The organism is Brevibacillus sp. FSL K6-0770 (genome assembly GCF_038000275.1).
In the GTDB taxonomy this organism is placed as follows: domain Bacteria; phylum Bacillota; class Bacilli; order Brevibacillales; family Brevibacillaceae; genus Brevibacillus; species Brevibacillus parabrevis.
Map to the genome: position 1 here is coordinate 5,099,295 of NZ_JBBOBQ010000001.1, position 57,671 is coordinate 5,156,965.

At 53.4% G+C, this 57,671-nt stretch carries 51 protein-coding genes (1 of these 51 only partly in view); 10 read left to right on the top strand and 41 right to left on the bottom strand.

The features are described 5' to 3' along the window. From NST23_RS24225 to pdxR, 8 genes are all read right to left on the bottom strand, one after another. Positions 1 to 674 carry the 5' end (the start) of a glycerol-3-phosphate dehydrogenase/oxidase gene (locus tag NST23_RS24225; protein WP_340964724.1) on the bottom strand. The gene continues 994 nt to the left of window position 1, outside the view, so the window shows 674 of its 1,668 coding nt (coding positions 1–674); the start codon lies at positions 672 to 674; its stop codon lies beyond the left edge, outside the window. Between the two features lie 155 nt (positions 675 to 829). Continuing rightward, positions 830 to 2,329 (bottom strand): glycerol kinase GlpK, encoded by a 1,500-nt coding sequence (gene glpK / locus NST23_RS24230; protein ID WP_122966391.1) that lies wholly within the window; start codon positions 2,327 to 2,329, stop codon positions 830 to 832. Between the two features lie 104 nt (positions 2,330 to 2,433). Continuing rightward, entirely contained in the window at positions 2,434 to 3,285 is an 852-nt protein-coding gene (locus NST23_RS24235; RefSeq protein ID WP_122966392.1) for an MIP/aquaporin family protein, read from the bottom strand. Between the two features lie 283 nt (positions 3,286 to 3,568). Next, positions 3,569 to 4,015: a YvaD family protein gene (locus NST23_RS24240; protein ID WP_340964726.1), complete on the bottom strand. Its 447-nt coding sequence runs from the start codon at positions 4,013 to 4,015 to the stop codon at positions 3,569 to 3,571. Next, positions 4,012 to 4,383 (bottom strand): DMT family transporter, encoded by a 372-nt coding sequence (locus tag NST23_RS24245; RefSeq protein WP_340964728.1) that lies wholly within the window; start codon positions 4,381 to 4,383, stop codon positions 4,012 to 4,014. The genes NST23_RS24240 and NST23_RS24245 overlap by 4 nt, the downstream gene beginning before the upstream one ends. Beyond that, positions 4,380 to 4,961, bottom strand: a complete 582-nt coding sequence (locus NST23_RS24250; protein ID WP_173596639.1) for a TetR/AcrR family transcriptional regulator — start codon at positions 4,959 to 4,961, stop codon at positions 4,380 to 4,382. Before NST23_RS24250 ends, NST23_RS24245 begins: the two co-directional genes overlap by 4 nt. 719 nt (positions 4,962 to 5,680) lie before the next feature. Then, entirely contained in the window at positions 5,681 to 6,202 is a 522-nt protein-coding gene (locus NST23_RS24255) for a hypothetical protein (RefSeq protein WP_063231731.1), read from the bottom strand. Positions 6,203 to 7,337: 1,135 nt separating this feature from the next. After that, on the bottom strand, positions 7,338 to 8,765 hold the full coding sequence (pdxR, locus tag NST23_RS24260; protein WP_063231729.1) for a MocR-like pyridoxine biosynthesis transcription factor PdxR: 1,428 nt from the start codon (positions 8,763 to 8,765) through the stop codon (positions 7,338 to 7,340). 114 nt (positions 8,766 to 8,879) lie between these two features. Between pdxR and NST23_RS24265 the strand changes: the two genes are divergently transcribed. After that, on the top strand, positions 8,880 to 9,452 hold the full coding sequence (locus NST23_RS24265) for a GNAT family N-acetyltransferase (protein WP_340964731.1): 573 nt from the start codon (positions 8,880 to 8,882) through the stop codon (positions 9,450 to 9,452). Positions 9,453 to 9,609: 157 nt separating this feature from the next. Continuing rightward, entirely contained in the window at positions 9,610 to 10,320 is a 711-nt protein-coding gene (locus NST23_RS24270; protein WP_281869698.1) for a hypothetical protein, read from the top strand. Positions 10,321 to 10,481: 161 nt separating this feature from the next. Here NST23_RS24270 and NST23_RS24275 read toward each other — a convergent pair whose 3' ends face one another. The 10 genes from NST23_RS24275 to NST23_RS24320 all read right to left on the bottom strand — a co-directional run bounded on the left by NST23_RS24275 (position 10,482) and on the right by NST23_RS24320 (position 23,224). Next, entirely contained in the window at positions 10,482 to 12,101 is a 1,620-nt protein-coding gene (locus NST23_RS24275; protein WP_415858090.1) for a ribonuclease H-like domain-containing protein, read from the bottom strand. After that, positions 12,091 to 14,373, bottom strand: coding sequence for a DEAD/DEAH box helicase (locus NST23_RS24280; protein WP_340964733.1), 2,283 nt, complete (start codon positions 14,371 to 14,373; stop codon positions 12,091 to 12,093). The genes NST23_RS24275 and NST23_RS24280 overlap by 11 nt, the downstream gene beginning before the upstream one ends. Before the next feature lie 178 nt (positions 14,374 to 14,551). Continuing rightward, positions 14,552 to 15,922 (bottom strand): alkaline phosphatase, encoded by a 1,371-nt coding sequence (locus NST23_RS24285; protein WP_122966783.1) that lies wholly within the window; start codon positions 15,920 to 15,922, stop codon positions 14,552 to 14,554. Positions 15,923 to 16,132: 210 nt separating this feature from the next. Then, complete coding sequence (locus NST23_RS24290; RefSeq protein ID WP_340964736.1) at positions 16,133 to 16,639, bottom strand: DUF4358 domain-containing protein; 507 nt, start codon at positions 16,637 to 16,639, stop codon at positions 16,133 to 16,135. A gap of 16 nt (positions 16,640 to 16,655) precedes the next feature. Then, entirely contained in the window at positions 16,656 to 17,804 is a 1,149-nt protein-coding gene (locus NST23_RS24295) for a DHHW family protein (RefSeq protein WP_340964738.1), read from the bottom strand. A 14-nt stretch (positions 17,805 to 17,818) separates the two neighbouring features. Next, entirely contained in the window at positions 17,819 to 19,225 is a 1,407-nt protein-coding gene (locus NST23_RS24300; protein ID WP_340964740.1) for an MBOAT family O-acyltransferase, read from the bottom strand. A gap of 43 nt (positions 19,226 to 19,268) precedes the next feature. Further along, the gene (locus tag NST23_RS24305; protein WP_122966780.1) at positions 19,269 to 19,937 is read right to left on the bottom strand and encodes a GDSL-type esterase/lipase family protein; all 669 of its coding nucleotides are present in this window, start codon (positions 19,935 to 19,937) and stop codon (positions 19,269 to 19,271) included. A gap of 180 nt (positions 19,938 to 20,117) precedes the next feature. After that, positions 20,118 to 21,920, bottom strand: coding sequence for a sensor histidine kinase (locus NST23_RS24310; RefSeq protein WP_122966779.1), 1,803 nt, complete (start codon positions 21,918 to 21,920; stop codon positions 20,118 to 20,120). Then, positions 21,917 to 22,594 carry a response regulator transcription factor gene (locus NST23_RS24315; RefSeq protein WP_122966778.1) on the bottom strand — a complete coding sequence of 226 codons (678 nt, stop codon included), beginning with the start codon at positions 22,592 to 22,594 and terminating at the stop codon, positions 21,917 to 21,919. The genes NST23_RS24310 and NST23_RS24315 overlap by 4 nt, the downstream gene beginning before the upstream one ends. A gap of 36 nt (positions 22,595 to 22,630) precedes the next feature. Beyond that, the gene (locus tag NST23_RS24320; protein WP_122966777.1) at positions 22,631 to 23,224 is read right to left on the bottom strand and encodes a TetR/AcrR family transcriptional regulator; all 594 of its coding nucleotides are present in this window, start codon (positions 23,222 to 23,224) and stop codon (positions 22,631 to 22,633) included. A gap of 117 nt (positions 23,225 to 23,341) precedes the next feature. On the opposite strand from NST23_RS24320, the gene NST23_RS24325 reads away from it, so the two are divergent. Then, on the top strand, positions 23,342 to 23,893 hold the full coding sequence (locus NST23_RS24325) for a hypothetical protein (RefSeq protein WP_122966776.1): 552 nt from the start codon (positions 23,342 to 23,344) through the stop codon (positions 23,891 to 23,893). Between the two features lie 239 nt (positions 23,894 to 24,132). On the opposite strand, the gene NST23_RS24330 is transcribed toward NST23_RS24325, so the two are convergent. From NST23_RS24330 to NST23_RS24420, 19 genes are all read right to left on the bottom strand, one after another. Further along, complete coding sequence (locus tag NST23_RS24330; RefSeq protein ID WP_340964743.1) at positions 24,133 to 25,563, bottom strand: hypothetical protein; 1,431 nt, start codon at positions 25,561 to 25,563, stop codon at positions 24,133 to 24,135. A 154-nt stretch (positions 25,564 to 25,717) separates the two neighbouring features. Beyond that, positions 25,718 to 26,029, bottom strand: a complete 312-nt coding sequence (locus tag NST23_RS24335; RefSeq protein ID WP_122966774.1) for a hypothetical protein — start codon at positions 26,027 to 26,029, stop codon at positions 25,718 to 25,720. Positions 26,030 to 26,051: 22 nt separating this feature from the next. Then, positions 26,052 to 26,279 carry a hypothetical protein gene (locus NST23_RS24340; RefSeq protein ID WP_122966773.1) on the bottom strand — a complete coding sequence of 76 codons (228 nt, stop codon included), beginning with the start codon at positions 26,277 to 26,279 and terminating at the stop codon, positions 26,052 to 26,054. 129 nt (positions 26,280 to 26,408) lie between these two features. Further along, a complete protein-coding gene (locus tag NST23_RS24345; RefSeq protein ID WP_340964746.1) occupies positions 26,409 to 27,659 on the bottom strand; it encodes a cysteine desulfurase-like protein in 1,251 nt (416 codons plus the stop codon). A gap of 28 nt (positions 27,660 to 27,687) precedes the next feature. Continuing rightward, entirely contained in the window at positions 27,688 to 28,404 is a 717-nt protein-coding gene (locus NST23_RS24350) for an aspartate/glutamate racemase family protein (RefSeq protein WP_340964748.1), read from the bottom strand. A gap of 41 nt (positions 28,405 to 28,445) precedes the next feature. Next, positions 28,446 to 30,023 (bottom strand): hydantoinase/oxoprolinase family protein, encoded by a 1,578-nt coding sequence (locus NST23_RS24355; protein ID WP_340964749.1) that lies wholly within the window; start codon positions 30,021 to 30,023, stop codon positions 28,446 to 28,448. Next, positions 30,020 to 31,117 carry a DUF917 domain-containing protein gene (locus NST23_RS24360; RefSeq protein ID WP_122966769.1) on the bottom strand — a complete coding sequence of 366 codons (1,098 nt, stop codon included), beginning with the start codon at positions 31,115 to 31,117 and terminating at the stop codon, positions 30,020 to 30,022. The genes NST23_RS24355 and NST23_RS24360 overlap by 4 nt, the downstream gene beginning before the upstream one ends. Positions 31,118 to 31,142: 25 nt before the next feature. Beyond that, positions 31,143 to 32,468, bottom strand: coding sequence for a purine-cytosine permease family protein (locus NST23_RS24365; RefSeq protein ID WP_340964752.1), 1,326 nt, complete (start codon positions 32,466 to 32,468; stop codon positions 31,143 to 31,145). Between the two features lie 487 nt (positions 32,469 to 32,955). Then, positions 32,956 to 34,329, bottom strand: coding sequence for a hydantoinase/oxoprolinase N-terminal domain-containing protein (locus NST23_RS24370; protein WP_340964754.1), 1,374 nt, complete (start codon positions 34,327 to 34,329; stop codon positions 32,956 to 32,958). Positions 34,330 to 34,332: 3 nt separating this feature from the next. Continuing rightward, a complete protein-coding gene (locus NST23_RS24375; protein ID WP_122966766.1) occupies positions 34,333 to 35,442 on the bottom strand; it encodes a DUF917 domain-containing protein in 1,110 nt (369 codons plus the stop codon). Positions 35,443 to 35,500: 58 nt separating this feature from the next. Further along, positions 35,501 to 36,922: a sigma-54 interaction domain-containing protein gene (locus NST23_RS24380; RefSeq protein WP_340964758.1), complete on the bottom strand. Its 1,422-nt coding sequence runs from the start codon at positions 36,920 to 36,922 to the stop codon at positions 35,501 to 35,503. 139 nt (positions 36,923 to 37,061) lie between these two features. Further along, positions 37,062 to 38,867 (bottom strand): DUF2201 family putative metallopeptidase, encoded by a 1,806-nt coding sequence (locus tag NST23_RS24385; protein ID WP_340964760.1) that lies wholly within the window; start codon positions 38,865 to 38,867, stop codon positions 37,062 to 37,064. A gap of 3 nt (positions 38,868 to 38,870) precedes the next feature. Further along, positions 38,871 to 39,935, bottom strand: coding sequence for an AAA family ATPase (locus tag NST23_RS24390; protein ID WP_122966553.1), 1,065 nt, complete (start codon positions 39,933 to 39,935; stop codon positions 38,871 to 38,873). A gap of 212 nt (positions 39,936 to 40,147) precedes the next feature. Then, positions 40,148 to 41,293: an HlyD family secretion protein gene (locus NST23_RS24395; RefSeq protein WP_122966552.1), complete on the bottom strand. Its 1,146-nt coding sequence runs from the start codon at positions 41,291 to 41,293 to the stop codon at positions 40,148 to 40,150. A 36-nt stretch (positions 41,294 to 41,329) separates the two neighbouring features. Continuing rightward, positions 41,330 to 42,889 carry a DHA2 family efflux MFS transporter permease subunit gene (locus tag NST23_RS24400; RefSeq protein WP_340964763.1) on the bottom strand — a complete coding sequence of 520 codons (1,560 nt, stop codon included), beginning with the start codon at positions 42,887 to 42,889 and terminating at the stop codon, positions 41,330 to 41,332. A gap of 12 nt (positions 42,890 to 42,901) precedes the next feature. Beyond that, entirely contained in the window at positions 42,902 to 43,558 is a 657-nt protein-coding gene (locus NST23_RS24405) for an HlyD family secretion protein (RefSeq protein WP_340964766.1), read from the bottom strand. A gap of 95 nt (positions 43,559 to 43,653) precedes the next feature. After that, positions 43,654 to 44,208, bottom strand: a complete 555-nt coding sequence (locus NST23_RS24410) for an amine oxidase (RefSeq protein ID WP_254456828.1) — start codon at positions 44,206 to 44,208, stop codon at positions 43,654 to 43,656. A gap of 121 nt (positions 44,209 to 44,329) precedes the next feature. After that, complete coding sequence (locus NST23_RS24415) at positions 44,330 to 44,941, bottom strand: DedA family protein (RefSeq protein ID WP_340964769.1); 612 nt, start codon at positions 44,939 to 44,941, stop codon at positions 44,330 to 44,332. A 174-nt stretch (positions 44,942 to 45,115) separates the two neighbouring features. Then, positions 45,116 to 46,006 (bottom strand): DUF2167 domain-containing protein, encoded by an 891-nt coding sequence (locus tag NST23_RS24420; protein ID WP_340964771.1) that lies wholly within the window; start codon positions 46,004 to 46,006, stop codon positions 45,116 to 45,118. A gap of 376 nt (positions 46,007 to 46,382) precedes the next feature. On the opposite strand from NST23_RS24420, the gene NST23_RS24425 reads away from it, so the two are divergent. Next, positions 46,383 to 46,952 carry a DUF1254 domain-containing protein gene (locus tag NST23_RS24425; protein WP_340964772.1) on the top strand — a complete coding sequence of 190 codons (570 nt, stop codon included), beginning with the start codon at positions 46,383 to 46,385 and terminating at the stop codon, positions 46,950 to 46,952. A gap of 83 nt (positions 46,953 to 47,035) precedes the next feature. Here NST23_RS24425 and NST23_RS24430 read toward each other — a convergent pair whose 3' ends face one another. Genes NST23_RS24430 through proV form a run of 3 tightly spaced genes read right to left on the bottom strand, consistent with a single transcriptional unit; the run spans position 47,036 to position 50,036 of the window. Continuing rightward, complete coding sequence (locus NST23_RS24430) at positions 47,036 to 47,962, bottom strand: glycine betaine ABC transporter substrate-binding protein (protein ID WP_242774237.1); 927 nt, start codon at positions 47,960 to 47,962, stop codon at positions 47,036 to 47,038. A gap of 11 nt (positions 47,963 to 47,973) precedes the next feature. Continuing rightward, positions 47,974 to 48,813 (bottom strand): ABC transporter permease, encoded by an 840-nt coding sequence (locus NST23_RS24435; RefSeq protein WP_122966541.1) that lies wholly within the window; start codon positions 48,811 to 48,813, stop codon positions 47,974 to 47,976. Beyond that, positions 48,813 to 50,036 carry a glycine betaine/L-proline ABC transporter ATP-binding protein ProV gene (gene proV / locus NST23_RS24440; protein WP_217022167.1) on the bottom strand — a complete coding sequence of 408 codons (1,224 nt, stop codon included), beginning with the start codon at positions 50,034 to 50,036 and terminating at the stop codon, positions 48,813 to 48,815. Before proV ends, NST23_RS24435 begins: the two co-directional genes overlap by 1 nt. A gap of 258 nt (positions 50,037 to 50,294) precedes the next feature. On the opposite strand from proV, the gene NST23_RS24445 reads away from it, so the two are divergent. After that, positions 50,295 to 50,843 carry a GbsR/MarR family transcriptional regulator gene (locus NST23_RS24445; protein WP_063226756.1) on the top strand — a complete coding sequence of 183 codons (549 nt, stop codon included), beginning with the start codon at positions 50,295 to 50,297 and terminating at the stop codon, positions 50,841 to 50,843. A gap of 300 nt (positions 50,844 to 51,143) precedes the next feature. Beyond that, the gene (locus tag NST23_RS24450) at positions 51,144 to 51,701 is read left to right on the top strand and encodes a cysteine hydrolase family protein (RefSeq protein ID WP_122966539.1); all 558 of its coding nucleotides are present in this window, start codon (positions 51,144 to 51,146) and stop codon (positions 51,699 to 51,701) included. An 89-nt stretch (positions 51,702 to 51,790) separates the two neighbouring features. Here the strand turns inward: NST23_RS24450 and NST23_RS24455 are convergent, their stop codons facing one another. Further along, entirely contained in the window at positions 51,791 to 51,994 is a 204-nt protein-coding gene (locus NST23_RS24455; protein WP_063226754.1) for a YwbE family protein, read from the bottom strand. Between the two features lie 95 nt (positions 51,995 to 52,089). Here NST23_RS24455 and NST23_RS24460 point away from each other — a divergent pair, with 95 nt between their 5' ends. The 4 genes from NST23_RS24460 (at position 52,090) to NST23_RS24475 (ending at position 57,645) form a co-directional block, all read left to right on the top strand. After that, the gene (locus NST23_RS24460) at positions 52,090 to 52,566 is read left to right on the top strand and encodes a hypothetical protein (protein ID WP_122966538.1); all 477 of its coding nucleotides are present in this window, start codon (positions 52,090 to 52,092) and stop codon (positions 52,564 to 52,566) included. A 184-nt stretch (positions 52,567 to 52,750) separates the two neighbouring features. Then, entirely contained in the window at positions 52,751 to 54,373 is a 1,623-nt protein-coding gene (locus NST23_RS24465) for a response regulator (protein ID WP_122966537.1), read from the top strand. A 21-nt stretch (positions 54,374 to 54,394) separates the two neighbouring features. Beyond that, positions 54,395 to 54,757, top strand: a complete 363-nt coding sequence (locus tag NST23_RS24470; protein WP_122966536.1) for a response regulator transcription factor — start codon at positions 54,395 to 54,397, stop codon at positions 54,755 to 54,757. After that, positions 54,754 to 57,645 carry an ATP-binding protein gene (locus tag NST23_RS24475; RefSeq protein WP_340964774.1) on the top strand — a complete coding sequence of 964 codons (2,892 nt, stop codon included), beginning with the start codon at positions 54,754 to 54,756 and terminating at the stop codon, positions 57,643 to 57,645. Before NST23_RS24470 ends, NST23_RS24475 begins: the two co-directional genes overlap by 4 nt. The last annotated feature ends 26 nt before the right edge of the window (positions 57,646 to 57,671 follow it).

Consider the following 57,671-nt stretch of genomic DNA (forward strand, 5'->3'; position numbering starts at 1 on the left):
TACAGCTCGTATTCGCTGCCGGACAGCAAATCTTTCGCACGAACGCCTGTCACTTTGCCGTTCTCGTAAATAAACTCGGTTGCCTCCGTGTAGTTTGTGCACAAAGCCCCGTGCGCGCGCGCTGTCTTCATGACTTCGACCGTCAGACGGGCATCGTCGGTGCGGTATTCGAAGTACAGTCCGCCGCCTTTTAAAATATCCGTGCGCAAAAGCGGTTCTGCTTCCATCGTCCGCTGTTTGTTCAGCATGATGCGGCGCTCTTTGCGCTCGACGCCCGCCAACACGTCGTAAATGTACAAGCCGACGGACGTAGCCAGCTTGCCGTACGTCCCTTTTTCCACGATCGGCAAGATCATTTTTTCCGGAATGACGATGTGCGGAGCATTGCGATACAAAATGGCGCGCTCTCTGCCCACCTCGCGCACGAGCTGCACATCGCCCTGCTTCAAGTAACGCAATCCTCCGTGGACAAGCTTGGTCGAACGACTGCTCGTACCTGCGGCAAAGTCTTGCTTTTCTACCAGTCCTACGGTAAGTCCGCGCGAAGCGGCGTCAAGGGCAATCCCCGCTCCGGTGACGCCTCCTCCGATGATTAAAAGATCGAGGCGCTTGCTCGCCATTTCTTCCAGACATGCCTGACGCGTAAATGATGACAATTTTCGTTGAGCGTTCATCGTTGATCTCATCCTTTCTGACGAAAAAACAAAAAACAGCCAATATCCAAAAGAAGCAACGACATTGTCCATTGCCCTTTTGATACTGGCTGTCTCCACGGTCTCCACAGCAAATGATTAACTTATCTTTACTCTATTCCTCTTTGGCGCAAAAATCAATGCCTAATCTTGTAACCCATCGTCGCCTTGACAGCCTGCTTCCAGCCCTCGTACAACTCCTGGCGTTTTTCCTCGGCCAGATCAGGCACAAACGAACGCTCGACGACTTTGTTGTGCACGATGTCTTCCTTGCTGTTCCAGTAGCCGACAGCAAGCCCCGCCAGGTAAGCAGCACCGAGTGCAGTCGTCTCGTTGACGCGCGGGCGCTCTACTTCTGTCGCCAAAATATCGGACTGGAACTGCATCAGGAAGTTGTTGGCTACCGCTCCGCCATCAACAGCCAGCTTTTGCAGCTTGATCCCGGAATCGGCTTCCATCGCTTCCAGCACGTCACGCGTTTGATACGCCAACGATTCGAGGGCAGCGCGAATCAGATGATCCTCGGTCGTACCGCGAGTCAAACCGAAGATCGCTCCTCTTGCCTCCATGTCCCAGTAAGGCGCTCCCAAACCGACGAAGGCCGGAACCATGTATACTCCATCCGTGCTGTCTACTGCCATTGCATGCTTTTCCGAGTCGGATGACTTTTCGATCAGCTTCAGTCCGTCGCGCAGCCATTGAATCGCCGCGCCCGCCACGAAAATGCTGCCTTCCAGCGCATACTCGACTTTGCCGTCTACTCCCCAGGCAATCGTCGTCAACAGCCCGTTTTTCGAAGCAACCGCCTTTTCGCCTGTGTTCATCAGCATAAAGCAACCTGTGCCGTACGTATTTTTCGCAGCGCCCTCGGAGAAGCACGCCTGCCCGAACAAGGCAGCCTGCTGATCGCCCGCGATTCCGGCAATCGGAATCTGCACCTGGAACACTTTTTCATCGGTGTATCCGTACAACTCGCTGGATGGGCAGACGCGCGGCAGCATCGCTTTCGGAACGTGCAGCATGGCGAGCAGCTCGTCGTCCCACTCCAGCGTGTGAATGTTGAACATCAATGTGCGCGAAGCATTGGAATAGTCGGTCACGTGCACGTTGCCGTTTGTCAGCTTCCAGATCAGCCACGTATCGATCGTGCCGAACAGCAGGTCGCCGCGCTCTGCTTTTTCTCTCGCACCTTCCACGTGTTCGAGCATCCACGCTACTTTTGTTCCGGAAAAATACGCGTCGATCAACAGTCCGGTTTTTTCCCGCACGGTTTGCTCGTAACCTTGCTCCTTGAGCTGGTTGCAAATATCGATGGTCTGTCTGCTCTGCCAAACAATCGCATTGTAGATCGGCTTTCCGGTGTGACGATCCCAGACAACGGTCGTTTCCCGCTGGTTCGTGATCCCGATGCCCGCGATTTGCTCCGGCTTCACGTGATTTTCCAACAATACCGCTTTCAATACTTCCAATTGCGACTCCCAAATTTCCTCCGCGTTGTGCTCCACCCAACCCGGCTTCGGATAAATTTGCGTGAACTCTTTCTGGGCAACCCCGATGATCGCACCGGATTTATCGAATAAAATAGCGCGAGAGCTTGTCGTTCCTTGGTCGAGCGAAAGCATATATTTGTTGTCCATAGCGGCTATTCCTCCTTATAATAGAAGCATCGGATCTTTTCTATTTAGCTACAGGCAGGGTATTTTCCCTGCTTCTTTTTTTATGGGTGAAAACTTCTATATCGTCAATGCGATTGGGAACGCGCCCGGTCTGTCACCAGACGTTCTTTGCCAGTCGCACTTGCTGCATTCGATTTTTTGCTGGCAGCGCCTACGGCTATGGCGATGACCATAAATACAGCCAAGCCTACAACCCCTGTCAAGCTGTGATCAGTGAACGTCCATTTGTAAAAGAACGCGCCGCCCACTGCTCCGATGATCGGACCGACAACCGGAATCCACGCATATCCCCAGTTGGAATGACCTTTGCCATGAATCGGCAGCAGGGCGTGCGCGATGCGCGGCCCCAGGTCGCGGGCAGGGTTGATCGCGTAACCAGTCGTTCCGCCGAGAGACAAGCCGATTGCCACGATGAGGAAACCGACGACAAACGGATTCAATCCTTCTGCAAATTTATTCGCTCCAATCGCCAGAAGACCAAGCACGAGGAAGAAAGTACCTAAAATTTCGCTAAACAAGTTGGCTACTGTGTTTGGAATCGCTGGACCTGTGGCAAAAATCCCCAATTTGGCTGCTGCGTCATCTGTTTCGCGCCAATGCGGGTAGTAAAAAATCCAGACGAAAGTCGCTCCCATAAATGCCCCGATCAGTTGCGCGATGACGTAGCCCGGCACCTGCTCCCACGGAAATTGACCGATGCTGGCCAGTGCGATCGTAAGCGCCGGATTGAGATGCGCGCCGCTAATGCTGCCTACGGCGTAAGCACCGCATGCGACTGCAAGACCCCAGCCGAGCGTGATGACAATCCAGCCTCCATTTTGCGAGTATGCCTTTTTCAAGCTTTGGCCGGCGCATACACCTGCCCCCAAAATGATCAGGATCATCGTCCCGATCAACTCTCCTACGTAAACAGACATGTCCCTTACCCCCTTATTTGGAAAACACCTTGTTCCAAGAGACTGCACATCGCGTCGCGGGCAACCCGATTTCGAAGCGCTTACATTTCGCCCAACTCCTTTGCGTCGTTTATGGAGAAAACAAAAAAGCCAATACTCGCAAAAATGCAGGGCGCTGCCCTCTTTTTGCAAATATTAGCTGATCTCCCAATCTCCACAGCACTATTAACTTATGTCCTACTATATAGTGGACATATAAAATCTGTCAAGAATCCGTTTTCTTTTCAATCGCAGCTTTTTTGGTTCATGGCTGGCTTTGCGCTTCGCACTGCGGCTTGCAGCCTTTTCGCCCCGCGCTTTCCGCCCTTAGAAAGCCCGGCAGAAAAAACAGGGGATAGATCAGCAAAAACAAGTTCGGCAACCACCACGACCAGTCGAAGTCAGCCTTGAACGCCCAAAAGGCGATCGCCTGCAAGCCGGAGCACGATGTGAGCACGAGCGAAACGATGGCGAGCGGCTTCCAGTTGTCGCTCCCCCTCCGGTAGCTGTAGAGGCTCGCGAACCCCGTGAGCGAAACCAGCATATCCAGAGGAAAAAAGGACAAGTTCCACGCCACTAGGTTCGGATCGCGATAATCCTGGTACATGTACTCCGCAGGCAACAGCCCGAAAAACACAATCGCCCAGTAGACGATGAAAGCCACATCCGTCAGCCAGAAAAACCAGAACAGCTTGGGCTTCGCTCTGCTCATTTAGCCGTCAATCCCCCGTCCTGCTGCGCTTTTGCAGGCTCTTGGGCATGTGCGCCGTCACCGAGATTCAGCAGGACGCAGCCCGCAATAATCAACCCGACCGCCACCATCTTTTTCACGGTAAAGGCATCCTTGAAGATGATGACACCGATCAGGGCAATAATCGCCGTGCCCAGCCCGGACCAGATCGCATAGGCAGTGCCCACCTCCATCTCTTTGAGCGCGAGGCTCAACGAAGAAAAGCACAGCACGTAAAAAACAAACATCAACACAGTAGGAACCGGCTTGCTCAGCCCTTCCGACAGCTTCATGGAAGTCGTTCCCGCTACCTCCAGCAAAATCGCCAGCAGCAAATACACCCAACTCATTCTCCCTGATCCCCTTTCTCCGCTGACGAAGCCAGCACACCGCCGAGCAAAATATCGATAATCGCGTCCAACGCTTCTGCGATTGTCATCTGGTAGCTGGCTGACAACTGTTGGTCAATCAACTGTTCGAGCGCACCTGTATACATCAAAATCAAGATGGGCAGCTGCACACGGCGGAACACGCCTGCCTCGATGCCTTGCTCCAAAAGCACGCGGACATGCTCCCACTCTTCTTGGTAAACCTCTTCAATCATTTGCCACTGCGCAGGATAATAGCGCTTCAACTCGTACCAGACGCGCAAGTCCGTCCTGGAAAATCCGCCCGGCACCAAAGCCAGCAGCTCGCGCATTTTTTCCTGCAAACCGAGGTTTGGATCGTACAAAATCCGGTCTTCTTCGGCCTTCAATTCCTCGATGCTATCCGCAATGATCCTCTCGATGAGCGCTTCCTTGGAGGGAAAACTTGCGTACAGCGTCTTTGTGCTGATTCCCGCCCGGCGAGCCAAATCGGCCATCGTAAAACGGATGCCTCTCGTTTCGATTTCCTGCTGGGCGCATTGTAAAATTCGCTCTTGCATGTTCAGGAAAGCTCCTCTCGAAAACTCAGGAAAATATTTTGTTTTCTATATTTTCCTGTGACTACAACAAGTAGCATACTTGCCTGCTTCCTTGTTGTCAACTTGTCAGCTGTCGCCAAACCACGCCTGGCACAAAGCGGCAATTCCCGATCGAAATGAACTGTCACAGAAAAACATTCCAAATTTCCTACGAAAATGCGCTCTAGCTATTGCTTGAACACTAAGCAAATGATCGAGAGAAGTCTGAACTGATCCGCTAAGTGTAAAGAGTCTTACGAGAAGGCTTACTAAAACACATGTCTCCATTAGCCTAGGAACATATCAACTTCCTTAGAGAGTATGGTTTTGATCCGAAAGAAGTTACTACCTTAGAAACATTGAGACCATTGAACATTCGTATTTTGCAGCTCCCTCATGCGCTAGAAGACTGGAAAAACAAAAAACGCACAGGTACCTAAAGAGGTTTTCGCCCCTAGAACTGTACGCCATAACTGCACTATTGAATTTCCACTTAAAGATGGATCTAAACAGCTCATTACAATGCGCATATTTCGCTGTTTTATTAGTTGGGGTAGTACCAGCGTCGCTGACACCACCCTCAACTTCATCGATTAAACCGGAAATTTGCTACATTTTGATCGAGCCAGGCTTGCATACCACCGTAAAACTTCCAAGCTTAACACTAGAGTCAACTAGAAAAAAAAGTTATTAACGATTCATTACTTATATAGGTAATCATAGTCGACTACAGTACTATAAGTAGTGTCACCTAATTTGACTCTATCAACATCACCACTCCAAGTAGTCACCGGCCCATAAAATTTTCCGTATTTATTCTGCGTTACAGTAAACTTTACAGGACCACGCTCAGATCGATCCCGAATTTCAGTACCAAAATCACTATCGTAAATCGAAGTGAGTACTGCAATACCAGCCATGTACGGCCCCACAGTTGGAATTAAGCCCATGAGATATTCAGCAGCTGCCTCTGCATAGCCTGTATCGTAATTTTTTGCAAATTTACGCGCTTGTGGGGCCATCAAATAAAACTCATAATCTGTTTGCGACCAGTTAGCCTGACTCCATTGAGATTTATGATATATTTGCCTTTTTACTACTACACCAACAACATCTCCTTTTGCTGCTTGAGCAACATTTGAAGAAGCGCCGAATCCTGCAACCCCCACTAACATTAGAGCAAAAGTCATTACCATCGCTAAAAGTCTTTTCATTTTCAACATTTTTACAGTCCCTTCAATTAATTTAGTTTCGAAACAAAAAAGTTGTCATTCCTCCCCTTTCCCGGCAGAAATTAACCTCTTTTTTGTTGCAGTAAAAGGGACTTTTGTTGTTTAATTAAAAGGATGTAGCCCTTTTTCACAACAAGAAAGGGGTTCACGCTAAGCCGCTACCAAGGGTGACTCGCCAAAGTTCTACTTGGTACGGCTTTTTTCTACATTTCTACAGAAATAATTGTAATTCCTTCTAATTTTATCCTTTTTAGTTAATTTTTTGTATTATTTTTATATTTTTAACAATACACATATAATTTTCCATATAAATAAAAAAATGTAAGAGCAAATTAAAATACTCTTACATTTTTTGTCTCCGTTATTCTTTTAAACTTTTTTTATCCTGAAAAATCCAGTTACCCAATGAGTTACTATGTGAACTATTATGGAGATTAAATATATCTTAAGAAAACTATACTCTTTTAACCATTCAATATTTTGACTATACGCAAGAATAAAAAGAATTATCAGACATAATATTGAAGCGCACAAACTAATTAGATATCTTCTTTTCATATGGTTAGACATTAAAGCATACCCCCATAAAATTACTTTTAAGCTTTTGTAAATTCATTAAAAATTACAATTCCCGACTTTACCCTATCACTTAATTTATATCTCCAAAAAAGTGCTATTTCGATGGCGTTGATAAGCGCGTTCTACATTAGTGAGAGGCTTCTCTTTTAATTAGCCTTCAGAACGTTTTTTAAGCCATTCATTTACTAATTGAGGGCCAAACAAGTTTTACGTGCCGACAGTCTATAAACTGGCATACCTTGTTAAATGTACCTCGTCAGTGTTGCTTTAGAAATTCCCAAATAGTCCATGACCTCATTTGATTTGAGATACTTTTTTTCAATCATTTGCTATTTCATTTCCCCCTCCACGCCAAAGGGTTTTACATACACAAAAGGATTAAATTGGTATTGATTTAATTTTATGTGAAGGCTCAGTAAAAATCAACAAAGATCATAAACAATCAATCATTACCTCATTTTCACTCAACTCGTACCTGACGCGCAAATCCGTCCTGGAAAATCTGCCCGGCTGGCCAAATCGACCATCGTATCCCGCTTGCTTGTTGTCAACTGTCGCCAAACCACGCCTGGCACAAAGCTGCAATTCCCGGTTCGATCTGGTCGAGGGCAATGCCTGAGAAGCCGAGGAAAAATTCTTTGGGCATGTCCGCAGGCGGCTTGAGCCATGTAAAAGCCGCAGAAGACGCCCGCACTCCCGCCTGAATCGCCAGCCGTTTCAGCTCTTCTTCCGACCGCTCGCTGTAGACGCGCAGCAATACGTGGAATCCGGCATCTGCTCCGATCACAGCAGCCCGCTCGCCAAAATGCTTCTGAACGGCTGCCAGCAGGGCATCGTGCTTTTTCCGGTACAGGCTGCGCATTTTGCGGACGTGCTTTTCCAGATGGCCGTTTTGCATGAATGCTTCCATCGCGCGTTGATGCAGCCGCGACGCTGACTGCTCCAGCAAAGTGTCGCGCAGCAAGGTGTAGTAGACATCCAGCAAGGAGCTTGGCAAAACGATGTACCAGATGCCGAGCGCAGGCGCCATGACTTGCGCGAAGCCGCCCATGTAGATGACATTATTTTGCGGCAACAGCCCTTGCAGCGCAGGAATCGGCCTGCCGTGGTAGCGAAACTCGCCGTCGTAGTCGTCTTCGATGATGTACCCGTTGACGTTTTGCGCCCACTCCAACAGCTGCAACCGCTTGGAGACAGGCATGATCATCCCGCGCGGATATTGGTGCGAGGGAGAAACGACGGCGAGCCGCACCTGCGACTCGTACAGCTCGGAAACATCGATCCCGTCCTCCGTGAGTGAAATCGGCACCGTCTCATATCCATGCTGGCGGAATGTATTGGCATAGAGCAGGTAGCCCGGATTTTCCACGCCGATGCGCTCCAACTGCGGCTTGAGCATCAGACAGATGAGCGAAAGCAGCCCGAACTGATCGGCTCCAACGACGATTTGATCCGGCGAACAGGTTACTCCGCGATACCTGTGCAAATAATCGGCGATTTGCCGACGCAGCCCCGGCTCGCCCTGCGGATCTCCATAGAACAAATCTTCTTCCCGCGCCGGGCACAGTAGTTGATTGTACAATCGGCGCCAGAGCGTGTACGGAAAAAGAGAAAAATCGTTTTGCGACATATGAAAATCGTATTGGTAGTTTCGTGCATCACGCACAGTCGGTCGGTTCCATCCTAAGTGTTCATGCTGCCTTTTTTCTTTTGGCGAAAATTCGGGATCGGGCAGCTTTTCCACGAAGTAGCCGCTGCGCGGTCTGCTCTGAATGAATCCTTCGGCAAGCAACTGCTGGTAGGCCATTTCTACAGGTGTCGTGCTCAGGCCAAGCGAATCTGCCAGCTTGCGGACGGAAGGAAGGCGAACTTTCTCCGCCAGCCTGCCCGCAATGATTTCGTTTTTGATATACGTATACAGCTGCACATATTGCGGCTCGTTTGTCGCTTCATTCCATTTGGGTGTCAACAGCAGCATCGTGTATGCTCCCTCATCTGTCCTTTTGTTTTTTAGCAAACTGTGCATTTTCAAGTATACACTTGTCCACTATGCTGTTAAAAAGCGAATCTGGCAAGGAGGACAGCAAACATGTCTACTCATAACGAATACAGCGCCCCCGTCCGTTTTCTGGTGGGAAAACGCGTCTATCTCCGCCCTCTTGGACAGGACGATGTGGACTTTTACTATCATTCGCTCTACAGCAGCGATACACGCAAATTGACAGGCACGCAAAAGCACTTTACCCGCGAGCAAATCGAGCAATATTTTGAGAGCAAAAGGCAAGATTCTGCCAGCGTGCTGCTTGCGATCGCCTTGTGCGAAAACGATGAGGTGATTGGTGACGTTCAGCTAGGCGATATCGACACTTTCAACCGCAACGCCTACATTCGCATTGCCATCCATCAACCCGCCTACCAGAGCAAAGGCTACGGCAGTGAGGCGCTGCTGTTGATGCTCGACTACGGGTTTGGCATTCTCAACCTGCACCGGATCGAGCTGAACGTATTCGCCTACAATGACCGGGCGATCCACACTTATGAAAAGCTCGGCTTCCAGCGCGAAGGCGTGCAGCGTCAAGCGCTCTTTTACAACCATGCTTATCACGATTCGATCCTGATGTCCATGCTGGCGGAGGAGTATCGGGAGAGATATGTTAAATAAACGGCAAGACCCTCCAATCAGAGGGTCTGTTTTTCATTACACGGTCATGAGCGTTTTTTAGCGGCTGTTTTGTGCAGGATTCATCTCTTTGCTGTAGAAACGCAAAAGAATAGAAAATATTGTAAAATCAAGCGTATATAGCCGAAAAGGAGCTGTTATGAAAAGGAACTTCCTTGTCTCTATCTTATTGAAGCTGCTTCTTCTAATTCAACTGAGCGGGTGCAGCAACGAAGCAGCCTCTTTTCAACAAACCGACAGCGCTGTGACGGAAGTGGGGGAAGCACTAACCTTTGTCTTTGACTCAAAAGAATATGATTTACCCGTCAATCAAATTCAAGGGCTGCAAAATTATTTGAACGAGTACACCCCCGAAGAGCAGAAGATTGAAATGGAACGAATCGTGGTTGAGCCATTCTGGTCTGGAAAAAATGGATTGCTTGCCGATGTGGCCTACGCCTGCGGCACCAAATTATGCAGTCATGTTCTGGTCCACCTGCAAGACGACCATGTCAAAAGTCTTCCGTTAGACCCTTCCAGCATCTTTCAGCAAGCGATTTTATCGCCTGACGAAAAGTACGCAGCGATCCTCCTTGGCAGAAATGAGGGGAATGAAGTGATTCGGCATCATCTGTCGATCATCGATTTGATGAAGCTGGAGCTGCTTCCGATCCACAATGCCGAGGAAAAGCTGCGGCCGCTGCTATCACCGGAGTCTTTTGAGCTGCCCATCACGGATTTGGCATGGGTCGACGCGCACACGCTGGAAATATCGGTACCAGTGCTGACTGATTCTTCGTACGAATCGGTCGCCAAATGGTTCAAGGAAGACGGGCCAGTAACGAAGCTTCGTTTTGACATAGAAGACTGAGAAAATGCCTCACCCGGTTTGGGAAGGAGGCTGTTTTTTTATCGGAAAGCTACACTTTTTAGCTAATGCTTCTGCTGATCCAATAGCTGCTGTTTTACCCAGTAGCTACTGCTTACCGATAGCTGCTGCTTTCCCGACAGAGCCTACCATTATTGCGCTATTTACATTTCTTCCTGCTCATCCGACCAATCCAAAAACCCGGACAAAAGGCTCTCCTGCTCCACCGCATTTCCCTGCATTTTCGCTTGCAGGCGGTGGATCCGTTTTTGGTAGGCGGCTGCTTCTGCTTGGGTACGGTTTCGCAGCAAGGTGCCCCGCTTTTTCCACTGCTCGTAAGCTTGCCGCGTATAGCGCAATGCTTTTTCCGCATCGCCCAGTTGATGCTCGCACAGCTTCGCCGCCTCGATGTACACCTCTTCCGGGACGTAGCCGGACGACGCTATGCACGCTTCCCAGACCGTCAACGCTTGCTGCCAGTTCTTTTGCTTTTTGTACAAATGGCCGATGGCGAGCTTGGCCCGGTTGCTCCAGACATGGTCGCTATCCGCAACCAGGCGGTAGCCCGCCATGGCCGCTTCCTGGTCCCCCAGTGCATCGTACCATCTGGCAATTTCAAATCGTTCCGCAACAGAAATGTCGTTGCCCGGCTGATCTGTCAACAGCCGGGTCATGTGAATGTACAGCGTGATCAGCGAAAGAACGTCTGTCTCGTTGTGCCGCAGCACCCCTTCGATCACGTCAGGGTCTTGCGAATGCAAAAAGTCAAAGTACCGTACAGGAGCCAAAAAGCCTGGCAAATCATCTTCGCGAAAAACGTCCAGCTTTTCCTGCTCGATGATTCCCAAGCGACACGATTCCAGCTCAGCCTTCCACAGCCTTCTGGCTCCGTGCAGCAAGTCGAGATGACCGAACGTCGGCAAGGCGGGAACCTGATCGCGCACCAGCGTATGCCTCGTCCGCACCTGCGGCCAGTCAAACGATTTCCCGTTGAACGTCACCAGATGCGAAGACTTTTGCGCCTGTTCGAGAAACGACTGGTACAGAGTCGCTTCCGCATACGGAGCCGGAAGGAAATGCTGGCGGACAATAACTTCTTCCCCTTCCAGACGACTGTAACCAAGCAAAAAGACGGCATTCCCGGCGCCGCCGGACAGCCCGGTTGTCTCCGTATCAAAAAACAGCAACTCGTCCGCTTTTTTGCCCGCTGCGGACAATGGATGCTCTCTGCCGGAAGCTTCCCAGATAGCGATTGCCTCGTTCAACTGGGAAAAAGTGTACGCCCCGTGGCGTTGCCCGATCGGATAGCGAACCTCGCGAATCATGACATGCTCGTCTTCCCAAAAGTAGGGGAACGCCTGCATTCTGCTCCATTTGTCTGCAAAAGGAATCGGCAGTTTCCCTGCTTGTGCGGGAATGGCAGAAAGTGATTCTGAGTCAGCGGGACTTGATGCGGTAACTTCTTCCTCTGCGGACATCTTAGTCGTTTTTGGTGCTCTGGCTGATTCTTCGGTCGTTTCGAACGCTCCAGCTACTTCAGCCGATGCCTTAGCCGCAACGGACACTCTGGTTGCCTCTGCTGACACCTCGGCTGTTTCGAGCACTCCGTCTGCTTTGGCCGACACCTCGGCTGTTTCGAGCACTCCGTCTGCTTTGGCCGCCAATCCCGCAGCCGACTGCCCCTGCGCTTCCTCAGCTGCCCTCGCTGCGGCGGACGACGCCCTTTTTTCCGAATCCAGCGCCATATGTCCCTTCATCCGTTGCAGCTTGGATTTAAGAGACATATGTGCTTCCTCCCTGAGCGATGCGCAGCAAGGTCATCGCCAGCTCCTTGCTGCCGTCATCAGTCGCCCCTACGCAGGAAGGACAGCCGGATGTACACGGACAAAAGCTGATCAGCTGCTGCGCCTGCGTGAGAATCGTCTCCATTTCCTTGTACACTTGCTCGGATAGCCCGATGCCGCCCGGATAGCGGTCGTACAGGAAAATCGTCGGCTCTTGAGAATGCACAGCCTTGCGCTGGGGAATCACATGCAAGTCCATCGGGTCACACATGACAAAAAGTGGCGCTACGTGCTGCAATACGTGGGCCAGTCCAACCATCCCCCGCTCCACGTCCTCCGTCCCGATCTCTGCAAGCAGCGAGTCGGAAAAACCGATCCACGCTGCGTTCGTGTGCAGCTCCTCCTCAGGCAAATGAATCGGCCCCGAACCGATATTTTCATGCGTCTCAAACTTGATTTTCTTGAAAATCGTCGCCATGGCGTGCACCGAGACTTCGCCGTAGGCAACGACACTCTGCCCGTGGTGGCGCGTCTGGTCCTGCTCCAGCACTTTCAGCTGCACCGCCAGATTGGCGTCTGTATAATAGTCGACCTGCACTTCCCGGACGTACGCTTTCTTTTCCTCGTAGTCCAGCTTTTCCACCTGGTACTGCGTTCCCTGGTGCAAATAAATCGCTTCGTCATGCAAAAGCGTCATCGAGCTGAACCGGTCCATTTCCCCGATGACCCGCTCGTTGCCGCGTTCGCTAATATCGATGATGACCACGTTTTCCTGGGATGCCGAGCGCAGACTGATGTTGTGTGCTGGGAATGAATCGTTCATCCAGAACCATTTGCCGCGAGAGTAGTGCAGCACTTGCTCCTCAGTCAAAAATTCCAGCACTTCCGTGATTTCCGCGCGACCGAACGTATCCCCTTTGCTAAAAGGCAGCTCGTACGCCGCGCATTTCAGATGATCGACCAAAATAATCAGGTTGTCAGGGTTGATCCGTGCCGTCTCCGGACTCCGATCGAAAAAATACTCGGGGTGGGCGATCACGTATTGATCCAGCGGAGTCGAGCTGCCGACCATAATGACCGCCGACTCTCCTTGCCGTCTGCCTGCCCGTCCCGCCTGCTGCCACGTACTCGCCACCGAGCCTGGATACCCGGTAATGACGCACGCCTGGAGCTGCCCGATGTCCACCCCAAGCTCCAGCGCATTCGTGCTAACAACTCCCATGATGTCGCCATTGCGCAGGCCGCGCTCAATCTCCCTGCGCTGACTAGGCAAATAGCCGCCGCGATATCCTTGAATCGTTTTCGGGCCGAGCTTGCGCTTGATCAGCTCCTGCAAATACGTCAGCAAAATTTCCACCCGGACACGGCTGCGCGCAAACAAAATCGTCTGGATGCCATTGGTCAAAAACTGCTCGGTAATATCCCGCGCCTCCAATGTGGCGCTTCGCCGGATGTTCAGCTGACGGTTGACCACTGGCGGATTGTAGAACACAAAATGCTTGATTCCCGACGGCGCGCCGTTGTTATCGACCAGCTCTACCTGCTCCTCTGTCAACGCTTCCGCCAGCTCTCGCGGATTGGCGATCGTAGCCGACGTGCAGATGAATTGCGGCGTGCTGCCGTAAAAGGCGCAAATCCGTTTCAGGCGGCGAATCACGTTGGCGACGTGGCTTCCAAAGACGCCGCGGTATGTATGCAGTTCGTCGATGACGATGTATTTCAAATGCTCGAAAAAAGAAACCCATTTGGTGTGATGGGGCAAAATGGCTGAATGCAGCATGTCCGGGTTGGTGATGACGATGTTGCCCGCTTTGCGCACCATTTGCCGGATGTTGGCAGGAGTGTCGCCATCGTACGTCTCCGACTTGATGGCCAGCCCCATTTCGCCAATCAGCTCGTGCAGCTCCGCTTTCTGGTCCTGGGCGAGCGCTTTGGTCGGAAACAGGTAAAGCGCGCGGGCTTGTGTGTCTTCGGCCAGCGTCTGCAAAATCGGCAGATGGTAGCACATGCTTTTCCCCGATGCAGTCGGCGTGACAGCCACGATATGCTTGCCTCCGCGCACATGGCGAAACGACGTCTCCTGGTGCGTGTACAAAGAACTGATCCCTCTTCGCGTCAGCGCATCCTGAATACGCGCATCCATCTCCTGCGGAAACGGAACCGCTTTGGCCTCGCGTGCCGGAATCACCCGCCAGTGGGCGATATTGTCCCGAAAACGCTCGTCTGTTTTCAACTGCTCCAAAATACTTGCCATATCTTTTTTCATCTTCACCAGGCTCACCTTCTTGCCCTTATTCTACGAATGGACGTTCGGGATGTAAACCCCTATAGCTGTTTTGGCCGAAGCGACTTTCGCGAGAAACATGCAGGCAGGACGGGAGACTCTCCCCCTTGGCCCGCGCAAAAGAAAAAGCTGCCAGATAAGCCTGGCAGCTTCTGTTCTTGCATCCTTATTTCTTCGCCTTGCCGAGAATCTCGAAAATGACTTCGGCGTTGTGCGTATTGTCGATCAGTCCGGCAAATTGCTCTTTGCCTGGGCCGTAAGCGTATACGTTGACATCTTCTCCGGTATGTCCGCCTGTTGTCCAGCCAGTGAAGGTGCGCTTGTCAAAAATCGCTTCGATGGCGTTGTCGATGTCCACCTGCTTTTTGGTGGCAGCCGCTTTGTTCACGGAAGCAATTTCTTCCGGAGTCAGTTGCAAATCAATGTACTTTTTCAGCGTTTCTTCTACGTTTGCGCCTTTGGCGATTTCGGCAGAAATGAAATCAGGGGTGCGCTTCGCCGCTTTGATCGGCCCTACCAGGAAGTTGTACTCCTCTTTCGCCCCTACAGACAAGCCGCCTGTGGAGTGGTCTGCCGTTGCGACAACCAGTGTGTTGCCGTCTTTTTTCGCAAAATCAATCGCTGCTTTGAACGCTTTTTCAAAGTCTTCCATCTCGCTCATCGCGGCAACGATGTCGTTGTCGTGACCAGCCCAGTCAATCTGGCTTCCTTCTACCATCAGGAAGAAGCCGTCCTTGTTTTTGTTCAGTCGCTCGATTGCCGCTTTCGTCATGTCCTCCAGCGAAGGAGACTTCTCCGTGCGGTCGATCATTTTGTCCATTCCGCCTGTTGCGAACAAGCCGAGAATTTTGTCATTTTTGTCGCTCAAAAGCTCTTGTTTGGTCGTGACGTAGCTGTAGCCGTCTTTCTTAAACTCTTCCGTCAAGTTGCGATCTTTGCGTACAAAGTTGTTCAGACCGCCGCCGAGCAACACGTCGACGGAATGCTTGCCGTTGATTCGCAGATCGTAGTAGTCGTTTGCGATCGCGTCCATGTTTTTGCGGCTCTCATCGTGCGCACCAAAAGCCGCAGGGGTCGCATGCGTAATCTCCGAGGTAGCTACCAGTCCAGTAGATTTCCCTACTTTTTTGGCCCGTTCCAGCACCGTCTCTACTTCCGATTTGTCGTTGTCGACCGCAATCGCGTTATTGTACGTCTTCACGCCGGAAGACATGGCAGTCGCCGCAGAAGCCGAGTCGGTGATGTTTTGCTTTTCGTCCTCGGCATAAGTCATTTGCGCCCCGACCAAATATTTGTCAAACTCGGTCGGCTCCATCACAGTAGTCTTCGGGTCGTCTTTCATGTAGCGGTAAGCAGTTGTATAGGACGTACCCATGCCGTCACCGATCAGGAAGATAATGTTTTTAACTTGGGCGTTGCCCGCTTTATTTTCTGCCGCCTTGACCAGACCGGGAGTGCCGCCAAACAGCGCCGTCGTCAGGGCCAGAGAAGAGATGACAGCTACTGGGACAAGCTTTTTCGGGAATGTACGAAACATTTTGTACCTCCTGCAAATAGGAATGTTCATAAGCATGTCACCAATCATAGTCTTCTTCTGTTGAGATAGGACGGGCTTTGTGTAAAGAAATGTAAGGGATTGGTAAAGGCTGCGTTAACAAATGGGTAGCGCCTGGCCTTGGCGAAAACGCCGCTGTTGTCCAGTCTGTCGGCAGACCCACGGCTTCCCGCGCCTCTTTTTGCGCCTGATCTACGGCAGCGAAAAAGCCTCCTCGAATGCCTGCTCGACCTGCCCGGACTCCCGCGAGACGGCGAACAGCGCGAATCTGTCTTTTGTTTTCCACACATGCTCTTCCACGAGAGTCGCCTCGTCCGGACGATAGTCGCTGAATTTGACCAGTTGCGCCTTGATGCGTTTTTGCACGTTTTCCTTGATCGCCCCGAGATCAGCCGCGTCCTTCACCTGCAAGACGAGAATTTCGTCTGCCCGCACATTCGACTGCGACGTTAGCAGCATAAAGCCCTCGATCTCCTCTGGCGCGATGTGGTAAAGCTTTTGCAGCTTGGCCGCATCGCCTTGCTTCAGCTCGGATACGTTCACGGCTTGGCTGATATGTTCGGCGATTTCCTCTATCGTCGGGGCAGCTTCCTCGCGCTCCGCATCGGAGCATCCGGCAGTTGCCATCACTAGCGCGGCGCAGGCAAACAGTGCCGCCAGCCACTTCCGGGCGCCTTTGCTCCCAAACAGACTTGTCATTGCTTTTCCCTCCTGTTTATTGCCCCTGTCCTGCCAAAGCGAGGATGGACGGATCTTCCGCAAACGTCTGCACATTGTAGAGCAGCAGCATGTCGCTGTACTGCTGCTCGCGGGCGAGCCGGGAAACATCTCCCTCGTAATAGCGCAGGTCGACGACGGCGATTTCCGCAAAGTGCGGCACGAGAAACGGCAGCAGGCTGTTGGCATACGAGTCTTTGACGACGAGCAGCTTCCTTTTCGCCTGATTGTCCGAGCGAATGTGGAGCAGGCCGTGGTTGCCGCCGAGAAAGACGGCGTACTTGTCTTTGCGCTTGAGCTGATCCAGCTCGTACAACGAATGGGACTGCCGCTGTTCGTCCACGAACTCGACGCTGTACGTTTGCGCCGCGCGCGGAACATACAGTTCGATGCTGTCCGGCTGCACATGTCTGTAGCCGCTTTTGGAATAGAGCGAGCCGTAAAACGCGTCCGACCCTGTCTCTATCCGAAAGTCTTCCTCGTCCTGCGGTTCCAGGCCCATTTGCCTTGCCAGCGTCTGGTAGGCATAAAAAGCGCCCTTCGTCGTCCAGTGATGGTCTGTCTTGTAAAAAATCGCCTGTTTTCGCTGCGCAGTCAGCGCCGGATACACATCCACAAACGCAATTCTCTCGTCCAGAAGCTGCCTGATCTCGTCCCGGTAGACAAGCTCTCCGCTGCCGGAGACGTAAGGCGGCAGCTTGTCGTCCAGCACGCTTTGCGCCGTCGGGACGAGCATCACGTATGTGCGCAGGCTGGGCACTGCATCAGCAAACGCATGGATCGCCGCGGCTTTCGCCTCTGCGTCGCCGGGCGCGGGCGGCGTGAATTTTTGCAGCAAAAATCCGTCCCGCCCCAGGTAAACGCCATGCCGCTCCACTTTGCCCAGCGCGCTCTCCACTTCCGAGCGCAGCCCGACCCAAAACTCCCGAGCCGCAAACTGGTCGGCGACGTACTTCTCCACCTCGGTCGCGAGCTTTCCTGTGACCAAGCTGTGCACGGAAAACATCGGGAGCTGCTTCAAGCTGCGATTTTCCGCCTCGGAAAACGGCTGGTCGGGCGCGAGCAGGTTCCAGCCGAGAATCCCGCCGGTAAAAGCGACCAATAGCAGGGCGACCAGAGGCCCTTCCCACGGATTGGCTTTGTTCACAATCACCACATCCTTCAAAAACGAAAATATAAGAATGGATTGTACGTCTCATCGACCAAAAAAGCCGTAGACAGCAGCAACAGCCCGACATGCACGGCCGCCGCCACAGCCCCGCCCAGCAAGTGCCGCCTGTCTCTGAGCAGCGCTGCTGCCTTTTCTGGAAACGGCGTCGAGCAAATTGCCAGCACAAGCAGCAAGAGCCAACTCGTCGACCAGTAGTAGAGCGCCTGGTCGTCCATGAAGCCTTGTCCCGCAAAACCGAACATCGCCCTCAGGAACTGCCAGGCCACAGGCAGGCTCGCGCATTCGAAAAATACCCAGCCGATCAGCACGACCACAAGCGTGTAGACGTGCCCGACAGCGGCATGCGCCTTTTGCAGCAAGCGCAGGAGCAACCATTTTTCCAGGATGATGAACAGCCCGAAATACACCCCCCAGATGACGAAGTTCCAGCTTGCTCCATGCCAAAGTCCAGTCAAAAACCAGACGGCCAGCAAATTTGCAGACTGCCGCAACAGCCCCGCGCGGTTGCCGCCAAGCGGAATGTACACGTACTCCCGGAACCAGCTCCCTAGCGAAATGTGCCATCTGCGCCAAAACTCCGAAATGCTTTTGGACATGTACGGATAGCGAAAGTTTTCCATAAAGTCAAAGCCGAACATTTTCCCCAGTCCGCGCGCCATATCCGAGTAGCCGCTGAAGTCAAAGTAAATCTGGAAGGCAAAGGCGACGATGCCGAGCCAGGCGAGAAAAGTCGTCAGCTCGTCGGGCGGCGTCGCTTTCACGTCAGACCACAGCAGCCCGATGTTATTGGCGAGCAGCACTTTTTTCGCCAGTCCTCTGACCAACAGCGCTGCCCCTTCGCCGAATTGCCCGAATGTCACCGTGCGGGCGACAAGTTGCCTCGCGATCTCGCCGTATTGAATGATCGGTCCCGCCACGAGCTGCGGAAACATCGCCACGTACAGCCCGAAGGACAGCATGTTTTTTTGCGCGGCTACCTTGCCCCGGTACACGTCCACGATGTAGGACATTGTCTGAAACGTATAAAAGGAAATGCCGACAGGCAGCGGCAGCTCTGGCACAGACAACGAAAGCCCCAGCCACTGGTTGAGGTTGTCTGCGACAAACCCGGCGTACTTGAAAAACCCGAGCACCCCCAAGCTCCCGGCGAGCGAGAACAAGAGAATCGCCCTGGCTACTCCCCTTCGCTCCCTGAACTTGTCGAGCAATAAACCATTGGCATAATCAAACGCCGTGGAAGCGAGCATGAGAAACACGTACACAGGCTCGCCCCATGCGTAAAACACCAGGCTTGCCGCGAACAACACCGCATTTTTCAGCCGCGCAGGCGCTATATAATAAAGCAGCAATGTAAGCGGCAAAAAGTAAAAGAAAAACAACAGACTGCTAAAAACCAACGCTCGTTCCCTCCCTGCCCGCAACGCTCGGCAGACGCGCCTGTCAGTTCAGGCGGTCTTTCAAGTAATCGAGCAGCAGCCTGTAGTATTTGCCCTTGAAGTGAATCCCGTCTGTATCGTACAAGTCTTCGTTGCCAGCAACCAGCGGAGACACGTCGACGAACTCCACGCCGTGCTTGGCCGCCAGCTCCTGCAACCCTTTGTTGTACGCTGCAATGTTGCGATAGCGCGGCTCCTGTTTCTCTGCCTCCGCCGTTACGGGAGTCACGGACAAGATCGTCAGCTTCGCCTGGGGCAGCTTTTCCTTGAGACTGTCGATCAGCTTGGCGTAATGCTTGTACGAGTAGCTCACGGGATCGTCTGTCGGCCAGAGGATGTCATCTGATCCCAATTGGATGAAAATACGCTCAGGCTTGCGCTTGGCGATCTCCTCGACATCCTCCAGCGCAAATTCAGCCGTTTTGCCTGCCCCTGCCGCTACATTCGCCTCATCCAAAACATCGTGGAAGGACAAGCCTTCCGTGATCGAATCGCCGAGAAATACGCTTGTTTGAAACAACGACCGATACGTCGGCTCCGCTGTCTGCCCTGCGGCTGTTCCCGCGCTTCCTCGCTCGGCAGGCTTGGGCTGCTCTGCCTGTTGATTTCCGCATGCGGCAAGCGACAACCCGATGCTCCCTGCCAACAACATGACCAAAGCTTGTTTTTTCATGATTCTCTCCCTCTCTTTTTGAAAATGACGCGCAATGCGCAATGCAATGCTTGCCTTGTCTACCCAAAGAGCGTACAGGGCCGAGATCAAGATCAGATGCAGAACAAATCGACGCGGCGTAAAAAATGGATAAAAACGACCAGAACAAAAAAGCGCAGAAACGTGTTCTGCGCTTGAATGCTATTCGTTTTTCGGGAGCAGGAAGAAAAACTCGACGCCTTCCTCCGTATTGCACACGCCGAACGGCACGTCATGCAGCTCCAATATTTTTTTGCAAATAGCCAGCCCGAGTCCGGTTCCTCCCGTGGAACGCTGGCGGGACGGCTCTCCGCGGTAAAAGCGATCCCAGATTTTTTCCAGTTGTTCCTCGGGAATACGGCTGCCTTTGTTTTCGATGCTGACTCGTGCCATCCGGCCCTCGTCGCGGATGGACACGACGACGACTTCCCCTTCCGGCGTATAGCGAATGGCATTGGTCAGGAAATTGACGACGACTTGCTCGATGCGCAGTTGATTGGCGACTGCCACAACAGGCACAAGCTGTTTGTGCAGATGCAGTTGTTTGCCCTCGATGTCCGGGCGCAGCTTGTCGCAAACCTGCTCGATCACCTCGTGCAGCGCAAACGGCTCCCGCTGCATCTTGTACGTTCCTGATTCGTACTTCGCCAGTTCCAGCATGTCGATGATCAGCAAGTCCATCCTGTTCACTTCTTTTTCCATCGCCTCGAAGTAGTAGTCCTTTTTATGGCTCGCGACCCCGTCCTTGACGATCGACAGACAGCTCTGGATTACCGACAGCGGCGTTTTCAGCTCATGCGATACGCCTGCGATAAATTCCTTGCGCGTATGCTCCAGCTGCTTTTCTTTTTCGATATCCTGTTGAAGCTGCTCGATGTAGGCGTGCAGCCGCTCCGAGAGCTGGTTGATGCTGCGCGAGAGGTCGCCGATCTCGTCATGGGAGACGACGGGAATTTTCTCGGAGAAATCAAGGCTGGCCATCTTTTTCGTCGTCTGGTTGATCGCAAGCAGCGGACGGGCAATTTGCTTCGAATAGTAGAAGGAACTGAGCAGAATGAGCAGGAGCACAAACAGGATGAGATACACGTAGTAATCCTCGATCATGCTGATCGCCTCATCTACAGGCTGCAACGATGTCATGGCAAAAAGGTAAATCGGCTGCTCGTTCGCGTAATGCACAGGCTGGACGAACAATTGGTACGAGATCGCGTTTTCTGCGACCTGATACGTCAGCGGTCCTGCTGGCTTCGCCTTTTCCGGATTCACCAGCAAGTCCGCCTGAAACTGCTTGATCCGGTCGACAAAGGCCGGATTGCTGTACAAAAAGCGCGGCGTTTCCCCCTGGTCCGGGAGGTGCGCCTGCGTGATGGTCCCGTAGAGCAGCCTATTTGGAAATTCTTCGCTCTTCTCGGCTGGATTGGGGTTTTTCGAGATGATCTCGTGCTCTTTTTTCACAAAATATTTATTCTCGAACCAGACTTTGTCGTACTCCACTTCGAGCCGATACGGAACCAGCTCCTCGCCGCTCTGAAACACATCGATGGCGACCATCTCGCCCGGACGCAGGAAGCGGCTACGCTGGTACAGGTCTTCTGCGTTCAAGAGGCCGTACAGCGGAAGGACCAATGTCCGATTGGCAAAAGGGTTGCCCTTTTCCGGGAACAGCCTGACTTCGACGGAAAAATCGGCCGCATCGCGAATGTTGCCGAGCTGATCGAGCGTGGTGACCCATGTGTTGTGCTGGCGGTAAAACTGTTGCTCCAGTTGCCGGACAGCTTCGATATCGTTGCGCTTTTGGGCGTACTCCTGCTCAAACGCCTGCAAGCTTGCCTGCACGTCCGCGACTTTTTGGTTGATGTAAAACTGCTTGAAAAAAACGGTCTGTCCCACGTAAATCACGGCGAGGATCAGGACGCACAAAGCAGTCGTCCAGATGAACAGCTTGGTGACAACACTGCTTTTCATGCCCGCTCCTCGAACTTGTACCCGGACCGGACAACGGTGACGATACAGGACGCCTTCTCTTCCAGCTTGGCGCGCAAATTGCGAATGTGGCTGTTCACGGTGCGATCGTCTCCGGCAAAGTCGTACCCCCATATTTTCGTAATCAGTTGCTCCCGGGACACAATCATGCCTTTATGCTTCAGCAAATAAGCGAGGATTTCAAACTCCGTGTGCGTCAAATCAACCTGCTTCTCCCCGATTGCCACTGTGCGCGAAGAAAAGTCGATCGTGATGCCGCTGCCAGACAGGCGCTCGCCCGCCGGAGCCAAAAAAGCCTCTCTCTCCAGCAGCCGTTTGGCCCGCGCCAGCAAAACAGGCGGGCTGTACGGTTTGGTGACGTAATCGTCAGCGCCCAGCTCAAACCCGAAGAGCGTGTCATCCTCGTCAGCGCGAGCCGTCAGCATAATAATCGGCACACGGGATATTTTGCGGATGCGCTGGCAGACCGACCAGCCGTCCAGCTCCGGCAGCATGATGTCCAAAATTATCAGGTGGACGTCGTGCGCCTGAAACAGCGCCAGCGCTTCTTTGCCGTCTGCCGCTTCCAGCACCGCATAGCCTTCGTTTTCGAAGTAATCCTTCATGATTTCCCGCAAAATCGGTTCGTCTTCGACTATCAGGATGTTTTTGTTCATGTCTGTTCTCCCCGTGTCATGTTTACCTGACATGGCTCAATCTTCCGTTGCCATCAGCGCTGACAAGTGATGAATCAGCACGCGCTCTACCTTCGGCCCGTCCAGGCGCTGCGGTTCGAGATAGGCGTGCAGCGCAAGCCCGTCGACCAAGGCGTAGAGCCGCTCTGTCTCCATTTCCTTGTCGATGTTCGCAGGCAGCAGTCCGGACTGCTCGGCATAGTCCATAAGCTTTTGCAAGCCGGGGTAAATGCCGTCATACTGCGCGTCCAATCCGCCCGGCTTATGGCGAAAGTAGGCGGTAAAGGCAAACCAGACCTCCATTTCCGCCATCTTTTCCTGATTGGTAGGCACAAGCTCCAGAATCGTTTTGATAAACTTCTCTCTCGGCGGCAAATCAAGCGAAATAATCTCGCGGATGCGAGCCGTCGCCCTCTCCTTCACGAGCTTCAACGAATACGCCAGCAGCTCGTCCTGCGTGCTGAAATAATGCCGCAGCGCACCTAGCGACAGCCCTGCCTCTGCCGCGATATTGCGAACCGTCGCTCCCTCCATTCCCCGCTCGCTGATGACCCGCCAGGTCGCTTCGGCTATTTGTTCTCTTCGTTTTTCGTGATCGATTTGTTTTGGCATAGCTGTATTTTACCAAGCCCGAACAGGACGAGCAATTAAACAATACACTTGTATTAAATAAAAACAGGTGATAAAATCTTTTTACAATACATTTGTATTAAAAAGGAGAGCGTGAACGTGAACTGGATCGCGTGGATGATCGTTGCCTGTGAAATTGGTTTTTGGGTCGTGATTGCCCTCGGATTGGCCGTGCGGTATGGCTTGGGAAAAGAGCGGCTGGGGCTTTTCATCCTGGCGCTGACTCCCGTGGTCGACCTCGTTTTGCTGGCCGTGACCAGCGTGGACTTGTACCGGGGCGCGACTGCGACCATGGCTCATGCGCTGGCTGCTGTCTATATCGGCGTGTCGATCGCTTTTGGCAAAGGCATGATTCGCTGGGCGGACGACAAGTTTTTGTCCTATGTAAAAAAGCAGCCACTGGCGAAAAAGCCGAAGCTGTACGGGATGGCTTACGCCAGGTCGTATGCCAAAGGCTGGTTCAAGCACGTCTTCGCCTACCTCATCGGGGCGGGGCTGCTGCTCGCGATGATCTTTTTTGTCGGAGATGCCTCGCGGACCGGAGCTTTGGAGCGGGCGATACTGCAATGGGCGGTCGTGCTCGGCATTGACCTTTTGATTACCGTCAGCTTTTTCGTCTGGCCCAAACGGAGCAAAAGCGCCAGCTCGTGACCGTAAAGATATAACCGTCGACGCCCAGGCAAAAGCCAAAGCCGGGCTGGCACAAATACGATGATGCAGGGACAGCGAAACCAGTGTGCGTAGCACTGGGGCGCTGTTCCTTTTTGACATAAAAGCCACGCCAATGTCCGGCCGGAGCTTTTGGATGCGCCGCGCAAGCAAAAATGGCCTGTCGGCAAATACCCCGGATACGGCTACGCTCCGGACAGAAGATAGAAAACCAGCTTCCCTTACCAGATGCCAAACGATTCAGGCTCCACCTTGCCGATCTTGTCCACGCTGGTTTTATCCAGTTCCATCATCAGTTTGGCGAATGTTTCGATTTGCTCGTACATCAGCTCTCCGTCGATTTTGTCTGCCTCGGCATGATCCGGGGCCGTGCACAAATAATCGGGGCCAGGGATGAGCGACACTGTCGGAATCCCTTCCTGAAAAAGCGGCTGGCCTTCGCCAAAATAAATGCGATTGCGCGGGCGCAACAAGACTGTCCGCACCTTTTTCCGTCCCTGCAAAGCTTGCAAGTACAACGCCGCAAGCTCTTTGTTCGCCGTATAAACCAGCTCCGGCGCAATACGGCCTGTCGGCAAAAAGTCTGTCTTGTCCCGATTGTCGCTCCATTCCATGCAGCCCAAATGCTCCAGGGTCAGCCCTGCCACCGCACGGGCGTGGCCCTCTTTGCCCTCCCACAGCTCAGGATGATCGCGCAACCAGCGGGATGTCGCCTGACGATGGTTCAGTCCGAATTGCTCAAGCTGGAAGTGACCCGTCACGAATACAAACAACATCGTTCGTTCGGGCTTCTCCGCTTGATTCCGCAAAAAATGCATCATAGCCAGCATGCCCAGGCCGCCATTTTCCTCGATTCCATTCGGCCCATCCGTATGCGTGTTGACCAGGATGACCTCCTTGTCCGTTTTTCCGGGAACGACTGCATAAATCGTCTCGCTCGCAGCCTGTTCCTGCAAACTGGCGGACAACGTCAACCTCGCTCTCTTCTTTTTCGAGATGCCTTCCAGTAGAGCTTCTCTCGCCTCGCGATCGACCCACACGCCGGGAATCCCCTGATAGTCATTGCCAAAAGGCAAGTATTGGTCACGCGCATTTGCCGTGGATATATTTCGCCAAACGCCAATCACTGCCAAAGCGCCTGCTTCTTTCGCTTTTTTCAAATCCGGCACGCCAAGAAACGACTGCAAGACCGGATTTTGCAGGAAAAAAGACAGCTTCGCGTCGTCGGGAAACACGTCGCGCTGTTTCATCAAAAGTGTCGTGGGCAAAGGCCACACCGCTACCTCGACGACTGCAATCTTTCCCCGCGCATGCTTGTAGCTGCCTTTTCCTTTGCCGCAATAAACAAGCTCTCCTTCTATTCCTTGCGAAGAAGTCATGCCTGAATACGGATAAATCGAGGCGACGCGGATTTCTTGCTCCGTTCCGTCAGCCGCCAACAGGTGCAGATTTGCTTGCTCTGCCTCCCACTTTTGAAAGTAGTGCCGATCTGTTTCAACTTGATAGCCGATGGCCGTGATTTGTTCCCGCAAAAATTCGATAAAACGCTGATGCGCAGCCGTCCCCGTCAACCTCGGCCCGAGCTGGTTCATGTACGCTTGCCAACCTGCGATTGTCGCGCGATCAGGCAATCCTGCCAAAGACTTGTTCACAAGCACTTCCTCCTTTATGCGCTCTCCGCAAGGTCAGGCTTCAAACAAGCTCTTTGACACGGACGCTGGAAATCCCTTCCACAAAACAAAAAATCCGCCGATGATTGGCGGATGAAAGTGGGCTGTGTACGTGCACGAATCAGCTGAATCTGGACTATCCGTTGAGAATGCCCATGGATTGGATATGCTGCTTCGTTTCCTCTGTCCCGCATTCGTAAATGGCGCGGTATATTTGCGTCAAACAATCGTCGTACAGATCGTTTTCCGCGTCAAAATGATACGGGACAGCCAGGGCATGCCCGCGGATGAACGTGTCAAATTCCGTTTCTGTCCTTTGCTCAAACAAGCTTTTCAAAGCGTGTACTTGCAGGTCTGTCGCCTCGATTTCGAACTCGTAGGCAGAATCGCCCTGATTTTCCATGATTGTCCCTGCCTGAACCGAGACGTAATATCTTTTTTTGTCCATTGTTACTCTCGCCTCCCGAACGCTAGTATACGAGTACGGAAATCAGCAATATCGCGAGCAGCACCGCAAACGCTCCCAGGTAAAACAGCATCCCGACATTCCCGAGTACCTTGTGCTTGACGGTTGTTTCGCTGATGTTGTTGTCCAGTTCTTTCGTCTCCTGGCGTTTGGCGTAGCGTATGGTCCAAAACAGCCCGATCAAAAAAAGCAGGCCAAAAATAGCATAGTAAATCCCTGGGTAGTGGAGCATTCCTTCCCCCCGCTTCCTCTTCTGATGATTATCTATAGTTTGCGGGGTAAGGCTTTTTTTATTCACCGGAATCCGGGTATGCTCCGCGTCGATTCAGCTTGCGCCTACACGCCGATCATTTCTGGAGATTCAGACTTCTTTTTGCGCTCGCACCATTTGCGCAATCCCTTGGGCCAACCGCCGGATTTCTTCTTCCGTATTGTAAGGAGCAATCCCGGCCCGAATCCACCCGCCCTTGTCGGCAAGTCCGGCCAGCTCAGCGAGACGCGAGGCGTAAAAATCGCCGCTCGCGATAAACACGCTATGTTCCTCTGCCATTCGCAAGCACGCTTCTTCCGGGTCGATTCCTTCCAAGCGAAAGGCAATCGTCGGTGTTTTTGGCACATGCGCACCAGCCTGGAACAGCTTCACGCCTGCTGTTTGTTGCAGCTCGCTTCGCAAGACGTCAGCCAGATGGTTTTCATACTTTTCCAGCCGGGAAAAAGCGTCCGCCAGCCGTTCGCGGCGGTTGGCACCTGTTCCGAGCGAAGCGATGAAGTCAATCGCCGGGGCGATGCCCGCGATTCCTTCGTGGTTTTGCGTTCCCGTCTCCAGCTTGTCAGGAATGTAGCCCGGCGCTGGAGCGAGTTTGTACGTTTTCAATGACTCGAACAGCGATTGGCGGATGACGGCCATGCCCACATGCGGGCCAAAAAATTTGTAGGCGGAGCATAGCAAAATGTCTGCGCCGAGCTGCTTGCAACTGATCGCCATATGCGGCGCGGCGTGGACGGCATCCACCGCGACGACAGCGCCGACTCTTCGCGCAGCGCGAGCGATCCGCGCCACGTCGTTGATCGTGCCGACCGCATTGGATGCCAATCCGACTGCTACGAGTCGGGTTTTTTCGGTCAAAAGCGTATCCAGCTCCTCTGTGGCAAGCGTCAACGTCTCTGGATCGGCTTTGAGCCACCGGACGAGCACCCCACGGTCCAACGCAGCGGTCAGCCACGGATCGACATTCGCCCGGTGGTCCAGCTCGGAAAGGATGATCTCATCTCCTGGCTGCCAGGAACGGGAAAGCGCACGCGCGATGGCAAAAGCCAAGGTCGTCATGTTTGCGCCAAAAGCGACTTCCTCCGGTGCGGCGTCCAGCAAATCGGCAACCGCTTGCCTGGCGTCGGCAATGATCGCTTCTGTTTCCCGGCTGGTAGGAAACGCTCCGTGCAGATTGGCTCCGCCGTTCTCCATATACCGGAAGACGGCTTGCATGGACGCTGCCACAACCTGCGAGCCGCCCGGCCCATCGAGATACGCGACGGGCTTGGCGTGGTACGTGCGCTGCAGGGCGGGAAACTGCTCGCGAATTTCTTGCACAGGAAAAGCAGAGGTACGTGTCACTGACTTTGTCCCCTTTCCAGTCTGCAAATTATTTCTGCCACTTTTGTCTCGGAGGCATGTAGGTCAGCCTGCTTTGCTTGACGCCCATGGCGATCAGGCTTTCCAGCATTTTCGCCGAGGCAAACGACGGATCGATGACAGGCACTTCGTAGCCGTGTTGTTTCAGCCGTTCCTGGAGCGAGGCGGCGACGCCAAGCATTCCCGTGCAGCCAAGCACGAGTCCGTGCGCCTTGTCATCCTCAATCGCCCGCACCATTTCCGCGAACAAGGCGTCTTCCATTTTCGCCTTGTCCACCAAATCCAGCACCGGAATGTCCACATAGCGGACAGATGCGAGCTTGCTGTTGACCCCTGTCGTTTTGCTGACGTTTTCGATCATGTGAATCACATGCGGGAGTACGGTTACAACCGAAAAGCTTTTTCCCAGCATGCTGGCGATGAGCATGGACGACTCCCCTGCTCCCACGACCGGGATGCTTACGACCTCGCGCGCAGCCTTCACGCCCGGATCGGCAAAGCACAAGCTGATGACGCCGGAGCAGCCCTCCTGTTCCGCAGCAATCGCCTTTTCCAGCAGATTCGGGATGCAGAGAGCCTCGTCGTACTCGCCTTCTACGGACGCTGGCCCGTAATCCAGGTGGCACACGTCTACTTCGACCTGTTTCCCCACATATTGCGCAAACTCCTGCTGCACCTCCTGGTTAAACGTATCCATAATCGTGGGCAATATCACTCTGATCTTCATCCGTCATCCCTCTTTTTTAGTGATGTAGGTTGTTCAGAAGCTTAGTTGCTGTCGCTCGTTTGCAAAACCCCGGCCAGTGTGCCCGCCGCTTTTACCCGGATGCGTGTGGCATTGCCGAGATAAGCGAGCGGAATATCTTCAAATTCCACAATCTCCACCGTCGCTGGATCGGCGCCAGCGGCAATCGCTTCCTCTACGGCAATGCTTTTCGCCTGCTCCAACGTCTCTGCCCGGCCTTTTTCATCCAGGGAAAAGACGCGATCGATCTGTCCGCTGATCTGGGCGATCGCCGCTCCAATCGCGTTGGCAACGCCAGAGTTTTCCGGGCGGATGATCTGCGAAGCGCCTTTGAGCGTATCCGGCAACAAAATGCTGCCGCCCCCGACGAGAATGACCGGAACTGGCTCGCTGCTCGTCTTCATCTTGTCGATCGCTTCCTCGACCATCTCGACCATGCGGCTGTACACCTGTTCAAGCAATGTCCGATCCAGATGCGCTACCTTTTCGGCATCTCCGAGGTTTGCTTTGCCCAGGGCAATGACGACATCTGTCGTCGTCAGCGTATCGCCGCCAAACGCCAGCCCTTTTTGCGGCAGCCGATACCCGACACTGTCAGGCCCGACTGAAAATTGCCCGTCAGCCTGCACGCGGACAATCGTCCCGCCGCCGAGGCCAATCGAGATCAGGTCAGGCATGCGGAAATTCGTCCGTGCGCCGCCGATTTCGACCGCCAGCGAGGACTCGCGCGGAAAAGAATTGACCAGGACGCCGATGTCTGTCGTCGTTCCGCCCACATCCACGACCAGCGCGTTTTCCAGCCCGGACAAGTAGGAAGCGCCGCGGATGCTGTTCGTCGGCCCGCAGCCAATCGTCAGGATCGGGTACTTCATCGCGTACTCGATGCTCATCAATGTTCCGTCGTTCTGCCCGAAAAAGACGCGTGCCTCCACCTGCTCTGCCTTGAGCGCACTCAAAAAGCCCAAAGCCGTTGATTTTGCCACGTTTACAATCGCCGCGTTCAGGATAGTCGCATTTTCCCGCTCCAACAAGCCGACGCTGCCGATTTCATAGGAAAGCGAGATCGGCACGTCATCCCCGAGTACATCGCGGAAAATTTCCGCTGCACGCAGCTCGTGTTCTTTCGATACTGGCGAAAAGACGGAGGTCACCGCTACCGAATCGACTTTGCCTTTGATTTCGCCCGCGATTGCATACAAATGGGCTTCATCCAGCTTGACGATCTCTCTGCCGTCAAATTCATGCCCGCCTGCCACGATGTAGACCCGTTTGCCCAAGTGTCCGCGCAGGTCATCCGGCACGCCTACCAGCGGCTTGATCGCCAGCGTCGCCGGTGCTCCGATGCGAATGACGGCAATCTCGTTCAAATGCTTCCGCTCCACAATCGCGTTGGTGCAATGGGTCGTGCCGAGCATCGCGTACGTGATCTGCTCGCGCGGAACGCCCGAGAGCGCGATCACTTCGCGCATCGCCGCGTAAATCCCGGAACTGACGTCTTCTGTCGTCGAGCATTTCGTCTGGGCCAACACCTGGTAATCTTTGTCCAAAAGGACAGCGTCTGTATGGGTTCCGCCTACGTCGATTCCAATCCGGTACGTCATTTCGCAACACTTCCTTTCCCGACCAGCTCTTCCACCGGAACGTAGTCCGTGTCATAGCGGAAGTAGCGCGGCCCCACTGTTTGAATGCCTTTTTCCGTGCGCCATTTCGGGTGGCATGGCATGCCGATGACGACGACACGCGCCCCGTAGCGCAAGCCTTCTGTCGTGATTGGCAAACCCGTCTCCGAGTCGACGACCGCGATCAGGTCGGGAGTGACACAAAGCAGACGCTCTCCCGATTTCGCCAGCAAATGTTCGTTTTGGAAGCGCAGCTCGACCGTCTGGCCTTTGTATTCGCGCAATCCTTCGATATGGGCTGTGCCAAGCGCCCAACCGCCCTCTGTTTTGCGGTGGACGTCCACGACTTTTCCGGCGAACAACTCAAAGCCGTTCGTCAGCTTCAAAACTTCTTGCACCGGGTCAAGATTGGCTTCCTTGGACAAGCGGATGGCGCGGCCGATTTGTTCTTCCAGGCTCAAAATGTCGTGGATGCCGCTATCCTTCAAATTTTTTCCTGACATCGGATAAATCGCGGAGGTCGCCGCGCCGCCTTTTTGCACCGTAACGCTTCTGGCAATCCGCTCTGTCCACGCATTGTCGATCGTGTCCATAATCGTCACATTGCCCTTCTCGTCCGCCAGCACCATCGGCGTAGCAGAGATGCCATCGAGATAAAACGTCGTCATTTGCAGCTCCGGGAAGGCGCGGCCCATGCCGTCCGCATCAATGACAGGCAAGCCGAGCTGAGCGGCCAAAGCCAGCGGAAGCATCGAGTTAATGCCCCCCGCTTCAATCGGATAAGTCGCGAATACTTCTTTTCCGATGTACTTTTCCAGCGCTTTGAATGTTTGGGAAATCTCGTGCCCGGAAGGTATTTTCTCAACCAAAACGGTCGGCGCGCCCATCCCCCCTGACGCCACCACCAGCGCATCGTCCGGGACTTCATCAATAGACAGCAGCGTAATCGGCCCATGTTCCTCTACAGCTTGCAGGGCCATCAGCTTGCCGATGTACGGATCGCCGCCCCCTCCTGTGCCCAATAAAGCTGCACCGACAGCGATGTCTTCAATTTCTTGCTTACCGATTTTTCTCACGATGATCTCTCCTTTTCTGCAAATGTCAGCCAGCGCAGTTCAAATCTGATTTCGTCAGCTTGGCGTCTGGTGCGGAACCAAACAGCTTCATGCCCAAGTAGTAGACGATCCCGCTGGCAACGAGCGAATTGATTGACGGGATGCCCCAGTCAAACAAGTAGCCTGTGAAAAAGCCAAGCGCCCACGCCGCAAGCGCAACTGGATTCATCGATTCGCAAGTGTCAGGCAAGGCGCCTCGCTTGCGGCTCTCCTCCAAGACGGCCCGGCTGCGCTTCAAAATGAAGTAGTCGACGACCATGATCCCCGCAATCGGCGGCACCCACACCCCGAGGAAAATCAGGAAGTTGACGAACTGATCCAAAATGCCAAGCACAGACAGCACAGTCCCTACGACACCGACGACCAACGTAATGAAGCCGCGATTGACGTTTTTGCCAAAAATCGAGTCGATAAAATTGGTGATCCCGAGCGATGCCGAGTACAAGTTGATATCGTTGATCTTGACCGTGGCAAACACGACTGTGGCTGCGCCGAGCCAGCCGGACGTCTGCAAGGCAATCGTCACGACGTCGCTGCTTTGGACCGCATGCGCCATGAGCACGGCAATCAGGTTGATTCCGATTTCCCCGATCACAACCGAGATCAAGGTGGACCAGAGGACATCCTTGCCGCTTCGGCAATACCGCGTCATATCGGGAGTGAGTACCGCACCGACCATGAAGCTGCCAGCCACCATCGTCGCCGCTGTGCCCAATGTCAAGGCTGGTCCCGGAGCAGCCGACGCGATCAACTCGCTGAGCGAGTGATTTTCAAACACGTTGTAAATCCCGTAGGCAACCGCGAGCAAAAAGCCTGGCACCGCGATTTTGGCTGTCAACCCGAGCCATTTGAAGCCGAAAACGACGATTGCGGTCACGAACAGCCCCGTCAACGTGGCTGACAGCGGAAAGCCAAGCGCTCCACCAAGCGCATCGTTCAGCCCTTGACCGAAGATCGAGTTTTGCACCCCGAACCAGCCAATCGTCGCCACGGCGATCACCAAACCGATCATGCTGGAGCCGTACTTGCCGAATCCGGTCCATCTGGTCAGCATGCTCGTGGACAGCCCTTCCCGCATGCCCGCGATCCCGATCAAAAACGTAATGACCTCCAGCAAAATACATCCCAGCAAACTCGCCAGTGCCGCATCCCAGAACGTCATTCCGTATCCGAGCGCCGCCCCCAAAATAAACTGACTCAACGATGTAAAAGCCCCGATGCGAATGACCAGGATTTCCCACATCGGCACCCGCGCCTCTTTTGGCACGCGCGTGAGCGAGAAATCGTCTGCCATCTTGGAATGACCCGCCATCACATTCACCCTCCTTCATGTTGTTTGTGTGCCTATCCATCTAATAAGGGAATAAGTGCGAAAAAAGTGTTGCCCGTTGTCCAAAAGTCTTTGTCAGCCTTGCTTCATGCGGCCCTCGCTTTCCTCGATAATGTTGCGGCAGCTCCTTTGACGAATCAGGGATAGATTTTTGTATTATCTGAAAATTTTATAAAAGCAAATCCCATGCCAACCCGTTTTCGCTTATACGCACAAAAAAACAGATGCGAGCTACATTCGCTGCATCTGTTTTTATCATATTTGTAAAAATATAGTTGAAAATTTCGGGAGCAGTCTGGAAAAGCAGCGAAGCTCTCCTTGATGACAAACCGTTATTTCTCTTCATTTCTCATACTTTCTCACATTTTCGCAGTTTTATCACTTTGAGAAAATGGCTTGTGCGAAAAAACGGGGAAACGGCCAAGCCCCGCCAGCCGCTTCCTGTCAGCTCTTATCGCTCTCTCCGCTTTTACCGCCTCTGCCCGATCGCCTTCACCCTCATGCGCAAGGCGCGCGTCGGCATATACGAAAGCGGGATCGTCTCTGCCGACTGCACAAACACCGTCTCCGGCACAGCCCCAGCCTGGATCGCAGATCGGATCGCCTCCGCTTTTGCCACCTCGATGATCTGTTCCCGCTTTCCTTCCCCCACCAGCCAGTAAATCCGGTCGACGCTGCCGCTGACGGGCGCTATACATGCGCCAATCGCGCTGGCATGAGGATAAGCAGGCGGGTGAACCACCTCAGACCACGGGTATTTGAAAAAGGCAGCCAAGGCTTCGCTCTCTTGCCCGACGAACACGATCGGAAGCGGCTCGAAGCGCGGCTGAAAGCGCTGGATCGCGTGATAGACCGCATCCAGCAAATCATCGTCGACCGTCTCATGCCCGTCGCGCGCAATCAGCGCCGTATCCGGCATCTGCAAATTGAGGCGGATTCCCGCCAGCTTTTGATTGCGCCTGCTTTCTTTGGGAAAGCCGCCTTCCAGCACACCGACGCAAACCTTTTCCCGGCTCACATCGACGACGATACAGTCATTCATCCGGGTCAAAAGCGCGGCGCCGCGGAAGCTGTCCGAGATTCTGGCGCCAAACGTGCGGATCGGGTGGCGCAAAGCCGATTCGTACGTGAGCAATGAGCCGTCGCTCTGCGTCAAAAAAATCTCCGCCGCAAGCTTTTGCCTGTCGAGCAGCTCCCGCAAGCCTGACAGCGAGTCGTGCGTAAGCTTTGACAGAGCGGCATTGAGAATCGTCGCGTTTTCCCTTTCCAAAAAGCCGATGCTGCCCAGTTCATGCGACAGAGCCACGGGCCGCTCCTCGCCGCAAATCTCCCTGACCCACTCTGCCACCTGGATTTCATGCGCATGACTGACAGGGGAAAAGGTTCCCGTTATCGCAAAAGCTTCTGCCTGCCCAGCATCCAGGTCGCGCAGCTCCCGCTCGACTTCCGCCCGCGTCAGTTGGCGCAAAGAAACACTTCCATCCAGCTCATGGCCGCCGTATACGTGACAAGAGCTCAGACCGATTGCCTCCTGCAACCGGACAGGGGCACCGTACAGCGGAGGAATCATGCTTTTCGCCTGGCCGATGCGTATGGAGCATACTTTTGCCAGCTTCTTTCCTTCGCGCAGCGCATTTTCAAAGTAGTCCGTCCCGATAATGACATCCGCGATCTGGCTGCTCCACGCTTTGTTTTCCCGCAAGATGGCCTGCAAAACTTCCGCGATGCCCGACAGCATGTCCGGTGAGGTGCGCACCTTGGCAGTCGCGACAATCGCTGCATTTTCATCCATCAGCACGGCATCTGTGTGCAAACCGCTGACGTCAATTCCCAAGCGCAGCATCGCTCACCCGCTCCCTTCCTCGGAAAACCGCTGTTCCACCGGCACGTAGCTGTCTCCTACCCCGAAGTTCCACGGCCCCACGAAATCGAGCATCTTGGGGTGACGGAGGATGATCGGGCACGGGATGGCGATCACCCAGACTTTCATCTGCTTTTCCAATTCGTCGATCATGAGCGGAAGACCGCTGTCTGCTTCCAAAATGCAAATCAGGTCGGGCACAGTGGCAACAATCCGCTCTCCTTGTCTCGCCAGCAAGTATTCACTCTGAAACTCGATCTCGACTTGTTCCGTATGGTGAAAGCCGCTTCCTTCCACCAGCAGCTCTCCGCGCAAAAAGCCGTCCTGCAAATAACGTTGCAGCTCGACGATCCTGCCTTCGATCAGCTTGCAAGGCTTGCCGTAGATCGAGTTTTGCAGTTCCGCCGCCAGACTGCTGTAGACGCGCTGCACGCTGCTTCCTGCCGCCAGTACGCTTTCGCCAATTCGCTTGCACACGGAAAACGTATGATGGATCGCGGCTTCCTGCAACAGCTTGCCTGTCATGGGAAAGCTCGCCAATGCTACCGAACCGCCCATGTTCGTCATGGAAATCCGCGCCGCCCGCTCGATTTCAATCGTGGACGGATGCAAGTAGCGCTGGCACTTGCCGTTGTCGGCACAGATGATGAACGGCCTGGCTTCGGCTCCAAAAGCGTGAAACGTCGTCATCTGGCACTCGGGAAAAGCCCGGCCCATCCCGTCTGCATCGACCAGCGGCAAGCCCGTCAGCGCTGCCGCCAGTATCGGCGTGATCGCATTGATGCCCCCGATTTCCAGAGCGATCAGCGCCCTTGCCTTGATCTGCTTCTCTTCTTCCAGCAGCCGAAGCGCCATGATCAGCTCATGCCCTGACATCATTTTTTCGTAATGGACAGCGGGCGAGCCCATCATCGACATCGAGACGACCCATGCATCGTCTTGCAGCTCGAAAGGAGAGAGCAGCCGGACCGGGCCGTTGTCGTGAATGGCCTGCTTCGCCATGATTTGCAAAACGGTCGTGTCGCCAGCTCCTCCAGAGCCGAGAAACATCGCTCCGCACGCGATCGAGTCCACGTCTTTTTCCTCCAGATACATGCCACTCTCCACTCCCTCTCGTTGAATATCCTCATGCCCTTGTCAGCGTGGGAGAAGCCTACTTGCGATTGATTTTTTGCAGGCGTCTGTACAAGGTAGCGACGCTAATGCCCAAAAACTCCGCAGCCTTCCGCTTCCCTTCGGTGCTTTTGCCAAATTGCTGGATCGCTTGCAACAGAAGCTGTACCTCCGCTTGCTCGCTTGAATCGCCCAGTCGGATGGGTACAGCGTCTGGCGAGACAGACGCATGCGTAGACGCAGACGCAGCCACGGACGGCGCTTGCGGCAGGACAGCAAGCGCTTCTTCACTGGTGCGATTCCCGCGAATGATCGCAGGCAAACTGCTGATCGTCACCAGGTCGCCGATCTCCAGGTTTACGATGTATTCCAGCGTGTTTTCCAGCTCGCGAATGTTTCCCGGCCAGTGGTAGTCGATCAAACATTTCAACGCCTGGGCGGAAAAGCGCTTCGATTCCTTGCCCAGCTTGTCCGCAAACAGCTTCAAATAGTAGTGGATCAGGTCGTACAGGTCGTCTTTTCGCTCGCGCAACGGCGGTACGTGCAGCGGGATGACGTGCAAGCGGTAGTACAAGTCCTCGCGAAACTGACCGCTGACGATCATCGTATCGAGATCCTTGTGCGTGGCTGCGATCAGCCGGACATCGACAGGGATGCTTTCCGAGCCGCCCACCCGCTCGATTCGCCGCTCCTGCAGGACGCGAAGCAGCTTGGCCTGCAAAAACGGCGGCATATCCCCGATCTCATCGAGAAACAGCGTCCCGTGCAAAGCCAGCTCGAACCGCCCTGCCTTGCCGCCTTTTTTCGCTCCGGTAAAAGCCCCTTCCTCGTAGCCGAACAATTCGCTTTCCAACAAGGCTTCCGGTATCGCCGCGCAGTTGATGGCGACAAACGGCCCGCTGCGGCGCGAGCTGGCATCGTGAATCGACTGGGCGAGCACTTCCTTGCCCGTCCCGCTCTCTCCGCGAATCAGAACCGTCGAATCGCTTTTGGCAATTTTGGCTGCCGAGTCTTTCAGCGCCCGGATCGCCGCGCTGTTTCCGCGAATGTCGGCAAACGTATAGCGCGTGACATAGCGCCGATTTTTTTCCTGCTCCGACTCCTTGCGCTGCTCTGTGAACTGCAAGATCGCTCCTTCCGGCTGTTGCCCGATGTACAACGGATGCAGTCGGCAGAGGCAAGGCAGGCGTTTTCCGCTCCCGTCCACAATCTCCACGGGAAAATCGCGCAGCGGCTTGCCCTTTTTCACAAAGTCGAGCAGCTTGGCAGAAGGCGCGAAAGCTTGCAAGTTTTTCGTCAAAAGGACAGCCAGGGAACGTTGCCATACGTGCTCGGCCGCATGATTGGCGTGCATGACGCGACCGTTTGCATCCACAACCAGCACCGGCTGGCCGATGAACGTCAACAGCCCTTCGACTTCTTGCAGCAGCAGTTTTCTGTCCTTGCTCTCCTGTCCTGTCATCCCTGCACTCCCCGTTTACGATATTTTCAGATTTATTATACAGAATAGCTCATGCCACTCCCGTGTTCCAGCAAAAGCCTGCACCAAGTTTTTTCCACGCAAAAAAGCACCGCCATTACGGTGCTTCAATGCTGCTTCCTTATTCCATCCGAAAAATCGGGCCTTTCGCCACAAAAGGCAGATGACTTCCTTTTGGCAGCATGAACGCATGGCTGCGCGTAATCCGCAGCCGATCGCACTCCCCGTCTGTAATGATGAGAATCGGACCATCCTTGGGAAAATCGTCGGCCTTCTCCAGCAGGTCGATGCCCGGCTGCAAAACCGTACCGCCGCGCCCCTTGACGCTCACGCGATCCGCGATGTCGTCGGGCGAAAGATACCCGGCATCGTACGCTTGCGCATCGCAAAAGACGACACGGGCATACGGAACATCGCGCGCCTCGCTGTAGCTCGCAATCGCTCCCAACGCTTTTCCCAAAAGCTTCGTTCCCATCGACCCGGATGTGTCGATCACGACTCCGAACGTACGCGCCAGCTGCTCCGTCTCCATATGCGCCCAGGCCGGGCGGGCAATATCCGGCGTGGAGGATTGCCTGCGGCTGGCGCGAGCGTACGTGCGTCTCTTTTCCAATGGCGGAAAATGCTCGTCGAACCAGCGTGCCAGCTGCACATCCCACGGGATCGGCGGTTGACCCAGGGCGCGGATTTCTTCCACCAATCCTGCCGGCAAAAGCCCCCTGCCCCGCTCCTGGTGATAGATCAGACCTTGCGACATGGCACTGCGGTAAAAGTCATCCAGCGTCGTGCCCGGCCCCATTTCCCAAAAGCGCGGATCATCTCCGTCCAAAATATCGCCCATGCCAATTCCTCTGAGCGTGTACAACTTGCGGTACGTCCGCATATCCGTGACGATGCGGTCGTAGATGGCTTCGGCCGACAGCCCTTTCAACTCGGGATCGTACAGCCCGCCAATCTGCGGAAACCGCCCCACTCCAAGCTCCATCAGCCATTGATTGATCACGTAGTCGCAGCTTACATTCCAGAAGTACGGGTCCCTGCCCTGACAACGCTCATGGTGGCGCAAGCCCGCGTGCAGCAGTTCATGCGCCATCACGAACTTGCATTCTTCCTCGTCCAGCCCTGCCGCCGGATTGATGAAAATCTCTCCGGCGTTCACATCGATGGCAGCCACCGATATTTGCAGGCGCTGACAGATCAGGGAGTCCTCGATAATCGTGAAATGGCTGGCCAACGAAGCAAGCAACGGGTAGTGATTGATGAACCAGCGCTTGGCTTTTTGCGCATCCGTCAGCTTGACCGCTTCGCTGCCCAGCGCATCGGCATATCCTCCCGCCACGCTCACAGCGCTCTGGACGGCTTGGGATAGCCCGATGCCGAGAAGCCGCTCCCACTTCACGTCCCGGTTGTAGTTGTACCGCACGTATTTGTCCGTGAACAGCATATCCGGCTGTCTTTCCCCGCCTGTTCCGAACAGCTTCAAATGCTCGGGAACGCCGTGCTCGACAAACCATTCGTACAGCTCTTCCTCGCTCTTGCCGGACAGCTCCAGCTCGTAGGACATCTCGGCAGGAGGCTTCCCCAGCTTCATGTCCTTCAAAAAGCGGGTGACGTAACAATCGCAAGCGATGTTCCACAGAGCAGGATGCTTTTTTTCTACAAAGTGCCCAAACCCAAGGTGCAGCAGAGCATGGGCGAGGACGTAAATCCATTCCTCAACCTCTCCCCTGCGCTTCGCATGGACGTGTATGCTCCCGTGCTTGGTCACGACTGCCCAGCCGTTGTCCGGGCATAAATTGTGCTCCCTGCGAAACAGGTCGGCGCGGGAGAACAGCGGCCCGAACATCGGATGATGCGCCAAAAACTGGACGGCCTGCTGATAGTTTTGCGTCGCGGGATCGGTGTTTGCTCTCGCTCCTTTTCCCATCGGCTACTTGCCCTTTCTGTCCAGAGCCAGGCGCGGCAAATCGCGGATGACTTCAACGACAAACCAGTCCGGCAGCCCATCCCCGTCGTCGTGGCGGGCGACGACCATCTGCGCCATCTCCAGCGAGATCGCCGAAAGATCCTTGAGCAAAGCTTTGGCCCGGTGAGCAAACCGCTTGTGCAAATCGCTTACGGAAGCTTTGTCTTGCGGCAGCTCTTTTTTGATCTGGGCGCGGAACGAATCGGCCAAAAAGTACAGCACATCCCGATCCTCAGGCGCACTCGGGAAAGAAGTCTCTCCTTCCAAAATGCGATGAAGCTGGTACTTGCCTTGCAGGTTCTTGTGAAAAGCCTTGAACTGCGCGGCATGCTGCGGCGTCAGGCAACCGTACGCGAGCACACCGACCATTTCGCTAGTCAGGCCATCGCCAAACTCATGCAGCGCGTCCGACAGCATATGCCAGGAACGCGGGGTGGAAAACGGTTCTTCCGTCTTCGGCGGCTGCGACCACAAATAATCGGGACGCACCTCCAAAAATTGCAGAACGTACGAGTGAATCCCGTTTGTGTACGCCCAATTCAGCCATTGCTCGTGGGAAACCAGCAGCTGCACGTGAAACATCCGGTTGATCAGCGCCGACGACATCGGCTTGACAATCGCGCTGTCCTGGGCACGGTTTCCCGCCCCGATCACAATCGACCCTTCCGGCAGGTGGTAATCCCCGATTCTGCGCTCGTGAATCAGACTGTAAAACGCTTTTTGCACCTCTTGCGAACACGCATTCAGCTCGTCGAGAAAGAGGCAGTACGGCTCTTCCCGCGCGATTTGGGCAGGCGGGCAAAAGCGGCTTTTGCCGTCCACAATTTGCGGGACGCCGATAATATCTTCCGGTGCCAGCTGACTTCCCAAAAGAGAGACGCAGGGCAAGCCTACCTGCTGGGCAAACGCCTCAACAAGGGCGGACTTCCCGATCCCCGGCGCTCCCCAAATAAAGACGGGACGGGCCACAGCTACATTGAGCAGCACGTCCATCAGTTGATTTTGCGTTACGTTGATGGCTAGATTCATTCCAATACCTCTCTTGTTCGAATAATGTTAGCGGCAATCGACCTCTTTCCTTCGTGTATTCCATTGGCTTTAGCGACCGTCACACCACAAATATTTCCTAATTTTACAAGATGTCTGGACAGCAGGCAAGGAAAAAAGCTCGCAGCAGCGTTTATTGCCTTCACGCTGCTGCGAGCTTTCTTCGTACCTTTCGCGACTTCCTTCCGATGCGATCAAAGCGAGACGACCCCTGTCATGCCTGAGCGCAGGTTGCCTTTTGCGTTGCTCACGACAATTTTCACCGTGTACATGTTCGTTCCCGGGTCTGCTTTCGGGCTGATTCGCGCCACTTTCCCCTGGACGTGCTGCCCGATCGCCTCAATCGCCACATCGACTTGTTGCTCAGGGGAAAAGCGAGCAATGTCTGTCTCGGAAACGCCGATGACGACATACAGCCGATCCGTGTTGACCACGCTCATAACGGCTGTGTTTGCATTCGCCATTTCGCCTGCCTGCACATTTTTCGTACTGATGTAGCCGCTGATCGGACTTTTCAGCGTAGCGTTATCCAACTGGTACTGGGCATTGGCTACCGCTGCTTGCGCCTTCTGCACGCTGGCCTCGTATTGGGCAATCTGCTCCTTGGTCGCCCCGTTCTTCGTTTTGTCGTACATCGCCTTCATCTGGTCGACATTGGAGGCAAGCGATTGCAGCGCCGGCTTCGTTACCCCTTGTTTGGCCAGCCTTACCTCTTCTTCGGCACGCACGTACTGCGCTTCTGCCTGCGCCAAAGCGGTCTGCGCATCGTCCAGCCCCTGACTGGAAAGGCCGCCTTGCTCGTATAAAGCTTTGGCCCGCGCATACTTGGCTTTGGCAGATTCGTAGACGGATTTCGCCGACTGTTCGGACGCTGCAAGCTGGGAAAGCTCCTCGGGCCGCTTGCCGTTTTTCACTTCTTCATACTTGCTTGCAGCCTGTTGCCAGCCCGCTTTTGCGTACTGCAAGTCTTCCGCCCTCGGCCCTTTTTTCGCTTCCTCCCACTTCGCCTGTGCCATGGCAAGCTCCGCTTTGGCCATGCTCAAACTCGCCGCAAGCTCGACTGTCTCCATCTCCACAAGCGGAGCACCTGCTTCTACCCGGTCGCCTGTATCGTGAAGAACGGCTTTCACTCTGCCCGCTGTCTTGGGGAAAATCGTCACCTCTTCAATCCCGACCATTTTTCCGCTGAACACATGCGTCCCCGCTTCTTTCGCTGTCGCCTGCGCCCCTTGGACAGTGTCTGTCGACAATGCCACAGGCTGCACCGATCCGCAACCGGCCAGGCAGATCATTGCGACGCTTCCTGCCAATACAGCCAGCCGCTGTTTATACTTTTTCATGGGAAACCCTCCTGATAAGTGATGGGGAAAAATCGATCAATCTACGATCGCCGAACGACTCGCTTCTTGGCCTGCTTGCAGCGCGGCCTTGTTTTCTTTCACAATCAGCATGATCAAAAACGCCGCTACCAGCACGAGAACCGCCACGAACAAACTGTCTTGCAGCGCAGCGATTGCCGCGTATTTTCGCACGAGTTGACCGAGCAATCCGACAGCCGACGAATAGGCTTCCGAAAGCGACATGCCTTTTGCCACGTACATTTGCTGCCATTGGGACAGCGTCTCCACGACGGATTGCCGCGTGGTCGTGACCTGCTCGCCCATTTGTGCCGCGTGCACCGCGCCTCTTCTGGTAAACAAGGAAATCAATCCGGCAATGCCGATCGAGGTAGCCACTTGCCGGGAAATATTCGTGATTACCGAAGCTGCGGGCACTCGTTCCGGCTCAGACACGGCCACCAGCGGAATTTGCATGGAAGTCATCAGGCACATGCCGAGTCCGATCCCGCGCAAGGCAAGCAGCCAGTGAATCGTCGACATGCTGGTGTTCAAATCGACCTGGGTTAAAAAATATCCGGGCACGATGCATAAAACGAGACCGACGACAATCAAAGGCTTCAAACCGATGCGCGTCGCCAGCATGCCGCATATCGGCGTGACGATCCCGGAGGCAATCGCTTGCGGCAGCATCATCAGCCCGGTATCCATCGCCGTGCGACCGAGCATGTTCTCCGAGTAGATCGGCAGCAGGTAAATGACGCCGAAATTGCCGACCATAATCAGACTGTTTACCAAAAGACCGAGCGTAAACTGCCGATTGGCGAACAACCGCACATCGACCAGCGGATGAGCCGTCGACAGCTCTCGCATCACGAACATGTACCCGCAGATCAAGGCACTCATCAGCAACGATACGATCGTAAAAGAGTCCCAGCCGTACTCCTCGCCTTTCGTCACGGCGAGCAGAAGACTCACCAGCGCAACGGCCGACCAGACAAACCCTTGCAGATCAAAAGGCTGTTTGCGATTCGCTTCGCTTTCCTGCAAACAGCGCCACACCAGAAACATCGCCAAAATGCCAAACGGAATGTTCACCGTGAAAATGAATCGCCAGTCGAGATGCTCGACGAAATAGCCGCTTAACGTCGGCCCGACAGCGGGAGCGACAAAGACCGAGATGCCGAATACTCCCATGGCTGGGCCGATTTTTTCGCGCGGGACGACGAATTGAATCATCGATTGCCCGATCGTCATCATCAGTCCGCCGCCTGCCGCCTGAATGATTCGCGCCGCGATCATCGTCCCGTTGCTGACAGCCAGGCCGCACAGCAGCGAACCGAGTGTGAACAGGAACAGGCTGGCGAGATAGCTTTTTTTGATGCCGAACCGGATACCCAAAAACCCGGCCAGCGGAATGACAGCAGCCATCGTCAATGTATAGCTGGTCACGACCCATTGAATTTCCTCCGTCGACGCCCCGAACACATTCATCATTTCCGGAATCGCCACATTGACGATGCTCGTATCGAGCACAGCCATGAACGTACCAAGCACGATCGCAAACACACCCGGCCAAAAATTTTCTTGAGGACTCATCGCTACACATCCTTATCGCACGTGGATGGACACATTGGCATTCAAACCTGGCTGAAAATCGTACGGCCCCTCGTCAAGCGTAATTTTTACAGCGATACGCTGGGTTACTTTGGTGAAGTTTCCGCTCGCATTCACTGGCGGCAGCAAGGAAAATGTCGACTGGGTGGCTTCGCCGATGCGATTGACCGTTCCGCGGAACGTTTGCCCCGGGTATTTATCCAGCACGATATCGACCGGCTGCCCGACCTGGATATAGCCCGCTTCTGCTTCCTCCACATGTGCTTCCACGTACAGCTTCCGCTTGTCGACGACCAGCGCCAACGTGTTGCCTGCCCCAATGACCTCGCCTTCCTTGGCGGCTCTTTGCAAAATCACGCCGTCGATCGGGGAACGGACCATCAAGCTGTCCACCTGGGTCGGACTTGCCGCGTTGACTTGCTCCTGTTCAGCCACGATCTCGTCTTTTTGCACCTGACTGCCGACATCGACCGTCACATGCGTCAGCTTTCCGGCCACCTTGGGGGCAATTTTGTAAATCTCGCCCGTCACGACAGCATCTTCCGTTTTGACGTAAAAATAGCTCTGGTAACCGTAGTAGCCGACTACAGCGACGACCAGCAGAAAAACGGCGGCCAAAATCAGCTTCGGATTGCGTTTTTTCTTTTCCATAACAGGTGATTGCCTCCTTGTTCGCACTCACAAACCGACTGTCGGTTTGTGAGTGGGTAAAATATCAGGCTCGCACGTTCATGCGATGCCTCGTCTCAGGCTTGCTTTTTCAAAAAGTAACGCTTCACTACTGGACGCACGAGGATGGTAGCGGCGATCCCGACGATGTTCCAAATATTGACCAGCAAAACGCCTGTTTCTCCGGAAATCATCGCGAGCGCAAACAGTACGGAGCAAACGAGCGAGAGTGCGAACACAACAGCCCAGATAAGTGTCAACCAAAAATTCGAGGCGAGAAACAGCGGATGCGTGGTGAAGCTCTCCGGCACTACTTTTTTCGCGTATTGAAGCGTAAACGGCTTTTTGATGCACAGCGACCAGATGGCTGCCAGGGCAAGAATCGCGTACATGAACAATTGGGTAAAGTCGAACAGATGAAACGCCGGGAAGAACAAGGCAATCCAGAAGCCGCAAAAGAAGTAAAATACTTTGATCGCGATAATCGTCGTCACTTCCCCGAATCGCTTTTTCTGGAACAAATAGATCAGCAGGGCGAGAACGAAGCCGATGGCAAACCCGAGTGTCGGCGGCTGCACTTGAAACGCTACGATAAATGGGATCAAGTCGATAAAGATCCAGAACAAAGTCATGATCACGGTACAACTCTCCTCGTCACCTTTTTTATGAATGATGAAATCAATCATTGCTTCTGATCTAATAATATAAACCGACCGTCGGTTTGTAAAGCCTTTTTTCAACATTTTTTTCCTGTCATGTCTTCAAGCTTTGTCTGTACTTCATCAACAAGTACCACGCAATGGCAATCGCCCCGCCAATCAGCAAAAACGTCAAGCCGTAATGCCTGACATAGACGGTGACTTTGAACCATTCTTTTTCCAGCGCTCTGCCCAAAAGCAAGAAAGTGATGCTCCACAAAAAAGCTCCCGTATAGGCAAACACCGCGAAGACGCGATACTTCATCCCGGACATCCCTGCCAAGTAAGCCGTGATGTGGCGGACACCCGGCAAAAAGTAGCCGACAATCAATAAAAAGGTGCCGTACTTGGCGAACAGCTTTTGCGTGGACTCGATCTTTTTCGGATTCAAATGCAAATATGGCCCCACTTTGAGCAAAAGCGGCAACCCCCATTTGGACGCGATCAAGTAGCTGACGGTGATGCCTGCCGCCGCTCCCAAAAAAGCGCTCAGCACGGCAAACGGCATCTGCAAAACCCCGCGCGACACAGCGTATCCGGTATACGTCATCAAGACTTCATCGGGAATCGGCAGCCCGATCACCCCAAGCGCAAGCGAAAAAAACACGCCCACATATCCGTATTTCATCACAAAAAAGTCCAGGTGCTGTTCCACGGCTACCTCCAAAAAACGTTTTCCTCTTCCATTGTATTCCCTCCTGCCTGCTTGTCATTCTTGATTTTTTTGCGAGATTCGCCCCTTTCCGCTCTCCCTTTCCGCATGAAAAAGACAGCCTCGTTCTCGCCCAAAGCGAAAAATCCGGCTGTCTTTTTGGCAATCGTTCTTTGTTTTGTCGAGCTTTTACGCGGACGGTTTTTCCTCGTCCGAATCGGTCGATGCAGCGTTGTTTTTCTTTTTGTTGAACAGCTTTTTCACGAAGCCGCCAATCGCGCCCAACAGCACGACGATAATAATCCAACCTTTTTTGGCAAAGGCGAGAATCAGGGCGAGGAAGCCCAGCTTCTTCGCAGCGGCAACGCCCAAGCCTCCGAGAATCAAGCCAGTCAGCCCGTATTCAGCGACCTTGTCTGTCTTGGCGTCAAAATCGCTGTAGCGCTGGCCTTCTTTTACGACGAAGTTTTTCAAGATTTTTTCCCGCAATGTCTGCTTGTCCTTCGCGAGCGCTGGAACGTCCGTCACAAGAATGAAAGAAACATGGCCGGTACGCGTCAAAACTTGCAGCTTGTAGTTCAAAAACTGGGTTTTCTGCGCGGTTTCCGCAAGCATGGAGTATTCCAGTTCATGCGTCGCCGCGTTATAGGACGGCTTTACATTCCAGCCGATCACATGAAACTGCTCCTCCGGCTGTCTTTGCTTGTTCGCTTCCTCGGTGCCGTCCTTGTAGCTTTGCAGCAGTTCTTCGGCATCGATTTCGTTTTGCTCGTCGTCGCTAATATGTCCGGTGTCTTCGTATTCGATAAACAACGCCCAATTTTCGCTGTCTTCGATCGGATGGACGCTCCCGATTTCGTTCATGGTCGGGATGTCGCCATTTTCTTTCTCCATTTTGATCGTGTCGTCTTTATTGAGAAAGATCATATTTTCCGGGACTGTGAAGGAGAACTTCCCTTCCATTTCTACTTTCGTTCCGCTCTCGACAACGTTGTAGTTCCCTGCCGCACTCGCAGGCAGGACACTTCCGAACACAAACATGCTTACAACTAAAAATGATAGCCAACTTCGTCTTTTCATGCCTGACCCCTCAATCCTGTTTATTCAAGAACCTCCTCATCTTACCGGGATCATTTTCCTATTTCAAAGAGAATTTAGAAATTACAGGGAAAATTGATTCAAATTAACTGGATATAATTGGTTATTTATTTGTTTTCTTGTTACTTATTTCTCATTATCTCTAGGGCGTTTTTCACACAAAAACCTGGCTGCATTTATGCTGTTTTCCATATGAACCACGGACGAGTCGGGTGAAGCCATGAATGATGGGGAACAGTGGGTCGCCACCATGGCGAGCGGCTTTTAGGCGGCTGTTCGATTTGGTATAAAAACGCAGCGCGGTGCAGAAAAATAGCACTATTCCCCAGACTACTCGCTTGATGACAGGAGGAGAAGCATGCTTTTTCCCGCCCGAAAAACCGTTGCCCTGATTCTCTCTCTTCTTTTTGTATGGCTGACCTTGCCGGGTGCCGCTGGCGCACAGTCCGATCAAAAGACTCCGGTGACGAAACCGCCTTTTGCCCGCCAGCTCGGGCCTTTTCTCAGCGCACAGGAAAACCTCGCTTACTCGCTCGGCGTGCAAGCTTATATTTACGGCTATCCGCTCGTCGCCTCTGCCAAAACGATGACGGAGATGACGCAGCAGCGCGCCCCGTTCAACCAGTTTTATTATGCGGACTCGCTTGCGACTCCCGCCTACCGAGATATCGTCACGCCCAACTCCGATACGCTGTACATGAGCGCCTGGCTTGATTTGTCCCAAACGCCTGTCTTGCTGAGCGTGCCCGCGATACATCCAGAGGGAGGCACCGAAAGGCAAGGAAAGCAACTGGCTGCCTACTCCCGCAGGCGACTTCAATCTCGTGCTGCGCGTCTTCGCTCCCGATCCGTCCATGCTGAACAAACAGCACTCGTGGCCGGCAGTAGAAGAAACAAAGCCGTTCCAGGCGCGGTAGACAGAAGTTGAGGCACAGCAAAAAGGCACCGCCGGGTCGTTGGCGATGCCTTTCTTCTATTATATGATTTACTTCTATATAGAGGAGCTTCCTTTTACTTTTTCAAATCTTCAATGGACGTAATATCCATGTAAGTCGGAACAGCCAGACCCAGCTTGGTTCCTTCCAGATTCGGGCCGAGGTCTTCTACGTCTTTTCCGAGCTTCTCCATGTAGTCAGCATGTGTTGTTGGCAGCCAAGCTGCAACCATGCCGTCCACGTCGCCGTTGGATACGCCTACCCACATCGGGCCAGCTTCTACTTGGCTCAGTTCAACCTTGTAGTTCAGCTTTTGCTCCAGAACAGTTTTCACCACATTCGTGCTGGCAATCTCGGAATCCCAGGCGACATAGGCAAGCGTCAGCTTTTGACCATTGGCTGGCTGTACGCCTTCCACCCATTTGCTCACAGTAGCTTCGTTTGCTTTCACCCACTCTGCTGCTGCCTCTTCCGGTTTTTTGCCGCCTTCGATGTCCAGCATCACTTTCTCCATGTCGGCTGGCGTCCAGGAAAATTTATCGAGGAAAGCGTACGCGCTTGGCTGTTCTTCCTTCAAGCCTTTGCGCACGACCGTATGAATTTGCTCATCTTTTCCGTAAACTCCTTTTGGGTCCTCCAAGTATTTCATTTCAAACTTGGAAAACATCCAGTGCGGCGTCCAGCCCGTCACGATAATCGGCTTCTTGTCTTTATAGGCTTGGGTCAAAGCCGCCGTCATCGCGGCACTGGAGCCTTCGACCAGCTCCCAGTCTTTTAGCTCGTAGTCTTTGAGCACTTTCTCGGTCGCTTTCATCAAGCCTGCCCCTGGGTCGATCCCGATGATTTTATGATCGACTGCGGCGCTTACACCGTTGGATGCAGCCGAACCGTTGTTGCTGCTGGTTGATCCGTTGCCCTCGGAGCTGCCCGCACTTGAGCAGCCTGCCATGACCAATCCAAGTCCCAGTGCGACAGCCAAACCTTTCCACGTTGCTTTTTTCATGAAAACCCCTCCTACGCTTTTTTTCTCTTTCCTACTCCTTGCGTGATGCGGTCCAGCAAAATCGCCATAATGACGATGGCAAGTCCCGCTTCGAAGCCTTCCCCGATCTTGATCTGCGTCACGGCGCGGTATACGTCGGCACCCAGTCCTTTCGCCCCAATCATCGAGGCGATGACGACCATGGACAGCGCCAGCATGATGCTCTGGTTGATCCCTGCCATGATCGTCGTTTTGGCGATCGGCAGCTGCACCTTCGTCAGCTTTTGCCAATAAGTCGAACCAAACGCCTCCGTAGCCTCGATCAAGTCCGCCGGCACCTGGCGAATCCCCAGATTGGTCAGACGAATCGTCGGCGGCATCGCGAAAATGACGGAAGCGATTACGCCCGGCACTTTCCCCAGTCCGAAGAAAAAGATCGCAGGAATCAAATACACAAACGCGGGCATCGTCTGCATGAAATCAAGCAGCGGCGTTACGACCTTTTGCACGGAATCACTTTTCGCGCACCAGATTCCCACGGGAATCCCGATAATGACGGAAATGAGCCCGGCTGTCAGCACCAGCGCAAGTGTTTCCATTGAATGCTCCCAATAACCCAAGTTTTGAATCAAAAGAAGTCCAATGAAAGTAAAAAGAGCGATAGACAGCTTGCCAGCCCGATACGCCAGCAGTGTAAGCAAGATGATAATCACCCAGAACGGCAGTCCGGTCAAAATCAGATTGAAAAAGTCGACCGTCCCGCCAATGCATGTCGAAATGAAATCGAACAAAAAGCCCAAATGTTCGTCCAGTCCATCTACAATCGTTTCTACCCAACTATCGAGGGGCAGCTTCGGAAAAAATTGATCCATCATTCATCCACCTGCCCTTCTTCATTTGCCGGCAGTGGCGTTTCCTGGTTTACTTTTCCCGCCAATCCGCCCAAAACGGCACCTTTTACGATGACACCCAGGAGGCGGTCATGCTCGCCTGTCACTGCCACCGGAATATCCGAAAAAGCGACCAAGTCAAACAGTTCATTCAGGAGCGTTTGCGGCCCTACCTTCGGAACTTCGGTACGAAGCACCCACTCCAACGATTGGCCCTGTTCTTTTGCCTGGCTGACCGCATCTGCGGTCAAAACGCCGAGGAGCGTCTTCTTCTTGTCTACTACATACAAGCTGGATACACCGCGATCCCTCATCAACTGCAAGGCAACGCGCGGCCCTTTATCCAACGTAATCGTCTCGGCCCGCTTCATGACGTTCTCTGCGGAGAGCACCTTGGAACGATCCACGTCCTCCACGAAGCGCTCCACGTACTCGTTGGCCGGATTGGTCATAATTTCTTCCGGTGTGCCGATCTGGACGATCGCTCCGTCCTTCATCAAGGCAATCCGGTCACCGATTTTTAGCGCCTCATCGAGATCGTGCGTAATGAAAATGATCGTCTTTTGCATGGTGCTTTGCAGCTCCAGCAGTTCGTCCTGCATGTCCTTGCGAATGAGCGGGTCAAGTGCGCTGAATGCTTCGTCCATCAACAGCACATCCGGCTCATTGGCAAGTGCACGCGCCAGACCGACGCGCTGCTGCATTCCTCCGCTAAGCTGGTCAGGATAGCTCGCTTCCCAGCCGCCCAGTCCGACCAGTTCCAGCGATTGCTTCGCCTTGGCCTCGCGCTCTGCTTTGGCCATTCCTTGAATCTCCAGGCCATATGCTGCGTTTTCCAGGACGGTCCTGTGCGGAAACAGGGCAAACTTTTGAAATACCATCCCGAGCTTCTTTCTTCTGACCTGTTGCAACTGTTCTGTGTTCATCCTGACGATATCCGTACCGTCGATCAGGATTTTGCCTTCCGTCGGTTCGATCAGTCGGTTCAAGAGTCGAACCAATGTCGATTTCCCGCTACCCGAAAGCCCCATGATGACGAAAATTTCGCCGGCGTGCACCTCAAAACTCGCTTGGTTAACCCCAAGGGTAAGACCCGTTTCCTTCAATATGTCTGTCTTGGCCTTCCCTTGTTTCACGAGGGGCAATGCGCGTTGGGGCTGTCGTCCAAAGATTTTGGTCAAATTCTCTACTTTGATCTTGGGCATATGGTCACCTCCAACTTTTACGCCCGTATCCGGACTGTTCTTTACCCTTACAATTGTAACCAGCCCACTTTTTTACCTCAAACTGGGTGAGGCTCGATAATCGGGCATTTTCAGCGTTCAGAAAAAACTTTACGTACTTTTCTTTCTGTATTCGCAGTTTATCTCGTATATACTGTTTGATATCTCCATTTACATTTTGCTGTAAGGAACGTACAATTCTAGTCAGGTAATATGACTAGAGGAGCTGCTTTTTTCAAAATGGATACGAATCAGGAAAGAATCCTCGAAAAGGCTCAAGAACGCGTGATTGAAACACTTGCCCGCAACATGGATTTGTACGGCATCACCATGTCGACGGGGCTCTTGTATGGCACGCTGCTGTTTCAGGACAAGTCGATGACGCTTGATGAAATGGGAGAAGCGCTGGGAATGAGCAAGACCAGCATGAGCACCGGCGTTCGCACCTTGATGGACTTAAATATGGTAGAAAAGATATGGAAAAAAGGAACTCGCAAAGACCACTACGAGGTCAATCTGGACTGGTACCAAAACTTCATCGACTTGTTTTCCGTGAAGTGGCGCCATGCCAGCGAGCAAAATGTGCACAGCCTGAAAAAGTCGCTTCAGGAGCTGCGCGCCCTCCAGCAATCCGAGGAGTTGACGGACGAGCTGCGAGAACGCGTGGAGCTTAGTATCCGCCGGATTGAAAACGGACTGGATTACTACTTGTGGCTATCGCGCCTGATCGACTCTTTTGAATCCCATGAAATTTTTCAGTTTGTGCCGAAAAAAGAAAGCGACTCGTAAAGACAGCTTTCTGACACATGCAACACAAACAGCCCCCATCCTTGACTGGCAGCCAGCAGGATGGGGGCTGTTTTTACCTTCCGTTCGATTGTTCAAAAAAATCCGAATGATAAAACGGGCGATGTGTTACAATGGTTCCAGCGGATGCAGCCGCCTCTGGCTGTCCCGCTGCCATAAGCGAAGGAGCTGATGAAATATGAAAACAAATATGCAACGGCATGCTCATAGATCGATGAAAACAACCAAGAAAGAAACGGGGGGACTGCCCCGGTAGCCCCTGCATTTTGAGGAGGAACGTGAATGACGCAAAAAACAGCTCTGCTCATTATTGACGTACAAGTAGGGATTGTGGAAGGCCCGATCGGCCCTGTTTATCAAAAGACCTCGCTCGTTCAGACGATCAAAAAGCTGAGGGAAGACGCTTGGAAAAGAGCGATTCCCGTCCTGTACGTGCAGGACACAGATGTCGCGGAGCTTGGCGCTGACGCTTACGCCATCCACCCCGAGCTTGCCCCGCTCCCGACGGAAACCGTGATTCTCAAACAAGCGACGGATGCTTTTCACGAGACCGATTTGCATGAACAACTGCAATCGCTCGGGATTACGCATCTCGTCATGACGGGCTGCAAAACGGAATTTTGCGTAGACAGCGCCTGCAAGCGAGCGACCACCTTGGGCTATGACGTCACACTCGTCAGTGACGGTCATTCCACAACCGACAACACCGTGCTGCGTGCAGAGCAAATTATCGCCCATCACAACGTATCGATGCATGGACTCGGGAACATCGGGCCGTTCATCCTCGTGCGCGATTCCACGGAAGATGTGCTTACACCTGCTCACGATACATATCGCTGATCGATCAGGCTCGTCTTTTCCGGAAGAAGCTGCCTGTCGCTCGCGATCAAAAAACGGGATGGCCCTCGCTGGCATCCCGTTTTTTACGTTTACTCGCCTTTTCGAATAATCTCCTGCACTCGTCCGACCTGGCCATTGGTCAAGCGAACCTTGATCCCGTGCGGATGCGTGCTGGAATTGGTCAAAATGTCCTTGACGATTCCCCGCGTCCGCACCCCTGTGCGCTGATCCTGCTTCAGGACGATATCCACTTCCAGTCCTGCTACGATATCTTTTCGATTTTTTCCGTTCATCGTCATCGCTTCCTCTCTTGTCTGTATAGCCTTTTCGTTCTTTGTTCCACCTATGATATAATCGACGGATAACCTTATTCACATCGGAGGAATCCATGCTTACTTTTGAACAAAAACTGGCGATTATCGAATCATTCCCGGAGTTGTCTCGCCACAACGTCTCGCTCAAACGGGTTAATTTTCACTACGAGGCAAGTCTTCACGACAAAAAGACAGTCGTTTACCATCTGCATCCGAACGGCAACGGCTTTGTGTTCGCAGCGTTTTTGAAGGGCTACCAAAAAGACGACAAAGGCTACGTAAACATTCGCGACTTCTCCGCAGACGAGCTGCGCCAAGTAATCGAAGCTTCCATCCAGTCGCTCTCCGTCAAGCGCGAGCCGCAGCAACCAGCAGCAGATGCCAGCGAACAAGTCGAACAAACCTGGGTCGACAAGCAAAACCGCACGCTGCTTTTACAGCAAGAAGATTCCCTGTGGAATGTCTACCACGGCATGAACCTGGAAGCTTCTTTTGAGTCTTACGTGGAAGCGGCGCAATATTTGAAGGAAGAAGGCTTTTCTCTTTCGTAAACTGCTTGTAACAGAGTTGTCACGTCCTGTTTTTTTCCTGCCTCCCAGTGCAATCCTTTCGTTGGAGAACCCCTCTTAATATGGTACACTTCCACCTAGCTAGATGTACAATACCTATTATGATCTGGCCCGGCAGTCTTCGAGACTGCGCAGGGCCTTCCCGAAAACAGGGGGATAATTCGGAATGATCAAATACAGGGACACCCTTCTTTTTCAAATTCACAAACAACTGGAAGGCTGGCTCGCTCAGGAAGAGCCTGTCTCCCATGAAGAATTATACCGTTTTGTCCACTCGCTGAAGGGTACAGCCGGAACGATTGGTTTGCACGATTTATCCGAGCTTTCCCAATCCTTGCTGGAACAACTGGACAAGCTGGAGGCGAAGGATTGGCCGACACACGAGTGGAGCGATTTTTTGCGAGAGCTGATCACTCTCTGCTACGAGCATCGGCCCGAGCAAGAGATTTTATTAGAGGACCCCACATTGCCGCAAGAATCCACCTACGAAAACCAGCCTCTTTTGCTCATTCTAGATGATGATGTGACGCTTTTGATGTACCTCAAGGAATATTTGGAGAAGCAAAACTGGTCCGTCATCGCCACTGTGTATCCGCACAAGGCACTCGACTACTTCCACGACCTTAACCCGGATTGCCTGATACTCGACTTGAACATCCCGGAAACAGGCGGTTTTCAAGTCATGCAAACACTCAGCGAGAAAATTAAAAAGCAATACGTCCCGACGACGATCATCAGCATTGATTGCGACCGGGACACTCGCATGCGCGCTTTTCGTCTGGGGGCGGACGACGTCATGTGCAAGCCGCTTGACCTGGAGGAATTGACGGTTCGGCTGGAACGGCAGTTGGGCAGAAAACGCTGGATGGATAAAATCTTGTTCATCGACGAATTGACGGGTGCGTTCAACCGCAATTCTCTTACGGACACGTATCAACGGCTGCTGTCCGATTCGCTGCGAAATTCAACCCCGTTCTCGCTGGCCTTTATGGACATCGATCATTTCAAAAAGGTCAATGACACGCACGGGCACCTCGTAGGCGATGTTGTCTTGAGCCGCTTCGCCTCTTTCATCAAGACAAACTCCGGGAAGTACGACATCTTTTTCCGTTATGGCGGGGAAGAATTTTTGCTGCTCATGCCAAGAACGTCCGGACAAGATGCAAAGCTGCGCATCAAACAGCTGCTGGTCGACTTTCAGGCACTTTCTTTTGAATCGGCGGAAGGCAGCTTTTCTTTGAGCTTTTCGGCAGGAGTCGTGCAAATCGAGGATGGACAAAAGCCTCTCTCGCACTGGATAGACGCCGCTGATACGGCTTTATACGCTGCGAAAAACAACGGGCGTTGCCGGGTAGAGATGGCCAAGCGCAACGACGATCCAGATACGCGCACCGTGAGACTGAAAGTGGCGATTATCGACGACGATTCCTTGACCCGCACTTTGCTCGCCGACTGCGCTCGCGCCAGTCTGGAAGGATGGATTCATACAGACATCCGAACGTTCCACGAAGGCGCCGCCTTTTTTGAATCGTCCTGGCATCAAGGTCCGGAAGCGTACCTTGTCATTTTGGACGGCATCATGCCACACATGGACGGGCTTGATGTCCTGAGACTGATCCGCGCCCTGCCCAACAGCAAGCAGTACACGGTGCTCATGCTGACGGGACGCAGCGGCGAACAGGATATTGCCCGCGCCCTGCAACTGGGTGCTGACGACTATATGACCAAGCCTTTCAGCATAAAAGAGCTGGAAGCGCGCATCAAACGTTTGATCAAACGAATGATGTAGGAATGACATGGAGGAAGAAAAATGGCAACGATCTTATTAGCCGAAGACGAAGCAGTGCTGCGCATGCTGATCGGGGATACGCTTGAAGATGAAGGCCATCAGCTCGATATCGTCTGCGACGGTGAGGAAGCCTTGCAAAAAATTGGCCAGAATCAGTACGATTTGGTCATTCTCGATTACATGATGCCCAAGCTGACAGGTTTTGACGTCTTGACGCAGATGAAACAAATGCCTGAGAAACAGTCTGTGAAAGTGCTCATCCTGTCCGCAAAAAGCCAGCATGCCGAACAGGAAAAAATGCGCTCTGCCGGGGCGGACGACTTCATGCCCAAGCCGTTCAGCCCGCTGGAGCTGGTCCGCAAAGTGGAGGACATGCTCGCATGACTTCATTTCGAAAATACGTAAGGGAAAGCATTACCCGCCGCTTCGCCATCATGATGATTCTCTTTTTCTCGCTGATGGTCGCCGGGGCGATGGTCGTGCAGATGCTGAACGATCAAGCCTTTACAAACTTTCAATCAGCCGCGCAAACGTCCAGACAGAAGCAGGAGCTGATTACGCAAATCTCGGAGCATACGAACCAGATTTTCTTTCGTGCCCGCGGCTATTATGCCTTTTTAAGCCCGTATGAATACAATGAATTGTTCCTCGAAAAGAAAAAGCTGGAACAGTCGCTTCATGCTTTCAAGCAGCTTCCGCTCAGCAGCGAAGAACTTAAAATTGCCACATCCATCGAATCATTTGTAGACAATTTTTTCACCCGCGTCTTCCCTACCTCGTCAGGGTATGCACAGTCGGGTGATTACGAAGGTTTGCGCAAATTTTCGTCCAGCGGGGTAAACATGGAGGTCAACAATTTGATCAGCTATGCCACCCGCTATCAGCAAACGAATGAGCAGCTCATTTCGATGCAAAACCAGCAGTTGTTCCAGGAACTGTCTGCCCAAAGCTTGTGGTTCATCATTTACGTGCTGATGGCTCTTTTGGTATTGATCTGGGTAACGATCAAAACGACGCGCGATATCGGCCGACCGTTGATGCGGCTGACTGCCGATGCCAACCGCTTTTCGCTTGGGGAGACGCCGCAGTTGAACGGCTTGGAGCGTGACGATGAGATCGGCAAGCTCTCCCGCTCTCTCGACTACATGATGCGGCAAATCCAGAACAAAGAAGAGGCGCTGATGGCGCAAAACGAAGAGCTGCAAGCCCAACAGGATGAACTCGTGATGCAGCAAGAGGAACTGACGGAAGCGCTGGAAAAAATGGCGGAGAACGAGCGCCATCTGGAGAAAAAGAACCAGTTTATTCTCGCGCTCACGAATACATTGGACAAGCAAACGCTTCTGTCGAGCATTGTATCCAACGCTGTGGACAGCATGGAGGCAGACAAAGGCGTCATTCTCGTGCTCGATGCCGATCGGGCTGTTGCCAGTTTCGGTGTGTCTCCGCAAGGAATCGAGCAGCTTTTGCAAGGGATTGAAGACGGTCCGCTCGTGCGCATCAAGGAAACGCACCAACCGTATGTCATCAATCGCGAAAGCACCATGGGAGAGCGCGGTTTCCTCATGACCCCTTCCCGCACGTACGAGCTGTATCTGCCTGTTTTGGACTCGAACGAAGAAGTCGTGGCCTGCATCATTCTTGCCCGGATTGACCGCAAGTTTTCCGAGCATGAGCAACAGGTGGCAATCGGCTTGGCCAAACAAGTCTCGTTGTCATTGGACAAGCTCGCCATGTTCGAGGAGACAAAACGGCAACGTCAAGTCACGCAAGACATGCTCGATTCGGTGCAGGAAGGGATTCAGTTGCTCGATCTCGACGGCGGAACGCTACAGGTCAACCGCACCTTCCGCGACCTTATCGGCTTTGATAACTCGCACTCAACAGCGGATTTCAACATCGATCCGTTTCTCGCCCATTTGCAAAGCTGTACGGCGGAACCAAACCGTCTCGCCCAGTATATAAAAGCGGTCACACTGAACGAGGGAGATCCGCAGGAGGACAGCATTGTTTTCGAACTGACCTCCCCTACCAAGCGCTATATTCAGCTGTATGCCGAGCATCTGTACCGCTCGTCCCACAAATGGGGCACTCTCTTGGTCTATCGGGACATCACGAAGGAATACGAGATTGACCAGATGAAATCGGAATTTGTCAGCACGGTAAGCCACGAGTTGCGCACTCCGCTCGCCAGCGTGCTCGGTTTTGCCGAGCTTTTGCTGCACAAAGACTTGAAACCGGAAAGACAGCAGCGCTACATGACGGCTATTTATCAGGAAGCGACGAGACTGACGACCTTGATCAACGATTTTCTTGACTTGCAGCGCATGGAATCCGGCCGCCAAAGCTATGAGTTTGAAAAAGTCGAGATCGACTCCCTCGCCCGCGAAGTGTTTGGGATGTACCGTGCCCAATCTACGCCGCATTCGTTTGAGCTTGAGCTGCAAACGGAGCAAACGACCATCTGCGGAGATCGCGACAAGCTTCGCCAGGTGCTGGTCAACCTGATCAGCAATGCGGTCAAGTATTCACCGGACGGCGGAAGCATCCGCGTCGTTATTCGTGAAGCAAACCAAAAGCTGTTGATCGAGATTCACGATGAAGGGCTGGGCATCCCTGCGGAAGCTCTCCCTCATCTGTTTACCCGTTTTTATCGCGTAGACAATTCCGATCGCCGGGAGATTGGCGGTACGGGCCTCGGGCTTGCCATCGTTCAGGAGATCGTGCGCATCCACCACGGCGAGGTCACCGTTGCTTCCGAGGCTGGAAAAGGCAGTACGTTTACGGTCGCCCTTCCTTTGCCGGAGCCGGCGGTCCGTGCCGAGCTGTTGGCGAACAACGCAGCCGCGGCGCTCGCTCCTTCCGGCCAGTCCAACGGAAAAGTCGTGATTATCGAGGACGACATGAATCTGGCCGAGCTTTTGCGTGAGGAACTGCTCAGCTCAGGCTTCACGGTCTATCCTTGTTCTACGGCCCAAGAGGCGCTCGCCGCCATTTCGGAGCTGCGTCCGGACGCCGTTGTCCTCGATCTGATTTTGCAAGATGGAGAAAGCGGTTGGCAGGTCATTGAAGCGATGCGGGAAAATCCCGAGCTGCAAACGATCCCGATCGTCATCTCCAGCGCTTTTGAAGAGAAGAAAAAAGCGTTTGACCTGGGGGCCAAGGGCTACTTGATCAAACCTTACCACCCCGACACATTGTCGAAAGCGATCTTGCTCGCTGTGACCAGCCATGAAACGACCGGGCAAATTTTGATCCCGGATCAACTGTAATCCTTTCATAGAAAAAAGGCAGCGGA

Coding starts and splice junctions, on each gene's coding strand:
- NST23_RS24255 (WP_063231731.1), bottom strand. CDS start 6,202: ATGTTGAAAATGAAAAGACTTTTAGCGATGGTAATGACTTTTGCTCTA.
- NST23_RS24420 (WP_340964771.1), bottom strand. CDS start 46,006: ATGAAAAGACGAAGTTGGCTATCATTTTTAGTTGTAAGCATGTTTGTG.
- NST23_RS24270 (WP_281869698.1), top strand. CDS start 9,610: ATGAAAAGGAACTTCCTTGTCTCTATCTTATTGAAGCTGCTTCTTCTA.
- NST23_RS24375 (WP_122966766.1), bottom strand. CDS start 35,442: ATGTATCTGGAGGAAAAAGACGTGGACTCGATCGCGTGCGGAGCGATG.
- NST23_RS24395 (WP_122966552.1), bottom strand. CDS start 41,293: ATGAAAAAGTATAAACAGCGGCTGGCTGTATTGGCAGGAAGCGTCGCA.
- NST23_RS24390 (WP_122966553.1), bottom strand. CDS start 39,935: ATGAATCTAGCCATCAACGTAACGCAAAATCAACTGATGGACGTGCTG.
- NST23_RS24460 (WP_122966538.1), top strand. CDS start 52,090: ATGCTTACTTTTGAACAAAAACTGGCGATTATCGAATCATTCCCGGAG.
- NST23_RS24365 (WP_340964752.1), bottom strand. CDS start 32,468: ATGGCGGGTCATTCCAAGATGGCAGACGATTTCTCGCTCACGCGCGTG.
- NST23_RS24400 (WP_340964763.1), bottom strand. CDS start 42,889: ATGAGTCCTCAAGAAAATTTTTGGCCGGGTGTGTTTGCGATCGTGCTT.
- NST23_RS24405 (WP_340964766.1), bottom strand. CDS start 43,558: ATGGAAAAGAAAAAACGCAATCCGAAGCTGATTTTGGCCGCCGTTTTT.
- NST23_RS24310 (WP_122966779.1), bottom strand. CDS start 21,920: ATGAAAAGCAGTGTTGTCACCAAGCTGTTCATCTGGACGACTGCTTTG.
- NST23_RS24410 (WP_254456828.1), bottom strand. CDS start 44,208: ATGACTTTGTTCTGGATCTTTATCGACTTGATCCCATTTATCGTAGCG.
- NST23_RS24250 (WP_173596639.1), bottom strand. CDS start 4,961: ATGCAAGAGCGAATTTTACAATGCGCCCAGCAGGAAATCGAAACGAGA.
- NST23_RS24455 (WP_063226754.1), bottom strand. CDS start 51,994: ATGAACGGAAAAAATCGAAAAGATATCGTAGCAGGACTGGAAGTGGAT.
- NST23_RS24370 (WP_340964754.1), bottom strand. CDS start 34,329: ATGCTGCGCTTGGGAATTGACGTCAGCGGTTTGCACACAGATGCCGTG.
- NST23_RS24425 (WP_340964772.1), top strand. CDS start 46,383: ATGCTTTTTCCCGCCCGAAAAACCGTTGCCCTGATTCTCTCTCTTCTT.
- NST23_RS24275 (WP_415858090.1), bottom strand. CDS start 12,101: ATGTCTCTTAAATCCAAGCTGCAACGGATGAAGGGACATATGGCGCTG.
- NST23_RS24450 (WP_122966539.1), top strand. CDS start 51,144: ATGACGCAAAAAACAGCTCTGCTCATTATTGACGTACAAGTAGGGATT.
- NST23_RS24380 (WP_340964758.1), bottom strand. CDS start 36,922: ATGACAGGACAGGAGAGCAAGGACAGAAAACTGCTGCTGCAAGAAGTC.
- NST23_RS24470 (WP_122966536.1), top strand. CDS start 54,395: ATGGCAACGATCTTATTAGCCGAAGACGAAGCAGTGCTGCGCATGCTG.
- NST23_RS24385 (WP_340964760.1), bottom strand. CDS start 38,867: ATGGGAAAAGGAGCGAGAGCAAACACCGATCCCGCGACGCAAAACTAT.
- NST23_RS24355 (WP_340964749.1), bottom strand. CDS start 30,023: ATGACGTACCGGATTGGAATCGACGTAGGCGGAACCCATACAGACGCT.
- NST23_RS24320 (WP_122966777.1), bottom strand. CDS start 23,224: ATGCCAAAACAAATCGATCACGAAAAACGAAGAGAACAAATAGCCGAA.
- NST23_RS24265 (WP_340964731.1), top strand. CDS start 8,880: ATGTCTACTCATAACGAATACAGCGCCCCCGTCCGTTTTCTGGTGGGA.
- NST23_RS24340 (WP_122966773.1), bottom strand. CDS start 26,279: ATGCTCCACTACCCAGGGATTTACTATGCTATTTTTGGCCTGCTTTTT.
- NST23_RS24290 (WP_340964736.1), bottom strand. CDS start 16,639: ATGACAAGTCTGTTTGGGAGCAAAGGCGCCCGGAAGTGGCTGGCGGCA.
- NST23_RS24240 (WP_340964726.1), bottom strand. CDS start 4,015: ATGAGCAGAGCGAAGCCCAAGCTGTTCTGGTTTTTCTGGCTGACGGAT.
- NST23_RS24285 (WP_122966783.1), bottom strand. CDS start 15,922: ATGTTTCGTACATTCCCGAAAAAGCTTGTCCCAGTAGCTGTCATCTCT.
- NST23_RS24350 (WP_340964748.1), bottom strand. CDS start 28,404: ATGAAGATCAGAGTGATATTGCCCACGATTATGGATACGTTTAACCAG.
- NST23_RS24430 (WP_242774237.1), bottom strand. CDS start 47,962: ATGAAAAAAGCAACGTGGAAAGGTTTGGCTGTCGCACTGGGACTTGGA.
- NST23_RS24465 (WP_122966537.1), top strand. CDS start 52,751: ATGATCAAATACAGGGACACCCTTCTTTTTCAAATTCACAAACAACTG.
- NST23_RS24235 (WP_122966392.1), bottom strand. CDS start 3,285: ATGTCTGTTTACGTAGGAGAGTTGATCGGGACGATGATCCTGATCATT.
- NST23_RS24475 (WP_340964774.1), top strand. CDS start 54,754: ATGACTTCATTTCGAAAATACGTAAGGGAAAGCATTACCCGCCGCTTC.
- glpK (WP_122966391.1), bottom strand. CDS start 2,329: ATGGACAACAAATATATGCTTTCGCTCGACCAAGGAACGACAAGCTCT.
- NST23_RS24315 (WP_122966778.1), bottom strand. CDS start 22,594: ATGAACAAAAACATCCTGATAGTCGAAGACGAACCGATTTTGCGGGAA.
- NST23_RS24305 (WP_122966780.1), bottom strand. CDS start 19,937: ATGAAAAAACAAGCTTTGGTCATGTTGTTGGCAGGGAGCATCGGGTTG.
- NST23_RS24435 (WP_122966541.1), bottom strand. CDS start 48,813: ATGGATCAATTTTTTCCGAAGCTGCCCCTCGATAGTTGGGTAGAAACG.
- NST23_RS24445 (WP_063226756.1), top strand. CDS start 50,295: ATGGATACGAATCAGGAAAGAATCCTCGAAAAGGCTCAAGAACGCGTG.
- proV (WP_217022167.1), bottom strand. CDS start 50,036: ATGCCCAAGATCAAAGTAGAGAATTTGACCAAAATCTTTGGACGACAG.
- NST23_RS24335 (WP_122966774.1), bottom strand. CDS start 26,029: ATGGACAAAAAAAGATATTACGTCTCGGTTCAGGCAGGGACAATCATG.
- NST23_RS24245 (WP_340964728.1), bottom strand. CDS start 4,383: ATGAGTTGGGTGTATTTGCTGCTGGCGATTTTGCTGGAGGTAGCGGGA.